33 protein-coding genes, 1 tRNA gene and 1 pseudogene are annotated in these 43,334 nt (G+C 62.3%); 15 read left to right on the top strand and 20 right to left on the bottom strand.

What is annotated here, in order from left to right; genetic code table 11:
• The 4 genes and pseudogenes from AC1D0Z_RS04960 to AC1D0Z_RS04945 all read left to right on the top strand — a co-directional run.
• A pseudogene (locus AC1D0Z_RS04960) lies at window positions 1–220 on the top strand (hypothetical protein); the annotation flags it as partial.
• Window positions 221–288: 68 nt separating this feature from the next.
• The gene (locus AC1D0Z_RS04955; RefSeq protein WP_477657130.1) at window positions 289–2,283 is read left to right on the top strand and encodes an autotransporter assembly complex protein TamA; all 1,995 of its coding nucleotides are present in this window, start codon (window positions 289–291) and stop codon (window positions 2,281–2,283) included.
• Window positions 2,283–6,269 (top strand): translocation/assembly module TamB domain-containing protein, encoded by a 3,987-nt coding sequence (locus tag AC1D0Z_RS04950; RefSeq protein WP_477657129.1) that lies wholly within the window; start codon window positions 2,283–2,285, stop codon window positions 6,267–6,269. Before AC1D0Z_RS04955 ends, AC1D0Z_RS04950 begins: the two co-directional genes overlap by 1 nt.
• Window positions 6,270–6,334: 65 nt before the next feature.
• Window positions 6,335–6,409: transfer RNA gene (locus tag AC1D0Z_RS04945), tRNA-Arg, on the top strand.
• A gap of 63 nt (window positions 6,410–6,472) precedes the next feature.
• On the opposite strand, the gene AC1D0Z_RS04940 is transcribed toward AC1D0Z_RS04945, so the two are convergent.
• The 3 genes from AC1D0Z_RS04940 to AC1D0Z_RS04930 all read right to left on the bottom strand — a co-directional run bounded on the left by AC1D0Z_RS04940 (window position 6,473) and on the right by AC1D0Z_RS04930 (window position 9,092).
• Window positions 6,473–6,601 (bottom strand): hypothetical protein, encoded by a 129-nt coding sequence (locus AC1D0Z_RS04940; protein WP_477657128.1) that lies wholly within the window; start codon window positions 6,599–6,601, stop codon window positions 6,473–6,475.
• Between the two features lie 148 nt (window positions 6,602–6,749).
• Complete coding sequence (locus AC1D0Z_RS04935) at window positions 6,750–7,724, bottom strand: tripartite tricarboxylate transporter substrate-binding protein (RefSeq protein WP_477657127.1); 975 nt, start codon at window positions 7,722–7,724, stop codon at window positions 6,750–6,752.
• 24 nt (window positions 7,725–7,748) lie between these two features.
• The gene (locus tag AC1D0Z_RS04930; protein ID WP_477657126.1) at window positions 7,749–9,092 is read right to left on the bottom strand and encodes a class-II fumarase/aspartase family protein; all 1,344 of its coding nucleotides are present in this window, start codon (window positions 9,090–9,092) and stop codon (window positions 7,749–7,751) included.
• A 104-nt stretch (window positions 9,093–9,196) separates the two neighbouring features.
• Between AC1D0Z_RS04930 and AC1D0Z_RS04925 the strand changes: the two genes are divergently transcribed.
• Window positions 9,197–10,057 carry a LysR substrate-binding domain-containing protein gene (locus AC1D0Z_RS04925; protein WP_477657125.1) on the top strand — a complete coding sequence of 287 codons (861 nt, stop codon included), beginning with the start codon at window positions 9,197–9,199 and terminating at the stop codon, window positions 10,055–10,057.
• A 225-nt stretch (window positions 10,058–10,282) separates the two neighbouring features.
• A complete protein-coding gene (locus AC1D0Z_RS04920) occupies window positions 10,283–11,332 on the top strand; it encodes a glycosyltransferase (RefSeq protein ID WP_477657124.1) in 1,050 nt (349 codons plus the stop codon).
• A 148-nt stretch (window positions 11,333–11,480) separates the two neighbouring features.
• Here AC1D0Z_RS04920 and AC1D0Z_RS04915 read toward each other — a convergent pair whose 3' ends face one another.
• From AC1D0Z_RS04915 to hutC, 5 genes are read right to left on the bottom strand one after another with little or no spacing between them, the layout of a single operon-like run.
• Window positions 11,481–12,890, bottom strand: a complete 1,410-nt coding sequence (locus AC1D0Z_RS04915) for a formimidoylglutamate deiminase (RefSeq protein WP_477657123.1) — start codon at window positions 12,888–12,890, stop codon at window positions 11,481–11,483.
• Entirely contained in the window at window positions 12,880–13,695 is an 816-nt protein-coding gene (hutG, locus tag AC1D0Z_RS04910) for an N-formylglutamate deformylase (RefSeq protein ID WP_477657122.1), read from the bottom strand. Before hutG ends, AC1D0Z_RS04915 begins: the two co-directional genes overlap by 11 nt.
• The gene (gene hutI, locus AC1D0Z_RS04905; RefSeq protein ID WP_477657121.1) at window positions 13,692–14,906 is read right to left on the bottom strand and encodes an imidazolonepropionase; all 1,215 of its coding nucleotides are present in this window, start codon (window positions 14,904–14,906) and stop codon (window positions 13,692–13,694) included. The genes hutG and hutI overlap by 4 nt, the downstream gene beginning before the upstream one ends.
• Entirely contained in the window at window positions 14,903–15,490 is a 588-nt protein-coding gene (locus AC1D0Z_RS04900; protein WP_477657120.1) for a HutD/Ves family protein, read from the bottom strand. The genes hutI and AC1D0Z_RS04900 overlap by 4 nt, the downstream gene beginning before the upstream one ends.
• Window positions 15,487–16,197, bottom strand: a complete 711-nt coding sequence (gene hutC / locus AC1D0Z_RS04895; RefSeq protein WP_477657119.1) for a histidine utilization repressor — start codon at window positions 16,195–16,197, stop codon at window positions 15,487–15,489. Before hutC ends, AC1D0Z_RS04900 begins: the two co-directional genes overlap by 4 nt.
• Before the next feature lie 187 nt (window positions 16,198–16,384).
• On the opposite strand from hutC, the gene hutU reads away from it, so the two are divergent.
• From hutU to AC1D0Z_RS04870, 5 genes are all read left to right on the top strand, one after another.
• Window positions 16,385–18,091 (top strand): urocanate hydratase, encoded by a 1,707-nt coding sequence (hutU, locus tag AC1D0Z_RS04890; protein ID WP_477657118.1) that lies wholly within the window; start codon window positions 16,385–16,387, stop codon window positions 18,089–18,091.
• Between the two features lie 82 nt (window positions 18,092–18,173).
• A complete protein-coding gene (gene hutH, locus AC1D0Z_RS04885; protein ID WP_477657117.1) occupies window positions 18,174–19,808 on the top strand; it encodes a histidine ammonia-lyase in 1,635 nt (544 codons plus the stop codon).
• A gap of 52 nt (window positions 19,809–19,860) precedes the next feature.
• On the top strand, window positions 19,861–20,817 hold the full coding sequence (locus AC1D0Z_RS04880; protein WP_477657116.1) for an ABC transporter substrate-binding protein: 957 nt from the start codon (window positions 19,861–19,863) through the stop codon (window positions 20,815–20,817).
• 193 nt (window positions 20,818–21,010) lie between these two features.
• A complete protein-coding gene (locus AC1D0Z_RS04875; RefSeq protein WP_477657115.1) occupies window positions 21,011–21,790 on the top strand; it encodes an ABC transporter permease in 780 nt (259 codons plus the stop codon).
• Entirely contained in the window at window positions 21,787–22,596 is an 810-nt protein-coding gene (locus AC1D0Z_RS04870; RefSeq protein WP_477657114.1) for an ABC transporter ATP-binding protein, read from the top strand. The genes AC1D0Z_RS04875 and AC1D0Z_RS04870 overlap by 4 nt, the downstream gene beginning before the upstream one ends.
• An 11-nt stretch (window positions 22,597–22,607) precedes the next feature.
• Here AC1D0Z_RS04870 and AC1D0Z_RS04865 read toward each other — a convergent pair whose 3' ends face one another.
• The 3 genes from AC1D0Z_RS04865 to AC1D0Z_RS04855 all read right to left on the bottom strand — a co-directional run bounded on the left by AC1D0Z_RS04865 (window position 22,608) and on the right by AC1D0Z_RS04855 (window position 25,257).
• Window positions 22,608–24,020, bottom strand: a complete 1,413-nt coding sequence (locus tag AC1D0Z_RS04865; protein ID WP_477657113.1) for an MFS transporter — start codon at window positions 24,018–24,020, stop codon at window positions 22,608–22,610.
• 356 nt (window positions 24,021–24,376) lie between these two features.
• Complete coding sequence (locus AC1D0Z_RS04860; RefSeq protein ID WP_477657112.1) at window positions 24,377–24,952, bottom strand: hypothetical protein; 576 nt, start codon at window positions 24,950–24,952, stop codon at window positions 24,377–24,379.
• 83 nt (window positions 24,953–25,035) lie between these two features.
• Window positions 25,036–25,257 (bottom strand): CsbD family protein, encoded by a 222-nt coding sequence (locus AC1D0Z_RS04855; protein WP_477657111.1) that lies wholly within the window; start codon window positions 25,255–25,257, stop codon window positions 25,036–25,038.
• 241 nt (window positions 25,258–25,498) lie between these two features.
• On the opposite strand from AC1D0Z_RS04855, the gene AC1D0Z_RS04850 reads away from it, so the two are divergent.
• Both AC1D0Z_RS04850 and AC1D0Z_RS04845 read left to right on the top strand, forming a co-directional pair.
• Window positions 25,499–25,915, top strand: coding sequence for a MarR family winged helix-turn-helix transcriptional regulator (locus AC1D0Z_RS04850; RefSeq protein ID WP_477657110.1), 417 nt, complete (start codon window positions 25,499–25,501; stop codon window positions 25,913–25,915).
• An 85-nt stretch (window positions 25,916–26,000) separates the two neighbouring features.
• Window positions 26,001–26,399, top strand: coding sequence for a tautomerase family protein (locus AC1D0Z_RS04845; RefSeq protein ID WP_477657109.1), 399 nt, complete (start codon window positions 26,001–26,003; stop codon window positions 26,397–26,399).
• A gap of 14 nt (window positions 26,400–26,413) precedes the next feature.
• On the opposite strand, the gene AC1D0Z_RS04840 is transcribed toward AC1D0Z_RS04845, so the two are convergent.
• Complete coding sequence (locus tag AC1D0Z_RS04840; protein WP_477657108.1) at window positions 26,414–28,024, bottom strand: ABC transporter permease; 1,611 nt, start codon at window positions 28,022–28,024, stop codon at window positions 26,414–26,416.
• 394 nt (window positions 28,025–28,418) lie between these two features.
• Between AC1D0Z_RS04840 and AC1D0Z_RS04835 the strand changes: the two genes are divergently transcribed.
• On the top strand, window positions 28,419–29,513 hold the full coding sequence (locus tag AC1D0Z_RS04835; protein WP_477657107.1) for an ABC transporter ATP-binding protein: 1,095 nt from the start codon (window positions 28,419–28,421) through the stop codon (window positions 29,511–29,513).
• A 6-nt stretch (window positions 29,514–29,519) separates the two neighbouring features.
• Here the strand turns inward: AC1D0Z_RS04835 and AC1D0Z_RS04830 are convergent, their stop codons facing one another.
• From AC1D0Z_RS04830 to AC1D0Z_RS04805, 6 genes are read right to left on the bottom strand one after another with little or no spacing between them, the layout of a single operon-like run.
• Complete coding sequence (locus AC1D0Z_RS04830; protein WP_477657106.1) at window positions 29,520–30,263, bottom strand: lysophospholipid acyltransferase family protein; 744 nt, start codon at window positions 30,261–30,263, stop codon at window positions 29,520–29,522.
• A gap of 15 nt (window positions 30,264–30,278) precedes the next feature.
• Window positions 30,279–31,586 (bottom strand): dihydroorotase, encoded by a 1,308-nt coding sequence (locus tag AC1D0Z_RS04825; protein WP_477657105.1) that lies wholly within the window; start codon window positions 31,584–31,586, stop codon window positions 30,279–30,281.
• Between the two features lie 17 nt (window positions 31,587–31,603).
• Window positions 31,604–32,566 carry an aspartate carbamoyltransferase catalytic subunit gene (locus AC1D0Z_RS04820; RefSeq protein ID WP_092131839.1) on the bottom strand — a complete coding sequence of 321 codons (963 nt, stop codon included), beginning with the start codon at window positions 32,564–32,566 and terminating at the stop codon, window positions 31,604–31,606.
• Window positions 32,567–32,618: 52 nt separating this feature from the next.
• Window positions 32,619–33,122 carry a bifunctional pyr operon transcriptional regulator/uracil phosphoribosyltransferase PyrR gene (gene pyrR / locus AC1D0Z_RS04815; RefSeq protein ID WP_477657104.1) on the bottom strand — a complete coding sequence of 168 codons (504 nt, stop codon included), beginning with the start codon at window positions 33,120–33,122 and terminating at the stop codon, window positions 32,619–32,621.
• The gene (gene ruvX, locus AC1D0Z_RS04810) at window positions 33,119–33,541 is read right to left on the bottom strand and encodes a Holliday junction resolvase RuvX (protein ID WP_477657103.1); all 423 of its coding nucleotides are present in this window, start codon (window positions 33,539–33,541) and stop codon (window positions 33,119–33,121) included. The genes pyrR and ruvX overlap by 4 nt, the downstream gene beginning before the upstream one ends.
• A complete protein-coding gene (locus tag AC1D0Z_RS04805) occupies window positions 33,538–34,125 on the bottom strand; it encodes a YqgE/AlgH family protein (protein ID WP_477657102.1) in 588 nt (195 codons plus the stop codon). The genes ruvX and AC1D0Z_RS04805 overlap by 4 nt, the downstream gene beginning before the upstream one ends.
• Before the next feature lie 106 nt (window positions 34,126–34,231).
• On the opposite strand from AC1D0Z_RS04805, the gene AC1D0Z_RS04800 reads away from it, so the two are divergent.
• Window positions 34,232–35,722 (top strand): cryptochrome/photolyase family protein, encoded by a 1,491-nt coding sequence (locus AC1D0Z_RS04800; RefSeq protein WP_477657101.1) that lies wholly within the window; start codon window positions 34,232–34,234, stop codon window positions 35,720–35,722.
• Window positions 35,723–35,806: 84 nt separating this feature from the next.
• Here the strand turns inward: AC1D0Z_RS04800 and AC1D0Z_RS04795 are convergent, their stop codons facing one another.
• On the bottom strand, window positions 35,807–41,947 hold the full coding sequence (locus tag AC1D0Z_RS04795; RefSeq protein ID WP_477657100.1) for a hybrid sensor histidine kinase/response regulator: 6,141 nt from the start codon (window positions 41,945–41,947) through the stop codon (window positions 35,807–35,809).
• A 68-nt stretch (window positions 41,948–42,015) separates the two neighbouring features.
• A partial coding sequence (locus AC1D0Z_RS04790; protein WP_477657099.1) for a methyl-accepting chemotaxis protein occupies window positions 42,016–43,334 on the bottom strand: 1,319 nt, incomplete at its 5' end.

The raw sequence follows: 43,334 nt of genomic DNA, 5'->3' as shown, positions 1-43,334 counted from the left end.
GCCCGGCGGCAGCGTGGAATACAACAACGAAGAGGCCGGCGCCGAGTGGATGCAGCGCCTGACCAACGCCTTTCCCAAGTTCGCCTGGATCAACCCCGAGCCGCAGGGCGTCTGGCAGTACCGGCAAAGCATCAGCGTGATCCAGCAACTGGTGAACCAGCGCATGTACCCGCTGACCATCAAGGGGCTGGAAGAAGCCATGCGCCTGCTGTCCAAATAAATCGCCGCTGGGCAGCAGGCGCTTGTCTCCTACACAAACAGGCAGAAGGGCTCAAGTAAACTGCCCCGGTGACCCCTCCCAGCCCCTACAGCATCCTCTGCGCGCGGACGGCCACCCCAGGACTGACCAGCACCGGTTTCATCCCTGCCGTTGCCCTCTTGGCGATGTTCCTTGCGCCGCCGGTCGCCGCGCAAACGGCCGCGCCCATGGACAGCACGGCCATGCCTCCCTCCGGCGTGACGCAGACCGCCCCCGCCCCCCTGCCTCCGCCCCAGAAGGTCGCACCCGAACCCACTCCTCAAGGCGCCACAGGCCCGACCAGCGCCCAACCCGAAGTCACCGCCTTCGACATTGCGGTACGCGCGCCCGGGACCGTCAAGGAACTGCTCGAACGACACCTTGAATTGCAGCGCTACCGCGCCGTGACCGATCTGGACGAAGCCGAGCTGGCGCGCCTGATCGTTCTGGCCGAGCGCAATGTGCGTAACCTGGTAGGCACGCTGGGCTACTTCAGCCCGACCATCACCATCACACGCGAAGGCGGCACTGCCGTGGGGCCGGGCCAGCGGCCGACCATTGTGGTGGCGGTGGAGCCTGGCCAGGCCACGACGGTCGGGCCGGTCGCCATTGACTTTGCAGGCGATATTGCCGAATCACCAGACCCAGATGCGCAGGCCCAGCGCGCGGAAATCCAGCGCGACTGGCGTCTGCCCACGGGCCAACGCTTTACGCAGGACGCCTGGGACAGCGCCAAGACACAGGCCCTGCGCGACCTGGTTGCCCGCCGCTACCCGGCCGGCAAGCTGGCCGGTAGCCTGGCCGACGTGGACGCGCCGGAGCACAGCGCAGCCCTGAGCCTCAAGCTCGACTCCGGCCCCCTCTATCGCCTGGGCCCCATGCAGGTCTCAGGTGTCGAGCGCTACGACCCGGTGCTGGTGCCACGCCTGGCACGCCTCAATGCCGGCGCGGTGTACGACCAGAAGCAGCTGACCGAAGCGCAGCAGCGGCTGGCTTCCAGCGGTTATTTCGATTCGGCTTATATCTTTGTCGATCCCGAAAGCGATCCACAAGCAGCGCCCGTCCAGGTACAGGTGCGCGAAGCCAAACTGCAAAAAATCATCCTGGGTGTGGGCGTTACCACCGACAGCGGGCCGCGCGCATCGATTGAGCACACGCACCTGCGCGTGCCGGGTACCAATTGGCGCGCCGTCACCAAACTGCAACTCGAAAAAAAATCACCTTTTGCCCAGACCGAATGGACCTCGATTCCCGATGAGGCCAGCTGGCGCTGGGTGGCTCTGGCACGTACCGAACGTGTCGACGACAACGAGCTCGTCACCCGCTCCGGGCGTCTGCGCTTTGGGCGCACGCAGGCCGGCGAACGCATAGACCGCAACATCTATTTGCAATACGACAGGGCCAGCGTGAGCGGCAGCGGCCAGATCAACAGCTCCGCCGCCGACATCGGCGACGGCTCGGCCCTGACCGCCAACTACGTCTGGACCGGGCGTTACTTCGACAGCTTGCCATTTCCGAGCAAGGGCTATGGCCTGGGCTTTGAACTCGGCGCCGGCAGCACCATGGGGACGCAGCACCTGCCCCTCACCCGCGCCGTGGGCCGCTGGCTCGGCATTGTGCCGCTGGAGCGGGGCCGCATCGCCATGCGCGCCGAGGGCGGCGCCGTGCTGGCCAAAGACTCGGCGCGCATACCCGGCACCTTGCTGTTCCGCACGGGCGGCGACACCACCGTCCGCGGCTACGGCTATCGCGACATCGGCATCAAGCTGGACAACGGCGTGACCGGGCCGGGCCGCTACATGGCGGTGGGCAGTGTGGAATACCAGCGCCCCATGCTGCGCGACGGCCGGCCCAGTGAATGGGAGAACACCTTTTTCATTGATGCGGGCGCTGTGGCCGACAACCCCAAAGACATGAAACCTTCCATCGGCATCGGCACCGGCGTGCGCTGGAAAAGCCCTATCGGGCCGCTGCAGATTGACCTGGCCTATGGCGAGAAAGCCAAGCAGCTGCGCCTGCACGTCAGCGTGGGATTTGTTTTCTGATGGACACGCCTGATACCCCCATGACGCCCGTTGCCGCGCCCAAACCGGCACGCCCGCCACGGCGCTGGCTGCGCGCCATTGCATGGGCCGCCGGTAGCGTGGTGGTGCTGGCCGTAGCCGCCACGGCAGGCGCCTGGTGGTGGGCCGGCACCGACGGGTCACTGGCCACCGCGTTGAACTGGATCGCTCGAACCCAGCCGCTAAGCGCCGAACGCGTGACGGGATCCCTGCGCGCGGGCGGACATGTTGACCAACTGGTGTGGCAGCAAGATGGCCTGCGTGTGGATGTGAAAGACGTCACCCTCGCCTGGCAACCGTGGTCGCTTCTGCACGGCACGCTGGAGGTCAACCAGCTGGCCGCGGCCAGCGTGCAGGTCACCGATCAACGCGCGCCTTCCACAACACCGTCGGTGCCGCCCTCGGCGCTGGGCTTGCCGCTGCCGGTGGTGCTTGACGGGTTTTCCATCGGGCAGTTTCAATGGATGGGCGGCGCGGCGTTTTCTGCCTCCGCCATCACGGGCAACTATTCGTTCAGGGGCATAGACCACCAGCTGGAATTGCTCAGCGCACAGGTAGCGCACGGCCGCTACAGCGGGCGCGCGACCTTATCGTCACACAGCCCGTTGAAGCTTGATGCCAGCCTGGCAGGTGCCCTCGACGCGCAGATTCCCGGCACAAAAGTGCCCGTGCCGCTGGCATTCAAAGCCACGGCCCGAGGTCCCCTCACCGAACTGCTGGTGAAGGCCGAGCTGCAAATGAGCGCGCAGCCTTCCGCTACATCACCCCCCAAAAACCAGCGGCAGCCACAGGCAACCGCCACAGCACGCGTCATGCCGTGGGCTGCACAACCCCTGCCGCAGGCTGATGCGAATTTTCGCGACCTGGATGTAGCGGCCTTCTGGCCCGAAGGCCCACAAACCTTGCTGACGGGCAGCGCCAACGTGCGGCCGGCACCCTCTGCAAGTTCAGGCGTTTCATCGGCATCCGCCTGGCAGTTGCAACTGCAACTGGCAAATGCCCTGCCCGGCCCCTGGGACCAGCACAGGCTGCCCCTGGACCGGCTGGAAACCCAAGGCGAGTGGCGCGGCGGCACGGCCATGGTGCGCACACTCAAGGCCCAAATGGGCGGCGGCGAACTGCTAGCGAGCGGGGAGTGGGCCGAGCCGCCTGCCGCATCCGTCACCGCCAGCACGGCACCTGCCTGGAAACTGCAGGCCACACTTCATCAGGTCAACCCGGCCCTTCTGCACACGCAGCTGGCGCCATTGCCGCTCAACGGCAAGGCCGACGTCCGCAGCCAGGGCCCAGCCATCGCTTTCGCCGCGAATGTGCAGGCAGTGCCGACCAGCGGCGCCCCTAAAAACAATCCCTTGGGCCAACTACGCCTGCGCGATGCCAGTGCCACTGGCAGCTGGAATGCCGAACAGACCGGCGGCACGCTGATGCTGTCGGCTCTGCGCGTACGCACCGACGACGCCGAGCTGGCAGGTCAGCTTGAGGCACAACCCAGCGCAAAAGGCGGCAAGGGAACACTCACACTGACAGCCCCCGGACTGGACGCCCAGCTGCAAGGGGAACTGCGGCAAACCAGCGGCAAAGGCGATGTGAGCCTGCGCGGCCGCGACATGGCACAAGCCCTGCGCTGGCTGCAAAAACTCCCGGGCCTGCCCGCATCATTGAAGAGCGCATCAGCGAGCGGCAACGCTGAGCTGCAAGCCAGCTGGCAAGGTGGCTGGCAAGATCCGGCCTTGCAGGCGCGGCTGGACCTGCCTTCGCTTGACTGGCGCACAGCGGTGCCTGCACCTGCGGGCGTACCGGCCCCGGGCACAGCTGGCACCGCACCTCCTGCAGCAGAGGCCCTGAAAATCCGCGGCTTCCAGGCCACGCTCTCCGGGCGCCTGAGCCAGGCACAACTGGCCACGCAAGGCCGCATGGAAGCAGGCCAGCGCCGCTACACCCTGCAGCTGGCAGCAGAAGGCGGGCGGCTCAACGCCGGCGCCGCGCGCAATGCGTCCTTTGCTGAATCCGCATGGCAAGGCCTGGTCAAGCAGCTCAGTGTGAGCGTGGAAGACCCCACGCTGGGCAAGGGGGCCTGGCAGCTCAAGACCCGCAGCACCGTGCCGCTCAAGTGGACGCCCGGACGTAATGGCGGCCTGCTTGAAAGCGGCGCCGGAGAAGCCCTCCTGGTCGCGCCGCCTTCGGGCGCATCCGCCAGTGCACCTTCGCAGGCCACGCTGGCCTGGCAACCGGTTCGCTGGCGGCCGGGCCATGAACTCGTCACTGCGGGCAAGCTCAGCGGCCTGCCGCTGGCCTGGATAGAACTGCTGGCCGGCCCGCAAATGGCCGGCGCAGGCCTGGGCGGCACCCTGCTGCTGGACGGCGACTGGGATGTCACGCTGGGTGACACGCTGCGCCTGAAAGCCAGCCTCGCACGCAGCAGCGGCGACATCACCGTGCAAGCCGAGACCGTGCAAGGCATGTCGGCGCGTGTGGCAGCCGGCGTGAAGGAAGCGCGCCTCTCGCTGGTCAGCGAAGCCGAAGCGCTCACGCTGGCGCTGCGCTGGGACAGTGAGCGCGCTGGCACGRCCGACGGCCAGCTCAAAACCCGTCTGGCCCGCGCGCCAGCCACGGCCGGCGGTGGCTGGCTCTGGCCAGCCGATGCACCGCTGGCCGGCCAACTGCGCGCGCAGCTGCCGCGCATCGGTGTGTGGTCAGTGCTTGCGCCGCCGGGCTGGCGGCTGCGCGGCTCGCTGGGTGCTGACGTCGCCATCAGCGGCACCCGCGCCGCGCCGCAACTGGCCGGCGACCTGCAGGCCAACGACCTGGCGCTGCGCTCGGTGGTAGACGGCATTGAATTCGGCAATGGCCGCCTGCGTGCCAAACTCGACGGCACGCGCATGCGCATCAACGAGTTCACGCTGCAGGGCGCGGGCGACAAAGGCACAGGGGGCTTGCTCACAGCACAGGGCGAAGCCGGCTGGGTAGAAGGCAAGCCGCAGGTCCAGCTCACGGCCAGGCTCGAACGCCTGCGCGCCAGCATACGCACCGACCGGCAACTGACCGTCTCCGGCGACATACAAGCCGGCCTCAAGGGCCAGCAAACCGAACTTGCGGGCAAGCTGGTGGTTGACCAGGCGCGCATCATCCTGCCCGACGAAGGCACGCCGCAACTTGGCGACGATGTGGTGGTGCGCACCACCCGCGGCGCGGCGGCAGGCCAAAAGGCGCCCGCGCAGACCAGCGACGAAATCGCCGACCGCGACGCGCGCCCCGTCAAATTGGCGGTGGAGCTCGACCTGGGCCGCGACTTCCGCATCCAGGGCAAGGGCATAGACACAAGGGTGCGCGGCACGCTGGCCCTGAGCGGTGAAACGCTGCGCGATCCCCGGCTCACCGGCACGATCAACACGGCAGGCGGCCAGTACCGCGCCTACGGCCAGCGCCTGGATGTGGAGCAAGGCATGCTGCGCTTTACCGGCGCCATCGACAACCCCTCGCTCGACATCCTGGCGATTCGCCCCAACCTCACGCAGCGCGTCGGCGTGCAAATTACCGGCACCGCCCTGCTGCCGCGTGTGCGTCTGTATGCACAACCCGAGCTGCCCGATGCCGAAAAACTCTCGTGGCTGGTGGTGGGCCGCTCGTCGGCTTCGGGCGGAGCCGAAGCCGCGCTGCTGCAGCAGGCTGCACTCGCATTGCTCGGCAGCAAAAATGGCGGCATGTCGGGCGGGCTGGCTGCCTCGCTGGGCCTGGATGAACTCTCGTACCGCGGCGCATCAAGCAACACCGACGGCAGCACCACCGAAGGCGCCGTCACTTTGGGAAAACGCTTTTCGCGCAATTTCTATGCGGCCTATGAGCGCACCGTGACCGGTGCACTGGGCACGCTCTATGTGTTCTACGACCTCTCGCAACGCTTCACGGTACGTGCCCAGGCGGGCCAGCAAAGCGCAGTTGACCTGATCTTCACCGTACCTTACGACTGAGGCAGCTTCTGCTTGAAGGGCGGCATCCGCCACCGAATACAATGGCGGCTCTCTTCAAGACAAATGCCGCCATAGTTCAATGGATAGAACGAGTGCCTCCTAAGCGCTAGATACAGGTTCGATTCCTGTTGGTGGTACCAGACGCCACGGCTCCGAAAATTTCCCTCGCGTCACCTTTGCAGCGCATCATTTTTCGAACTACGCTACTGCGGAAATGCCTGCAAAGGCGAAAACAGCGCAGGGCTGCGCAGCAGCGCCAGAAACGGCCCGTAGACGGCTTTGCGAGGGCCGGCGATGAGCGCATCGGCCGCTTCATGCTGCGCAGCATTCATGGCCCGCGCTTCGGGCATGGCAGACGCTCACCCGCAGGTTCGTTGAAGCCCTGGCGAGGGGCCGGATCGTAGGGCATAAGGTCCTCGAAGGATAAAGCGGTCCGTTGCTGCATGTAGTTACTGCAGGTGCCAGAGCTGCAGGACGCTGCTAGTCTGCGTAGACCCCGGCCGCCTTGATGATGGGAGTCCAGCGGGCCAACTCATGCGCCAGATAGGCCTTGTGGCCGGGCACAGTGGCCCGTTCGTCCTGCACAATCTGCACACCCGCCGCAATTTGCGCGCGTTTGAAGGCATCGGTTTTTACCGAGGCCCGTACCGCATCGTTGATCCGCTGCTGAACAGCCGGCGGTGTGTCCTTGGGCGCGTAGAGGGCGAACCATATGCTGAGCTCGACATTGGGTATGCCGAACCTGGCCATGGTCGGCACGGTGGCCAGCGAGGTACCGGTGAGCGGTTTGGCGGCACTGACCGCGATCGCCTTGAGTTTTCCGGCCTGGATGTGCGCGGCGGTTGTGGGAATGGGGTCGCACATCATGTCAACGTGGCCGCCCAGCAGGTCGGAAACCGCCGGCGCACTTCCACGGTAGGGGACGGTGGTGATGCTCATCTTGAGCGATTGCTGTATGAGCAGGCCGCACAGGTGCGACGAAGAACCGATTCCCGCATGGGCCATCTTCACCTGCGGCTGGGCCGCCATCCAGCGCAGCAGGTCGACCACCGATGTGTTGGGCACGGCGGGCCGGGCAACCAGCACCTGAGGAATTTCCGCGACCACGCCCAAGGGCGCGAGGTCAGCGTCGGGCTTGAAACCCAGGTTGCGATACAAGGCCGGCGACGTCGCCATGCCGATATGGCTCATCAGGAGCGTGTAGCCATCGGCCGGAGCCCGCACCCCGATTGCAGCGCCCAGGTTCCCGCCAGCGCCCGACAGGTTCTGGACAATCACCGGCTGCTTGAGGAAGTCCTTCATCGGCACCGACAAGTCGCGGGCCAGCTTGTCCATGGGGCCGCCTGCCGCGAAGGGAACAATGATCGTGATGGGCTTGACGGGGTAAGCGTCCTCGGCCCATGCCGGAGCGACGAAGAAAAAGGACAGGAAGGCCATACGTACGGCGTGGATCATGCGATTCTCCTGAAAAAAAGAAGGTCAATCAGACATGGTTGAGGGCGCCGCAAGCGACGTGTGGGCCGATTGCGAAGCCTGCACCTCGCGCACCGCGAACGGGATGTGGCGTGCTGCGTCGAGCAACGCGCCCAGCGCAGCGGGTTGCAGTCCGGGCTGCAGTTGAAGCAGCGCGGTGGCAAGCGGCACACCGCCGGCCCGGGCCTGCTGGCACGCCCGGGCCACCAGTTCATGCGCGCGGTTCAAGCCCATCCCGCGCGCCAGCTCCATCTGCACCGTTTCTGTCACGATGGCTCCGCCCGTCAGTTCAACGTTGCGGGCCATACGGTCCTTGTCCACCCAGAGCTCTTCCAGCATGGTGATGGCCTGACCCAGCAACGCCCCCATCAGCGAAAAGCACATCGGCATGGCGTGGAGTTCGATGTACCAGGCGTCGAGCGAACGCTCGTTCTCCACAAGGGACGCATCCAGCATCATCGGCGCCGTGTGGAACAGCATGCGCGAAAGCGCCACCACCGACGACGCGGCTACGGGGTTGTTCTTTTGCGGCATGGTGCTGCTGGCCCCGCGGCCGGCCGAAAAACCCGCTTCGCCCACCTCCGTGCTCGACAGCATCAACAGATCACGCCCGATCTTGCCCAGCGTCGCAGCGATCTGCGGCAACAGCAGCGCGGTTTCAGCAGGCCCATCGCGCATGCAATGCCAGGCAATGGCCGGCTCATCCAGCCCCAGGCTGCCAAGCACGCGCCGCCGGGTGTCATGGCCCAGGTCGCCCAGCGAGGCAAGCGTGCCCACGGCGCCGCCCAGCTGGCCCATAGAGGCACGCTGGCGCGCCTGTGCCAGCCGTCCGATGTGTCGCAGCACTCCCGCGTGCCACACGGCTGCTTTGAAGCCGAAGCTAAGTGGCAGGGCATGCTGCTGGTTGGTGCGGCCGGCTTGAAGGCTTCGGGCGTGGGTTTCGGCAAACCCGCCCAGCAGGTCCGCAATGCGCAGCAGTGCCGCGTTCGTCTGTTCGAGGCCTTCGCACATCTGCAGGGCCAGGGCGCAGTCCATCACGTCCTGGGTGGTCGCCCCGTAATGGACATATTGGCCCAGGTCATCGCGGCAGAGGCTGACGATCTGGTCCACCAGGCCCACGATGGGCAGGCCCACCAGCCGGGTCTTGCGCTTGAGTAACGCCAGGTCAATGTTGCCCAGGTGCGCCACCCGCTGAATTTCATTTGCTGCGTCATGGGAAATGACTCCCTGGGCGGCTTGGGCTTCGGCCAGTGCCCGCTCGAAACGCAGGCAGCGATCGACGAAGCCGCGTTCCGAAAAAATTTCCGCGATGGCTCCCCCGTCGTGCAAGTCACTGAAGAGCTGATTCATGGGTTTGGTGTCAATGGGTTAGCGTTGAAACAAACTGTATCGGGTATAGTTATTCATCAAAAGCGATTTATTCAGAATGCAGCGTTCTTTTTCATAGATGGCTCATGGACGTACTGGCCCTCAAAACCTTTGCAGCAGTAGCCAACGAACGTGGCGTGACCGGCGCGTCCGGGGTGCTGCACACGGTGCAGTCCAACATCACGCAACGCATCCGTGCTCTGGAGACGGAACTTGGCCTGCCGTTGTTCAACCGCCATGCGCGCGGCATGGAACTCACGCGTGCCGGCCAGCGGCTGCTGCCCTACGCAAGCCGTATTGCCGCCTTGATGGACGAGGCACAGGCCGCAGCCAAGGGCGAGCGGGAAGGACCTGCAACACTGTCGATCGGCTCGATGGAAACCACGGCAGCGATCCGGCTGCCGGGCTTGCTGGCGACATACCGGCGAGCGCACCCGCAGGTGGGCATCTCCCTCGAAACGGGTCCCACCGCAACACTGATCGGGGCTGTGCTGGAACGCCGGGTGGATGGCGCCTTCGTGGCCGGTCCGGTGAACCACGTGGAGCTGGTCAGCCAGGTGGCGTTCAAGGAGGAGTTGGTACTGGTGTCCTCGGCCAACTGGAGCCGCACAGCGGATCTCGGCCGGCGATTGGAAAGGGGGGCGGCGGCCATCATGTTCCGCACGGGATGCTCATACCGGCAGCGCTTCGAGCAGTTACTCAGCGAGCGTGGCTGGCCCCGGTTCACACGCCTGGAGATGGGCACGCTCGAGGGCATTCTCGGTTGCGTGGCGGCTGAAATGGGCATCTCGCTGCTGCCCCGCGCCGTTGTGGAAACTTCTACCAGCCATCACACGCTGCACTGCCATCCAGCGGGCCGAAAGTCGCTGGAGGTCCAGACCCTCTTCATCCGGCGCCGTGACGAGCAGCCGGGTCAGGCACTGCAGGAACTCATCGGCCTCCTCTGAACGGTTTCCGTCCTCCGCTGCGCCCAAGCGCAGTGTTAAGCCATTCCAGCGAAACTTCCCTTTGTTAAAACATCAGTGGATTGCGCCGGCAGAAAACAAGACGCCGGTGGTGGTTATGAAGGACGATCTCCGCGAGAATGCCTGTTCCTTTGGCACGCCAGCCCAGAGCCGGGAATCAGGCTTCTACGCGGTTGAATCCAGAAAAATCCACCTCAACACTCCAAAATGTCTCACGGGCTTCAACACATCCTGCTGCTGGATACCAAGAAAAACCGGTTGAACGCCGGGCCCAAGGCACGGCTGGACACGGCGCATTTCCTGCGCCAAATCGGCTTTGGCATCCGGAATATTCCGGGCAGCCGGTCCAAGTACTGGCGCAGCCTGATCGCATTTTTCCTGTCGTATGCCAGGCTGCGGTTCCAGAAAACGGACGTGCTCTGGTGCCAGTTTCCGCCAGAGTTGCCGACCCGCGCGATACTGGAAAAAGCCCGCCGGAAAAACATTGCCACCGTGGCATTCATTCACGACCTGGAAGGGCTTCGCATGGACCCGCCCCGTCTTGACCTCGTTGAGAAAGAGGCCCATGAGCTCAGGCAGTTCACGCATGTTTTGAGCCTCAATGACACAGTCAGTGAGCTCCTGGGGCGCTACGGGGTGGCGCCTGCCGCTGCCCTGAACTGTTGGGACTATTTTTGCCCGGATCCGCAAATAGCCGCCGCCGGCGCTCAGGCGACCGGTCCCCAAGCCTTGCGCCCGAGGCTGGTGTATGCGGGCAACCTGTCCGCCGGCAAGTCGGGTTTTATCTATCGGCTGGGCGAACTCACCGGACTGGAGTTCGAACTCTACGGCGCCGGGCTGGACACCACACGCGATGCCCAGGAAAACGTCCGCTACGGGGGCACTTTTTCGCCAGACCACCCGCCGTTCAGGGCTGACGGCGCTTTTGGCCTGGTCTGGGACGGGGCAACGCTCGATGGATGTTCTGGTGACTACGGGGCCTATCTGCAATACAACACGCCTCACAAGGCGTCCCTGTACCTCAGCCAGGGCCTGCCGGTGGTGGTGTGGCGGCAGGCCTGCATCGCACCGCTGATAGACGCCCATGGTGCCGGCATCCTGGTTTCGTCAATGCATGAGCTGGAAGCGGTGTTCGCCGGCCTCTCCCAGGCCGACTTCGGGAAGCTGAGAACGGGCGCGGAAGAGCTGGGCCGCAAAATCCGCGCCGGACATTTCATCAAAACCGCCGCTGCCCAGGTTCAGGCGGCGTTCGGCTGAACCGCCTTATCCATGGCGCCAGCGCGTTGATTCAGACGTTGGCATACTGCATTGCTATATTTTTAATAGCTGCTTGCGCTCGTCCAATAAGGCCTTCAGCAGGTTTCAACCATTCGACGAAGCCCTCCGAATACCGGGCATTGACCGCTCAGGCGCTCCAGAGCGCCTGCATCGCGCGGCGGAAATGCTCGCCCGGCCGCCCTGCTTCCGGCCCGGCGGCCCGGTTTTTCCCCGCGGCCGCTACGCCCGACACGTACACCTCGGCAAACACGGCGCCTGGGCTTGAGAACACCAGCGCATCCAGCAGATGACCGGCCGGCACACCGAGCAATGAAGGCGACTCGGCAGCCAGCGTCACAAAGTCCGCCCGGTGGCCGGGCGCCAGCCCCCCCTGCATCCGGCCCGTGGCGGCAAAGCCGCCCCCCAGCGCGGCTTCGTACAAGCCAGCCGCGCTGCTTTCGTGGCCCAAAATTCGCGCAGCGATATTGCGCTGGCGCAGCGTGAGGCGCTGCGAGTATTCCAGCAGGCGCAACTCTTCGGGCCAGCTGCGGGTGACATGGCTGTCCGAGCCTATCGACCACTTGCCCCCCGCGGCTGCATAGGCCGGCAAATCGAAAACCCCGTCACCGAGGTTCGCTTCCGTCGCGGGGCAGATCACGATGGAAGCGCCCGTGCCCTGTACCCCTTGCAGCTCGGCCGGCGTGGCGTGAGTGGCGTGCACCAGGTTCCAGCGGGCATCGACATCGGCGTTGTTCAGCAGCCACTCAATCGGACGCTGGCCGGTATGCTCCACGCAGTCGTCGACTTCCTGCATCTGCTCGGCGATATGGATATGCACCGGCAAGCCAGCCGCCTTGGCCGCGCCTGTGAGTTCATGCAATGCAGCCGGGCTGGTGGCGCGCAAGGAATGCACGGCCACGCCGACGTTGATCCGCGTATCGCCCTTCGTCTGGCGCTGGATATCCTCGACCATGCGCATCACGCTTTCGGGAGTGGACGAAAACCGCCGCTGGTCTTCACGCAAACCCGTGGTCTTGAAACCCGAGCGCATGTAAAGCGCAGGAAGCAAAGTGAGGCCTATGCCGGTGCGCTGCGCGGCGCGCACCAGGGCCAGCGACATTTCTATCGGGTTGGCATACGGCACCCCGCTGACGTCGTTGTGCAGGTAATGAAAGTCACAGACTTGCGTGTAGCCACCTGTCAGCAGCTCGGCATAGAGCTGGGTTGCAATCGCTTCAAGCTGCCCGGGCGTGATGCGGTTGGCGGCGGAGTACATGCGGTCGCGCCAGCTCCAGAAGTCGTCGGAWGCATGGGCGCCGGCGCTGCGGCGTTCCGTCAGGCCTGCCATGGCGCGCTGAAAGGCGTGGCTGTGCGCATTGACCACACCGGGCAGCATCGGGCCACATAAACGTATGGCACCTGCCTGCTGCTGCGCCGTGGCGCCGGGCTCCACGCTTTGCCAGGTGCCGTTTCCGGCGACTGTCAGCAGGACGTCGCGTGCCCAGGCGCCCTGCACCCATGCCTGCGCGGCAAAGAATGTCCGTGCTTCACTTTTCATAGCTGCTCGCGCCCGCCAGCAAAGCGCTGGAGACCATTTTCATCAACAAGGGCTGGATGCGGGAAGCCAGCGCTTCGTCATACGCATAGGGCGGCGCTTCCTGCATGTAAAGGCTCTGGCACATCTCCAGCTGCACGGCATGCACATCACCGGCCGGCCGGCCGTAGTGGCGCGTGATGTAGCCGCCCTTGAAACGGCCGTTGACGGCGGTGGTGATATGCGGTGCGGTGGCACAGGCCTGCACCACTGCGTCGGTAATGGCGTCGTTCGCACTTGCACCGCTGGCCGTGCCGATGTTGAGGTCGGGCAATTTGCCTTCAAACAACCAGGGAATTTGCGAGCGGATGCTGTGCGCGTCCCACAACAAGGCGAAGCCGTGCTGCGCCTTGAGCCGGGCCAGTTCACCGGCCAGCGCCGAATGGTAGGGTTGCCAATAAGCTTCACGCCGCCGGGAGCGTTCTTCAGGGGCGGGCTCATGGCTGGTCTTGTAAAGCGGTGCGCCACTGAAGAAGCGGGTGGGGCACAGCTCGGTGTTGGAGGCCCCTGGATACATGGGTGCGTCGTCGGGCGGCCGGTTCAGATCGATCACATAACGTGAATAACGCGGCCGCAAAATGCTTGCGCCCATGGCCGGTAAAAAGTTATAGAGCAGGTGCAGATGCCAGTCGGTGTCTTCAACGCTGAGGGCTTCGTCGGTGTAACCGCCCTTCAGTTCAGCCGGGATCTCGGTGCCGATGTGCGGCATGCTGACCAGCAGCGGCACAGTACCCTGATGCAGCGTGAAAACTTCGTCGATGTCACTCATGTGATCTGGCCCCTGAAAACAGTTTGAAGGCGCGGGTTTGCGCCGATGGCATAGCTCAGTTCCGCCGGCCGCTCAACACCCCACAGCACAAAGTCAGCCCGCATACCGGCAGCCAGCACGCCCCGGTCACACAGGCCCAGGGCTGCGGCGGCATGACGGGTCACGCCGGCCAGCGCTTCTTCTGGCGTCAGTCGGAACAAGGTGCACGCCATGTTGAGCATCAACAGCAAAGAGGTGCAGGGCGAGCTGCCCGGATTGCAATCAGTAGAGACAGCCATCGGCACGCCGTGTTCGCGCAGCAAGGCGATGGGTGGCAGCCGGGTCTCACGCAAAAAGTAAAAGGCGCCGGGCAACAGCACTGCCACAGAACCCGAAGCCGCCATCGCCTGCGCGCCCTCGGTCGACAACCATTCCAGATGGTCGCAACTCAGCGCGCCGTAGTGTGCAGCCAGCTGCGCACCGCCGCTGTCGCTGAGCTGCTCGGCATGCAGCTTGACCGGAATGCCCAAAGCCTTGGCCGCCGTAAAGACGCGCTCGGTCTGCGCGGTGCTGAAGGCAATGCGCTCACAAAAGGCATCAACCGCATCGACCAGCCCTTCGGCGTGCAGCGCCGGCAGCATCTCAAGCACAGCGTCGACATACGCATCGGTGCGGCCGGCGAATTCAGCAGGCACGGCATGCGCACCTAAAAAAGTAGTGCGAATATCCACCGCATGGGCCTGCCCCAGCGCGCGCGCCACCGACAGCGTCTTGCGTTCGTGTTCCAGCGCCAGGCCGTACCCGGACTTGATCTCCAGCGTGGTCACGCCTTCGGCAATCAATCGCTGCAGCCTGGCCGCGCTCTGCGTCTGCAACTGCTGCGCAGTGGCGGAGCGAGTCGCCTTCACGGTAGAGGCGATACCGCCACCGGTGCGAGCAATCTCTTCATAGGTCGCGCCATTCAAGCGCAATTCGAATTCATGGGCGCGGTCGCCGCCATAGACAAGGTGGGTGTGGCAATCGATAAGGCCGGGCGTGATGAGTGCGCCGCCGGCATCGTGCTGCGCCTTGCAGCGAGCCTGAAGATCTGCAGGTAGATCGGCGCGCGGCCCAACCCACGCGATGGCCTCGCCCTCCACAACCAGTGCGGCGTCTTCAATCAGGCCATAAGGCGGTGCAGCGCCGTCCTGCATCGTGGCCGCACGGCAGTGAGTCCACAGTTGCAGGCTCATGCGGGTATCTCCATCCAGAGGGCGCCCTGCGCGGCGATGCGCACCGCCGCATTGCCGGTTACTGTGCGCCAGGCCAGGCTGGCAGGCAGTAGCCGCAAAGATTCTTCATCAAATAGCACTGTAGCGCTTGACTCATACGCATACACAGCTATCGTTTTCATAGCATTCATGGTGTCCGAAAACCGCCCTTCCACGCGGACCATGCGCGAAGGCTCACTACCCCGGCGCACCATCAGGTTGAAATCGCGCGTCTTGCCGTCAATCAACTCGCAGCCGGTGGCGGCAGCACCGTCAAAGAAGAGCGGCACATCGCCGGCCGTCACACGGTGCGGCACGCCCGCCACATCCAGCTGCACGCCCGCACCTTCAAGCACAGCAAACCAGCGGTCAATACCCTCGAACTTTGAAAAGGGGCCACTCTTGTCCACATCAGCCACCGACATGCGCCAGGCCCAGTCGCCCGCATCAGGCCACTTGGCAAGCTCGCGCGTCACACCGCCGCCATTGCGCCACGGTGCTGCGGGAACGTCGGCCAGCCGCACGATGTTCCATCCCGGACTGTTCACTGCTGGTGCGGGTGTCATGCCTGAAACTTTCCCGCAAAGCTGTAGCGCGAACCCGGGTACACCAGGCGCGCCACGCTGGCGATGTTGCCGCCACTGACGGTGCGCCGCATCATGGCCAGGCAGGCCTCTGCAGGTTTGATGTCCAGGTGCCTGGCCTCCTGCGCCGAAGGCAGGCAGGCCTCGATGGAATAGCTGGCCTCTGTGAGGGGCGCGTGTTCCAGCAGATGGTGCGTGGGAGTGGTCTGGGTGAAGTTAGTCTTTAAATAGTCAGGCGCCGCCGCCGGGTTCACATAGCGGTCTTCATACTGAATGGGCACACCGTTTTCCAGATGAATCAAGATGGTGTGGAAGACACGCCCGCCAGCCCGCAACCCCAGGGTGCGCGCCAAATCGGCGCTGGCCTTTTCAGACTCGGCCAGCAACACGCGCGAGGTATGCACATGTCCGCGCTCCACCACCTCTTCATGAATATCCCGAATGGTCAGCGTTGAGGAAATGCGATGCAGCTCGGCCACAAAGGTGCCGGAGCCCTGGATGCGCGTGACCATACCTTCGCCCATCAGCTCGCGCAGCGCGCGGTTCACCGTCATGCGGCTCACGCCGAACTGCTCCATCAGCACGGCTTCGCTGGGCACCGGGTCACCGGGCTTCCAGATGCCGGCGCTGATGCGTTTCTTGATGAAAGCCTTGACCTGACCATAGGCAGGCAGTGATGTGGTGGCCATGAATCAGTTGCAATAAGAAAAAATAATTGTCGCCGCAAAGCAGGTTTTCGGCTCTGTATTCCGGCGGTTGCTTGCCGCAATTTCAAAAGCCATAGATTACTCCAGTTGACACAAGTTGTATAGACAACTACGATTTGAAAAAAAACAATACCCCGTCTCTTTCACTTTGTTATGCCGGAGCAGCGCCATGTCCGATCTTTCCCAAGCACCTTTCCTGGACAGCAAAGCCCGTCCCGTGCGCGCGCCCCGCGGCAGCACCCTCAGCTGTGCCAACTGGCAAATAGAGGCCGCCTACCGCATGATCCAGAACAACCTGGACCCGGAGGTSGCCGAAAACCCCGACGAGCTCGTGGTGTACGGTGGCATCGGCAAAGCCGCCCGCAACTGGCCGGCTTTTGATGCCATCCTCGACTCACTTCGCAAACTCAAGGCGGACGAGACCTTGCTGGTGCAGTCGGGCAAGCCGGTGGGCGTATTCCGTACCCATACGGGCGCGCCGCGTGTGCTGATCGCCAATTCCAACCTGGTGCCCAAATGGGCCACCTGGGAGCATTTCAACGAACTGGACCGCGCGGGTCTGATGATGTACGGCCAGATGACGGCGGGCAGCTGGATTTATATCGGCACCCAGGGCATCGTGCAGGGCACGTATGAAACCTTTGTAGAGGCAGGTCGCCAGCATTTCAACGGTGACCTGGCCGGCCGCTGGGTGCTGACCGCCGGCCTGGGCGGCATGGGCGGCGCACAGCCGCTTGCCGCCACCTTTGCCGGCGCCTGTTCACTCAATATCGAATGCCAGCAGTCCAGCATCGACTTCCGGTTGCGCACGCGTTATGTTGACAAGCAGGCCAAAGATCTCGATGAGGCGCTGGAGATGATCAAGCACCACACTTCACGGAAAGAGGCCGTCTCTATCGCCCTGTGCGGCAATGCGGCAGAGATCGTCCCCGAACTGGTCAAGCGCGCCAAGGCCGGCGGCATTCGCCCCGACATCGTGACTGACCAGACCTCGGCGCACGACATCATCAACGGCTATCTGCCCGCCGGCTGGACGGTCGCACAATGGCGGGCCGCACAAAAAGACCCGGCCCAGCACGCTGCATTGACGAAAGCCGCCGGTGAGTCCTGCGTAACCCACGTCAAAGCCATGCTGGCCTTCCACAAAATGGGTATCCCCACGGTGGACTACGGCAACAACCTGCGCCAGGTCGCCAAAGACTTTGGTGTGGACAACGCCTTTGACTACCCCGGCTTTGTGCCGGCCTACATCCGACCGCTCTTTTGCCGTGGTGTCGGCCCCTTTCGGTGGGTGGCGCTTTCCGGCGACCCGGAAGACATCCAGAAAACAGACGCGAAGATGAAAGAACTCTTCCCTGACAACAAGCACCTGCACCGCTGGCTGGACATGGCCGAAGAACGCATCGCCTTCCAGGGCCTGCCGGCACGGATCTGCTGGATAGGCCTGGGTGAGCGCCACCTGGCGGGACTGGCCTTTAACGAGATGGTCAAAAACGGCGAGCTCAAAGGCCCCATCGTGATCGGCCGTGACCACCTGGACAGCGGCTCTGTCGCATCGCCCAACCGCGAAACCGAAGCCATGAAGGACGGCAGCGATGCCGTGAGCGACTGGCCGCTGCTGAACGCGTTGCTCAACACCGCCAGCGGCGCAACCTGGGTCAGCCTGCACCACGGCGGCGGCGTTGGCATGGGCTACTCGCAGCACTCGGGTGTGGTTATCGTCTGTGACGGCACAGCCGATGCAGCCGAAAAACTGGGCCGTGTGCTCTTCAACGACCCAGCTACCGGCGTGATGCGCCACGCGGACGCCGGCTACGACATTGCCAAACAGAGCGCCAGGGACAACGGGCTGAACCTGCCCATGATGGGACGCTGAGCGTGGCTCTCCGCTTGAACCACACGCCGGTAAGGCCGCGTGGCGCATGGCCGCTTTTTTTGACGAACCTGGGATTCCCCTCATGAACATCCAACCCGGCCATCTCACGCTGTCCCAGCTCCGGAAAATTCACAGCAGGCGTGAAACACTCACCATTGACCCGACTGCTGTAGCGGGCATTCGTGCCAGTGCAGCGTTGGTACAGCAGGCGGCACACGGGGGTGCTGCAGTCTATGGCGTCAACACCGGCTTTGGCAAGCTGGCCAATCAGCGCATCGCGCAGGCGGACCTCGAGGTCCTGCAACTTAACCTGCTGCGTTCTCACGCCGTAGGTGTGGGCGAACCCATGCCAGAGCGTGTGGTACGACTGGTACTGCTGCTCAAGGCCGCGAGCCTGGCACGCGGTTATTCCGGTGTGCGGGAAGTCGTGATCGACACACTGATAGCGCTCTACAACAAAGGCCTGACGCCGGTGATCCCCTGCCAGGGCTCAGTAGGCGCTTCGGGCGACCTGGCCCCTCTGGCGCACCTGTGCCTGCCGCTCATTGGCGAAGGCGAGGTGTTCTACCAGGGCAAGCGCATGGCTGCGGTCGAAGCGCTCGAGCAAGCATCCATCACACCGGTAAAGCTGTCGGCCAAGGAAGGCCTGGCGCTGATCAATGGCACGCAGGTCTCCACCGCGTTGGCCCTGGATGCACTGCTCGCCACTGACCGCCTGTTCGAGGCTGCCGTGATCTCGGGCGCCGTCACGCTGGACGCCGCGCGCGGCAGCGACGGCCCGTTTGACCCGCGTATCCATGCGGTGCGCGGGCAGCCCGGGCAGATCGATTGCGCCGCCGCCTACCGCGCCATCATGGTGGGCAGCGAGATCCGCCGCTCGCACCTGGAAGGCGATGACCGCGTGCAGGATCCGTATTGCCTGCGCTGCCAGCCGCAGGTGATGGGCGCCTGCCTGGACCAGATGCGCTACGCCGCACAGGTGCTGATGCGCGAAGCCAATGCCGTGACTGACAACCCGCTGGTGTTTGCATCCAGCCCGGAAGCTGCTGTGCAAGCAGGGGCCGTGGAACCGGCTTTGCCGGTCCACAGGAGCCGCCCCCTTGAGGGGGAGGTGGCCACAGGCCACTTCGGGGGGGAGCTCTTATCCGGAGGGAATTTCCACGCCGAACCCGTTGCGCTGGCCTGTGACGCACTGGCAGTCGCCATCGCCGAAATCGGCGCAATCACCGAGCGGCGCATTGCCATGCTCGTCGACACGGTGGCTTCTCGCCTGCCGGCCTTTCTGACGCCGGAGCCGGGCCTCAATTCCGGCTTCATGATCGTGCACGTCACTGCTGCGGCACTGGCATCCGAGAACAAGTCACTGGCCCACCCGGCCAGTGTGGACAGCCTTCCCACGTCAGCCAACCAGGAAGACCACGTGAGCATGGCCACGTTCGCGGCTCGCCGGTTGCAACCCATGCTGCGCAACACCGAGTACGTCGTGGCGATCGAATTGCTGGCCGCCGCGCAGGGTATTGAATTTCTGCGACCGCTCAAGAGTTCCGCCGTACTGGAGGGTGTATTGCAAGTGGTGCGCCAGGTCTCTCCGGCCATGATGCATGACCGCAGCCTCGCGCCCGACATCGAGAAGGTGCACCAATTGGTAGCGGGTGGGCTCATTGGCCTGGCCGGTGAAGCGCAAATCACCGAGTTAACGGCCTTGCGGCTGGCATGAAGCCTGCATACAGTATCGAAACCACAACCCGTCCTCTACAGGAGATACCTTCATGAAGAAGCAACTTGCCCTTTCACTGCTGGCCGCTTCGGCCGCCCTGGCCTCGATGAGTGTCTCAGCACAGGAGACCAAGGTCGCCGTCGGCATCTCCGGCTGGACGGGTTTCGCCCCGCTGACACTGGCAAAAGAAGCCGGCATCTTCAAGAAGCACGGGCTCGACGTCTCGATCAAAAAAATTCCACAGAAAGACCGCCACCTGGCGATCGCCTCGGGTGATGTCCAATGCGCAGCCACCACCGTGGAAACCTGGGTGGTATGGAACGCCAACGGCGTCGCCACCACGCAGATCTTCCAGCTCGACAAAAGCTATGGCGCCGACGGCATGGTGGTGAAACCCGCCATCACGAAAATCACGGACCTCAAGGGCAAGACGGTTGCCGCCAGCGCACCCGGCACTTCACCGTACTTCGCCCTGGCCTGGATGCTGAAGAAAAACGGCATGAGCACCAAGGACGTGAAGGTCGTCAACCTTGAGCCGCAAGCCGCGGCCAACGCCATGATTGCCGGCACCGACGGTGTCGATGCCGCCATGACCTACGAACCTTACCTGGGCGCAGTGCGCGCCAAGCCAGAGGCAGGAAAAATCCTTGCCACCACACTCGACTACCCCATGGTGATGGACACCTTCGGTTGCACACCCAGGTTCCTGGCTGAAAACCCGAAGGCCGCCAAGGCCCTGGCCGACAGCTACTTTGAGGCTGTCGAGATGATCCAGAAAGAGCCGAAGAAGAGCTTTGAGATCATGGGTGCTGACGTAAAACAGACCGGCGATGCCTTTGAGGCCTCGTCCAAATACCTGCGCTGGCAAGACCGTGCAGCGAACCAGAAATTCTTTGCGGGCGAACATGCCGCCTTCAGCAAGGAAGCGGCCGAGTTGTTGATGGAAGCAGGCATCATCAAGTCGCTGCCTGACATGAGCAAACTCGCTGACACGCGTTTTCTGAAATGAGCTCCCCGCCGAAGCGGCCTCCGGCCGCCCCGCACCGCCGCCAGAGGCGAGGGCTCTTCCGAGCCGTCCAAGCCTGCGCAGGCAGGCTTGGAGCCGCGGCTCTCAGCCCCTCAAGGGGGCGCCACCTGCGGCCCGGCAAAGCCGGTTCCACGTTGGCACTGGCGAAGATACGCCACCCTATCAAGCTATCCGCATGAAGCCACTCCAACCCGTCTCCCCCGGTGCGCGCATCGCGCTGGGTGTGAGCTTCTTCGTTCTCTTCTTCGTGGTGTGGGCCATCTTCACGCTGGGCGGCTATGTCTCCAGGACATTCCTGGCCGACCCCATCACCATGGTGAGGTCTGGTTACGAGCTGTTGGCCAACCAGGGCTTTATCAAGGACATTGGCATGACGGTGTGGCGGGTGCTGGGCGGGTTTGCGATTGCCGCCTTGCTGGCCGTTCCGCTGGGCGTGATGATGGGCGCCTACAAGCCGGTTGAAGCGTTCTTTGAACCTTTTGTGAGCTTTGCGCGTTACCTGCCCGCCTCTGCGTTTATTCCGCTGCTCATCCTTTGGGCAGGTATCGGCGAGGCACAGAAGCTGGCCGTGATCTTTATCGGCTCTTTTTTCCAGCTGGTGCTGATGATTGCCGTGAGCGTAGGCAACACGCGGCGCGACCTGGTGGAGGCGGCCTACACATTGGGCGCGGCGGACCGGGGCATCGTGGTGCGTGTGTTGCTACCCAGCGCTGCGCCGGAGATCGCCGAGACCTTGCGCATGGTGCTGGGCTGGGCCTGGACCTATGTGATCGTCGCCGAACTCATTGGCGCATCCAGCGGCATAGGCCACATGATCACTGACAGCCAGGCGTTGCTGGCAACCGACCAGATCATTTTCGGCATCATCGTGATTGGCGTGTTTGGACTCGTGACCGACCTGGCGTTTAAGGCGCTGAACCGCAAACTCTTCCCGTGGGCACAGTTAGGCCGATGACCTCTTCCCCCCTACCGATTCTGACCGTCACCCAGCTGTCGAAAACCTTCGCCGCCAACAAGGGGCCGGGCACCGTGGCCCTTCAGGCCACTGACTTAAGCGTCGCGGAGAACGACTTCATCACCATCCTCGGCCCCTCAGGCTGCGGCAAGTCCACCCTGCTGCGCATGGTGGCCGGGCTGGACACGCCCACCAGCGGAACCATCGTGCTCGACGGGAAACCTATTGCTGGCCCGGGTGCCGACCGCGGCATGGTGTTCCAGAGCTACACGCTCTTTCCGTGGCTCACTATTTTGCAAAACGTCTGCTTTGGCCTGCGCGAAAAAGGCATGGCGCAAGACGCACAGCAGAACATCGCGCATCAGTTCATCAAGAAAGTGGGCTTGCAGGGTTTTGAAAACCATTTCCCCAAGCAGCTCTCTGGCGGCATGCAGCAGCGCACCGCCCTGGCGCGCGCGCTGGCCAATGACCCGCGCATCCTGCTGATGGACGAGCCTTTTGGCGCACTGGACTACCAGACGCGCGAGCTGATGCAGGAGTTGCTGCAAGGCATCTGGGAGGCCGAGCAGAAGACCGTGCTGTTCGTGACGCATGACATTGACGAAGCCATCTTCATGGGAAACCGCGTGGTTGTCATGAGCGCAAGACCGGGACGCATCAAATGCGACATTGCGGTGCCGCTGGCGCATCCACGGCATTACTCGGTCAAGACAACACCGGTTTTTACTGAACTCAAGGCGCAGCTTACCGAAGAAATCCGCGTCGAGGTGCACCGGGCGGCGGGGCTGCAAGCATCCGGCGTTTAGCCAGTTTGTCCTCAGGACTGCGCGGTTTGCTTCATGCGCAGGACACTGCAAATGCCTGCCGCCGCGGCGAAGGCCGCAGCCAGCCAGAGCGCAAACACGGGCCCTCGCCCGCCTGCGCCAGGGCCGGGGCCGGACACGGAAAAAATTATCGCCAGCAAAACCGCCCCCAGTGTCTGGCCGGTCAGGCGCGCTGTTCCCAGCATGCCGCTGGCGCCGCCGCTGCGGTTCGCCGGTGCCGAGGTAATGATTGTGTGGTTGTTGGGTGACTGGAAAAAACCAAACCCTGCGCCACACAACGCCATGCGCCAGACGATGTCCAGCTGCGTCGGCTGCTGCGGCAACATGGCCAACAAGATCAGTCCAACGGACAACAAGGCCATGCCCATACCACCCAGGAACCCGCCTGAGTAGCGCCCTATCAGGCGGCCCACCAGCGGCGAGGTGACAACGATCGCGAGCGGCCACGCCGTCAACAGCAGCCCCGCTTGCAGGTGACTGAAGCCATAGCTGCCCAGCAGCAGAAAAGGCAGGCCGACATACGCAAGGGTTTGGGCGCAGAAAGCGCCGATGGAAGAACCCATTGAAAGCGCAAACACCGGTATCCGCAACAAGTCGAGCGGGAACAGGGGCACAGGCTGGACAAGCTGGCGCCGCACATAAATAACTCCGATGACAATGCCCGCAGCCAGTTCCGCCAACGGCAGCCAGAGCGGACCTGCAGACGCACCACCTGCGGAAGGCTCCATACGAACGCCCAAGCCATCCACACCGAGGAACACCAGGCCAAACATCAGGGCATTCAGCACCACATCCAGGGGTGAAAGCCGCAAGCCCTGCGTCTTGGCAGCATTCTCAGGCAGCGCCTTGCGTCCCCACCATATAGACAGCAGGCCAAACGGCACATTCAGTGCAAATAGCCATGGCCATGAGCCTGCGGAAAGAATACCCGCGGCAATGGACGGTCCCGCTACCGAGGCCGTTGCAACCACCAGCGAGTTGACGGCGATGCCGCGTCCCAGCAGATGCCGGGGATAGATGAGCCGCACCAATGCGGTGTTCACACTCATGATGCCGGCAGCGCCCAGTCCCTGCACCACACGCGCTGTTGCCAGCATGGCCAGGGAATCCGCAAGTGCGCACGCAACCGATGCCGCCGTAAACACCGCCATGCCGGCGAGGTACACGCGGCGGTAGCCGGCGATGTCTCCCAACGTCGCCAGAGGCAGCAGGAATGCCAGGGTGGTCAGCTGGTACGCATTGACGACCCAGATGGACTGCGCCGCGGTGGCGTTCAGTTCACGGGCGATGTCCGGCAACGCGAGGTTGACGATGGTCCCGTCCAGCACCGCCATGACAATGCCGAGAATGATGACCAGCAACGCACGCAAGCGCTCGCGAGCGGGCAGACCATCCTGAACAACCATGCGTACCCTTTTCTGCAACAAGGGAAACCATGCGCTCGCCATGAGCAGCCTGATGATCCCCGAAAGCGCTGATTTTACGAGCGCAGACTGAATGTTCGATGCGAAGCCGGCCATTTGAGCCCCGCACCGGGGATTTTTTTATGCCGCCAATACGAGCCAGATTCATCTGTGTCGTGACAACATTTTCAACAGGAATGTCCCGGAAACCAATCAGTTTATGCGCAAGCAGCTATTAATTTCATAGCACATTAGCGACTTGATACTCCTCATAAAAAATCCCGGCATGCATAAACGCAGAACCGGGATTTCAAGCCTGGCGGCGCCAAGCCGCGCCGTTGAGCAGCGTCGACGATTGCTTATTTCATTCCGTATTTCGCTTTAGCGTCGTTTTGGCAGCTGTCTTTTGCGTTTCCGGTAAGTGCATCGCACCGTTCTTTAGCGGCTTTGTAGTCAGCTTCACGCTTTTCGGCGTTGGCGTCTTTCTTCGTCTCGGCTACGTTCGCTGCCTTGTTGGAGCTGTTGGTGTCCGCGCTGGCTTTCGCAACCTTGGCGTTTTCCTTGGCTTTGACGTGAGCAGCTTTGGCGTCCTTCACGCAGACGTCCTTGTCGTTGCCCTTCAGGTCGTCGCACTTCTCCTTGGCAACATCGTAGGCAGCATCGCCTTTGGCCAAGGCCACTTTTTCGGTGTTGCGCGGGGTGGATTTGTACTGCGCTTCCAGCTCGGCCTTGGCGACCTTCTCTGCCCCTTTGGCTTCTGCAACGCAAATATCCTTGGCGTTGTCTTTCAGGCTGCCGCACTTGTCACGGCTGGCCTTGTAGTCTGCCGAAATGCGGTCTTTCTGGGTTTTGTATTCTTCCTTGGTAAGCGCGAGGGCATTGCCTGCAAAGGCGCAGGAAATGACAACAGTCAGCATTGCAAGTTTGGTTTTCATGGTGGTTCCTTTTAGATAGTTGTAGTCAGTTGAAAAAGTACTTCGGGCGGCCGAAATGTCAAGTCAACGCGTTTCACACCGGATCAATAGCGCTCAAAAAAATCTGTCGGATTGCGTTYCTTCCAGGCGCTGACCTGACGTTCAGCCTCTTCCTTGCTGAGGCCGTGGCGCTCCTGAATGCGCCCCAGCAGTTGGTCGCGCTTTCCGGCAATCACATCAAGGTCGTCGTCGGTGAGCTTGCCCCATTGCTCCTTGACCTTGCCCTTGAACTGAAGCCAATTGCCTTCTATACGGTCCTGGTTCATGGTGTTCTCCTGAAACGGGTGAATGAATCGCCGCGGTATCCCACTGCCAACATGGCATCGGATCGGTATGGGCTGGCTGAACAAACCATAAGGCCGATTTTTTCACTGTGTCGTAGGCCCCTGTAATTGATGGGCGTAGGCTCATGCTTACAGGTACACATTGCGGCGCCGCTGCATTAAAAGTTATGGCCGTCTTTCCAACTGGTTGCATAGCTAATTAATTTCTGCTACGATTCTTTTCATGTTTGACCATTGCCTTTATTTCAATACCACCGCGCTGGCCCGCCTGGTCGACAAAGAGTGGACGCAGGCCTTCAAGCCATTTGGCGTTACGCCGTCACAAGGCTTCATGCTGCGCCTGGTTCTCAAGCAGCCTGGTATGCCGCAGCACCAAATCGCCGACGAGTTGACCATCTCGCGGCCTACGGCCACCCGCCTGCTGGATGGGCTGCAGGCCCTGGGATTGATTGAGCGCAGAAGCCTGGAGTCGGATGGCCGGCATTGGGCAGTCTTTCCCACGGAAAAAGCCGAAGCGATGCACGCCGGCATCAATAAAGCCAGCGGCGAGGTCACACGCCGCATTCAACAGCAAATCGGAAAGGAGAACTTTGATGAAACCGTAGCCCGCGTCAAGAGCRTGTCTTCCGCCCTGAAATGAAGCACTTTCACTTGTCCTTTTTTTTATCCATATAGTTGCATGGCTAACTACATTGACAATACGACCTTATTAACTGGAGAAACTCATGCCCATCCTCAACGTCAAAGTCAGCCAGCCCGCCAGCGCCGAGTTGACCCACAACATCGCCGAAACCCTGCTGGAACTGACCACGCGCATCTTGCGGAAAAAACGCGAACTCACCGCCATCGCGATCGACTTCGTGCCGCCCGAACACTGGATCGTGGGGGGCAGCACGCTGGCCAGCCAGGGTAAAAACAGTTTTTATTTCGACATCAAGGTGGTGGACGGCACCAACACCAAAGACGAGAAAGCGCAGTACGTGGCCGAGGCGTTTGCCGCTTTCAGCAAGCTGCTGGGGAATGTGCACGAAGAAAGCTATATCTATGTGCACGACGTGCGCGCCGAGGCCTACGGCTTTGGCGGGCTGACGCAGGAGTACCGCTACATCAAGGGCAAGCCCTGACCGCACATGCGCTGTTATTTGGACCGCAACGTGCGGCTGAGCAGCGCGACGGGCAGCAAGCCCACCAATACCAGCGCCAGCGCGGGCAAGGCGGCTTCACCGAGCCGCTCGTCGCGCGCGAGCTGGTAGGTGATGACGGCCAGCGTGTCACTGTTGAAGGGGCGCAGCACCAGGGTAGCGGGCAGCTCTTTCATCACATCGACAAACACCAGAAGTCCCGCTGCCGCCACCGAGCGTTTGAGCAGCGGCCAATGCACGCGGCTGAGGATGCCTGCGCCGCTGGTACCGAGCATGCGCGCGCTGTCGTCAAAGCTGGCCGGAATGCGCGAGTAGCCGCTTTGCAGGCTTTGCAAAGCTACTGCACTGAAACGCACCAGGTAAGCCCAGACCACACCGAGGATGGTGGCGGTGACCCAATAACCCGCGCTGGTCTGCGGCGCAGCGGCCTGCAACCAACCCACGGGCAGCAGGAGGCCCACCACGATCACCGCGCCAGGAACAGCATAGCCCAGGCCGGCCAGTTGCACGGCTGCACGGGTGAGCAGGCCGGGTTGACGGCGTACTGCGAAAGCCAGGCTCACTGCCAGCGCGGTAGCAAGCAATGCGCTCAGGCCTGCCAGGCCGACACTGCTGAGTGTCCAGCCAATGAATTTGTCCCAGAGCAGGTTGTCCCAGCCCAGCACCAGCGGGCGCACCATGAAGAGCACCGGCAGCACAAAACCAAGCGCGATGGGCACAGCGCACACCAGCCAGGCCGAGAAAGCTCGCAGGCCGCGCAGTTGCACAGGGGCGGCATCCTGCGCGCCTGCGCGCGCGCCGCGGCCTGTGGCAAAGCGCATGCGTTTTTGGGCGCTGTGCTCTATCCACAGCAGCAGCGCAACGAAAAAAAGCAGCACGGTGGCGAGCTGCGCCGCGGCGATGCGGTTGTCCATCGACAGCCAGGCCTTGTAAATACCTGCTGTGAAAGTCTGGATGCCGAAATAGCTTGAGACGCCAAAGTCGGCCAGCGTTTCCATCAGTGCCAGTGCCACACCAGCGGCTACGGCGGGGCGCGCCAGTGGCAAGGCCACGCCGCGGATGCGGCGGGACAGGGGCGCGCCCAGCAGCCGGGCCGCTTCCATCAAGTGCACGGCGCGCTCTGACAGAGCCGTGCGTGCGAGCAGGTACACATACGGATAAAGCGCCACGGTGAACACCAGCACGGCGCCGCCCAAGCTGCGCACCTCGGGCAGCAGCCGGCCCTGAAAACCGAAGCTCGCACGCAGCCAGGTCTGCAGCGGGCCGGCGTATTGCAGGAAGTCGGTATAGGCATACGCCAGCACGTAGGCCGGCATGGCCAAGGGCAGCAGCAGTGCCCATTCAAATACCCGTCGCCCCGGAAAGTCGAACAGGGTGACCATGCTGGCCGTGACCGTGCCCACGACCGCCACGCCTGCCGCCACGCACATGCAGAGCAGCAAGGAAGTCCAGGTGTAGTCCGGCAGTACGGTCTGCAGCATCTGCTGCAGGATGGAAGCGGCTTCGCTGTTGAATTGCAGCCAGGACAGGGCGACGGCCAGCACTGGCAGCATCAGCAGCCCGACCAGCACAAACAGCAGAGCAGGAGGAAAAAATCGGCGAAACATGGAGCCCCGGAAAGCCTGGGAACCTGTTCAATGTCTTTTTGGAGATCGCATTGCCGTGCAATCGGGATGAGTGCATGCTTCGGATGCGCCGCATGGGCTGGTGCCCATGCAAGCAGCCGGAGCGTTCAATCGCCCGATTTCACGCCAACCCTTCGGGCAAGTGCCTTTTCGGGCGGTCTGCGGCGTTGCAGCGCTTGCCCATAGCCGGGCTATGGGCGGCGCACCGCGCCTTGCATCCCATCCCGAAAAGGTACTTGTGCGACTCCAAAAAGACATTGAACAGGTTCTTAACAAAAAGGCCTCTCGCGGGAAGAGGTGTACCCCCTGCCTGCGTGCGCCATGGTTTGCAGTCAGTCACTGCAAATGAGAATTGTAAGCATCTACAATCGTTGGCATGTTTCTGGATATCTCCCAGCTGGGCGTGCACTACGCCGGGCGCTCAAAATCCGCCGTGGATGGCGTGTCATTCAGCCTTCAGGCTGGGGAGATCGGGGTCCTGATCGGGCCATCGGGCTGCGGCAAAACCACCTTGTTGCGCGCAGTGGCGGGTCTTGAGCGCGCCACCGCCGGCAGCATTACCCTGGCGCATGACATTGTCAGCAGCGCCAGCGTGCATGTGCCTGCTGAATCCCGCCGCATCGGCATGGTATTTCAGGACTATGCCCTGTTTCCCCATCTTGATGCGGCGCACAACGTCGCATTTGGCCTCACCCATTTGACTGCCGCCCAACGCCATCAGCGCGTCGGCGAGGTCCTGGACCTGGTGGGCCTGGGCAATATACATAAACGATTTCCGCATGAGCTTTCGGGTGGTCAGCAGCAACGCGTGGCGCTGGCGCGGGCACTGGCGCCGCAGCCCCGCCTTTTATTGCTGGACGAACCTTTTTCCAATCTGGACGTGGACTTGCGCGAACGCCTGGCACATGAGGTGCGCGGCATTTTGAAGGCTGCGGGCGCCACGGCGCTGTTTGTCACGCACGACCAGCTGGAAGCCTTTGCCATCGGTGACCGCATTGGCGTGATGCACCAGGGACAGTTGCACCAGTGGGATGAGGCCTATGCGCTGTACCACCGCCCTGCCACGCGCTTTGTCGCCGATTTCATCGGTCATGGCGTGTTCACGCCGGCACACATCGAGCAGCGCGGCGACGACGTCGTGGTGCACACCGCGTTGGGCGATCTGACCGACATGCTGGAGTGCCCGCTGCCAGGCGCCTATGCCGGCGGCTTGTGTGACGTGCTGCTGCGCGCCGACGACATCGTGCATGACGACAACGCCCCGGTAAAGGCGCAGATCGTGCGCAAGGCATTTCGCGGCTCGGAGTTTTTGTACACGCTCAAGCTGCAGACGGGCGAGACGGTGATGGCGCATGTGCCTTCGCACCATAACCACGCGCTGGGCGAGTGGATAGGGATTCGCGCTGAAGTCGACCATGTGGTGACCTTTCCGCGTGAAGCCGACGCCGCGCCGGCTGCGGCGCCGGTCTGATACTCCTCAACCCTGCGTCTGCCTCAGGCGCTCAATGTCTTCTCGCAGCGTTTCGGCCCACACCCGTCGGGTCTGACCTAGCGGCGCCTGCGCCTCGCCAAATGTGACCACTGCCTTGAGCGGCGGCGCGGTGAGGGTGCGCCAGATCGAGCCGATCAGGGTTTCATCATCCACATAACTGGGCGCAAAGCTGGTAGCGCCGCTGGCGGCATCAACAAACTTCAGCGCCACAGGTTGCACCGGTACGGACGCCTCGATAGCTGCCTGGATCAGGTTGGCATGAAAGTGCTTGAGAGTAATGCCGTCGCCCGTCGTACCTTCAGGAAATACCGCCAGGATGTCACCTGCGCGAAGGCGGTCTGCCATTTGCGTGACGACACGGTGAGCGTCGCGCCGCGACTCGCGCTCGATGTACAGCGTGCCGGCACCATCGGCCAGTGTGCGCACAAAAGGCCAGTTTCTTACGTCAGCCTTGGATACAAAACGGCAGTGTCGCGCCGCATGCATCACCAGGATGTCGAGCCACGAAATATGGTTGGCCACCAGCAACACGGGGCCAGCGGCAGGTCGTTTTCCATTGACGGCCAGCTGAATGCCGACGATTCGCAACATGGCCTCGGCCCACACCTGCACGCGGTCTTCCTGCTCAGACTGGGGCAGTTTGGGGAAAACGGTCTTGATGGTCCAGAAGCCTTGAACGGCATGGACGGTGGCACGCACCAAGGTCCAGCAAAAACGGAGCCACCTCATGAGACCGCAACCCGTTCAGTGTGAAACTTCAGGGGCTTCATACGCAAGTTGCCCGCCCACGATCGTCCAGCGCACGCGCGCCGGCATCTGGTGGCCGGAAAACGGTGTGTGCTTGCCCTGGCTGCGCAAGGCAGCGGGTTCCACCGTCCACTCGCCAGCGGGGTCAAACACGCAGATGTCAGCCACACCGCCCTTGACAAGCTGCCCCGCGCTGGCCTGTAGCGTGCCGAGCGCGTTGCCCAAGACCCGTGCGGGTTCGCTTGTCAGCACAGCCAGCGCACGTTGCAAACCGGCTTCGCTATCGTTGCCCCATTTGCAGGCCAAGCCCAGTAGCAACTCAAGCCCTGTTGCACCGGGCTCTGCCTCGGCAAAGGGCAAGGTCTTGGCATCTTCGTCGACGGGCGTGTGGTCCGACACCAGTGCGTCGATGGTGCCATCGGCCAGGCCCTGGCGGATGGCGTCGCGGTCGCGCTGCTGGCGCAGCGGCGGGTCCAGGCGCATGCGGCTGTCGAAGTAGCCGATGTCTACGTCGGTCAGGTGCAGGCTGTTGATGCTGACATCGCAGGTGACCGACAGACCCTCGGCCTTGGCCTTGGCTACCAGGGCCACACCCGCGGCGCTGCTGATGCGGCAGAGATGGACGCGTGCGCCAGTGGCGCGCACCAGTTCGAAGATGGTGTGCAGCGCAATGGTCTCTGCGGCGACAGAGACGCCGCTCAGGCCCAGGCGGGTAGCCAATGCGCCGCTGGCGGCCACGCCGCTGCCCAGGTACATCTCTTGCGGGCGCAGCCAGACGGTGTAGCCGAAGGTTGAGGCGTATTGCAGCGCGCGCATCATGACCTGCGTGTTGGCCAACGGCACCTCGGCCTGACTGAAGCCAACGCAACCCGATTCCGTCAATTCGACCATCTCGGTCAGCGTCTCACCCTTGAGCGCACGCGTGAGCGCGCCCAGCGGGAACACGCGTGACTGATGCAGCTTTTCGGCGCGAAACTTGAGCATCTCGACCAGGCCCGGCTCGTCGAGCACCGGGTCGGTGTCAGGCGGACAGACCAGGCTGGTGACACCGCCGGCCACGGCCGCAGCGAGTTCGCTTTCGAGCATGCCTTCATGCTCGTGCCCGGGTTCGCGCAGGCGGGCGGACAAATCGATCAGGCCGGGGGCGACGATGCAGCCCGCGGCATCAATCGTCTTGTTGGCGGCGAAATCAGCGGGCGTGCCTTTGAGCGAGACGATGCGGCCCGCCGCAATTGCAACGTCGCAAACTTCGTCGAATTTGGAGGCAGGGTCGATGACGCGGCCGTTTTTGATCAGTATCTTCATTCTTTTTCTCCGCGCGTTCAGGCTTCGTTTCCTGCAACTATGCTCATCACGGCCATGCGGACAGCGATGCCGAAAGTCACTTGCGGAAGGATGACACTTTGTGTCCCGTCGACTACAGCCGAGTCAATCTCCACGCCGCGATTGATGGGCCCAGGATGCATCACGATGGCATCGGGCTTGGCGAGTTGCAGTTTTTCGGTAGTGAGGCCGAAGCTCTTGAAGAACTCCTGGCTGCTGGGCAGCAAAGCGCCCGACATGCGTTCGTTCTGCAGCCTGAGCATGATGATCACGTCGGCGCCCTTGATGCCCTCTTCGAGCGTGTTGCAGACACGTACACCCATCTGCGCCATGTCGGCGGGGACCAGCGTCTTGGGGCCGACCACACGCACTTCGGGGCAGCCCAGGGTGGTAAGCGCATGGATATCGGAGCGCGCCACGCGCGAATGCAGCACGTCTCCAACGATGGCAACGGTGAGCTTGCTGAAGTCCTTCTTGTAGTGCCGGATGGTGTACATGTCGAGCAGGCCTTGCGTGGGATGGGCATGGCGGCCGTCGCCGGCGTTGATGACATGAACGTGCGGCGCGACGTGCTGAGCGATGAGGTAGGGTGCGCCCGATTCGCTGTGGCGCACGACAAAAAGATCGGCGGCCATGGCGCTCAGGTTGGCGATGGTGTCGAGCAGCGATTCGCCCTTGGAGGCCGAGGAGCGTGCGATGTCCAGGTTAATCACATCGGCCGACAGGCGCGTGGCGGCGATCTCAAAGGTGGTGCGGGTGCGGGTGGAGTTTTCAAAGAAGAGGTTGAAGACGCTCTTGCCGCGCAGCAGCGGGACTTTTTTGACTTCGCGGTTATTAACGCTGACGAAGTTGGCGGCGGTGTCGAGGATCTGCGTGAGCGTGGCTTTGGGCAAGCCTTCGATGGACAGCAGGTGGATCAGCTCGCCGTTCTTGTTGAGTTGTGGATTTCTTCGGTACAGCATGGGGTGGACTCCTTGGGGTCTCTTGATTTTTTGAGTTGGTTTGACGAGGTGTTCAGCCCTGAAGCTGGAAGCTGAATTTGCCGTTTTCCGCACGGGCGAGTTCGAGCGTCTGAGAGGCGGGCAAGGTGACACGCGCCACGGCCAGGTCGGGCTGCACGGGGAGTTCACGCCCGCCCCGGTCGACCAGCACGACCAGCTTGACGCTGGCAGGCCGGCCATAGTCGAACAGCTCATTGAGCACCGCACGGATGGTGCGGCCGGTGTAGAGCACATCGTCGACCACGACCAGGTGGGCGCCATTCACATCAAAGGGCAACAGGGTCTGGCCGCTGGAGGCCAGGCCGCGTTGTGAAAAATCGTCGCGGTGCATGGAAGACGACAGCACGCCGGCTTCTCCCTCCAGGGCCAGGTCTTTTTGCAGGCGCTGCGCCAGCCATGCGCCGCCGGAAGCCACACCGACCAGCTTGGGCGGCAGGGGGTGGGACGCCAGCTGCTGGCGCATGCCGCGCAGCAGGTCGCTGTACAGCGCCTCGGCGTCGAGGGTCAGGCTGCTCATGGAAAACTCCTTAAAAACTGCTCGAGGATGATGCAGGCCGAGGCCGCGTCGGCGTCAAGCGCGCCGCCCGCCAGTGCCTCGGTGGTGCTGTAGCGCTCATCCACCTCAAAGACCTGAAGGCCAAAGCGGCCGCGAAGCTGGCGGGCGAACTTCTGCGCCCGCACGGTATTGTCGTGGCTGGCGCCGTCGGGATGAAAGGGCACGCCGACCACCAGGGCGTCGGGCCGCCACTCCTTGATGCGCGCCTCGACGGCCTTCAGGCGGGCGTCGCTGCCTTCGGCATTGATGGTGGGCTGAGGGGTGGAGGTGCGGGTCAGCACGTTGCCGGTGGCAACGCCGGTACGCTTGAGACCGAAGTCGAAAGCCAGAAATGTTTGGAGGCCAGTGGCCCGAGAGGAAGGCATGGCCGCCAGGCTCATGCGTGACCGGCCTCGGGTGAGAGCATCCAGCTTTGCAGACCCAGCAGCATGAGCGCCTTGTCGTAGCGCTGCTCCACCGGGGTATCGAAGATCACCCCCACGTCGGCGGCAACGGTGAGCCAGCTGTTGTCGGAGATTTCGGATTCAAGCTGGCCTTCACCCCAGGCGGAATAACCGAGGGAAACAAACACCCTGCGCGGACCTGCGCCGGTGGACAGCGCCTCAAGGACGTCCTTGGAGGTGGTCATCTCCAGGCCGCCGGGAATGGTCATCGTCGAGGCATAAACCGACTCATTGCCGGGCATCATGGATTCGTGCAGTACAAAACCCCGCTCGGTCTGGACCGGGCCGCCCTGAAATACGGGAGCCTGGGTCAGGTCGTCGCGCCGCAGAGGCAGCTCGACCTTGTCGAACAGGTTCTTGAGGTTGATGTCGCTGGGCTTGTTGATGACCAGCCCCAGCGCGCCGCGATCGCTGTGTTCGCACATATACACCACGCTTTTGGCAAAAGCTTCGTCATCCATCCCCGGCATGGCAATGAGGAAGTGATGCGTGAGGTTGATCGATGCGGATTCCGTGGCCATAAAAGGATTTTACGCCGGACAGGCTGCCACCGGGGGTCGCCGGCACGGCAACCGGCAATTTACCGGGGTCAAGAGCCGAACCGCCGCTTTTCGTTACCATGGCCCGATGCAAAAAAAGTATGAGACCGGGCTGATGTGGTTCAGGCGTGACCTGCGGGTTGAGGACAACGCCGCGCTGTATCACGCGCYGAAGTCTTGTAAGCAGGTGTATTGCGCATTTGTTTTTGACCGGGACATCCTGGACAGCTTGCCAAGGGTCGACCGCCGCGTGGAGTTCATACGGGAATCAGTGCTGAGCCTGGATGGTCAATTGCAAAAGCTGGGTGCCGCGGCCGGCCACCCCGGCGCCTGCCTGCTGACGGCCCATTACGGCGCCGTGGATGCGGTGGTGAGACTGGCATCCGAGTTGGGTGCCGACGCCGTCTTTGCCAACCACGACGACGAACCCCAGTCGCTGGCGCGCGACGCCGCAGTGCGAGCGGCACTTGAGGCCATGGGAAAAGCCTTCTACAGCTTCAAGGACCACGTCATCTTTGAACGCCACGAGGTGCTGACCCTGGCGGGCAAGCCCTACACCGTGTTCACGCCTTACAAAAATGCCTGGCTAAAGAAGGTGGACGACTTTTATCTCAAGGCTTATCCCGTCGAAAAATACGGTGCAGCCCTGGCTGCCGTGTCGGCAAGCAGACGCCCTGTCCCGTCGCTGGGCGAGTTGGGATTTGAGACCAGCAACCTGTCGGCGCTGAAGATCCCCGCGGGCAGTGAAGGCGGCGCCCGGCTTTTCAAAGATTTCACCGGCCGCATGGCGCAGTACAAGGAGACGCGGGACTTTCCGGCCGTCAAGGGCCCGAGTTACCTGGGGGTGCACCTCCGGTTCGGTACGGTCTCGATACGGCATATGGCCTCGGCTGCCTGGCGCGCGGTCAATCACCAAGGCGCTGGGAATAGCAACAACGAAGGCGCCGCCACCTGGCTCAGCGAGTTGATCTGGCGGGATTTTTATGCGCAGATTCTGGCCAATTTCCCGCACGCCGCCAGCAGCGCGTTCAAGCCGGACTATGACGCGATCAAGTGGGAAAGCGGGGAGGAGGCCCAAAGGCTGTTTCAAGCCTGGTGCGCTGGCCGCACGGGCTACCCGCTGGTGGACGCAGCCATGGCCCAGATCAACCAGACAGGCTATATGCACAACCGCCTGCGTATGGTGGCTGCGAGTTTTCTGGTGAAAGACCTTGGCATTGACTGGCGCTGGGGTGAGCGTTACTTTGCCGAAAAGCTCAACGACTTTGACTTGTCAGCCAACAATGGCGGCTGGCAGTGGGCGGCCAGTACAGGTTGCGATGCACAGCCCTATTTTCGTATTTTCAACCCGGTCAGCCAGAGTGAGAAGTTTGATGCTGGCGGAAAGTTCATCCGCAAGTATGTGCCGGTACTGGCGCAGCTGCCTGACAAGTTGCTACACAGTCCGTGGCTGGCGAAACCGCTGGAGCTGGCCAGCGCGGGCGTTGTATTGGGAGAAAATTACCCGCTGCCCATCGTGCAACACGACGAGGCAAGAATGCTGACATTGCAGCGCTATGCGGTCGTAAAAAAGCCCTGAGGGGATCCCCAGGGCTTGCTATTACTTTAGGAGCTGCTGGCGCACGTTCCGTCTTGGTTGCAGCCTGTTTTTGCTGCTATTTCCTCAGGCGGAAGCAACTGTCTCGGTAGCGCAGTAATGGCGCACCAGGCTCATCAACTCTTCTTCAGAGAACGGTTTTCCGAGATAGTGGTCAACGCCGAGCTCTTTGGCATGCTCACGGTGCTTTTCAGCAATACGGGACGTGATCATGATGATGGGCAGGTTGTTCAATCGGACGTCAGCCCTGATGTTGCGCGCCAGGTCGAAGCCATCCATGCGCGGCATTTCGATATCTGACAGCACCACAGCTGGCCGCTCCTCCTGCAATCGTTCAAGCGCCTGCAAGCCGTCGGCCGCCATGGAGACACGATAACCTTCGCGTTGAAGCAGGCGTTGCGTGACCCGGCGAACCGTAATGGAGTCATCAACCACCAGAATCAGCGGAATCTGCGGTGCGGCAGGCGCCAGCATCGTGGTTTTCGCGACGCCGCCGCCGGCGGTGCCGGCAGCAGTTTCCGCGGTGGCACCGGTGCCTTCAAGCATGTGCGGCTCGGCCCGATCAGAACTCCATGCGCGTGCCTGCTGGCCATAGACAGATGCCAACGCAACCGGGTTATAGATCAGCACGACCGCACCGGAGGCAAGCACCGACATGCCAGCCAAACCGGGCAGACGGGACAACTGGGGACCCAGATTCTTGACCACAACTTCCTGATTGCCCAGCACTTCATCGACGTGCAGGGCAATACGCTGCGCGGCGCTTCGGAAGATCACAACAGGCGTAGTCTTGCCCTGGACTTCAGCGCTATGGTGCGAAGCCTGCAGCAGGGCGCCGGACCAGAAGAAAGGCATCGATTCGCCGGCAATTTCAAGCGTGCCGGTGTTGTAGGCCTGCTGCAAATCCTTGGCTGAAGCGCGCCTGACGGTTTCCACCACATTGGCAGGAACGCCTACGGAGAGGTTGCCCGAGCGGATCATCACCACCTGCGTCACGGCGGTGGTCAGCGGAAGTATCAGCTTGAAGTGTGTTCCCTTGCCGGAAACCGTGGAGGTTTCGATCCGGCCGCCCAGCGCGTTGACTTCGGAGCGGACCACGTCCATGCCGATGCCCCGGCCAGCCAGTTCGGTCACTTGCGCTGCCGTGGAGAAGCCAGGCATGAATATCAGGTTGGCAGCGTCACTGTCTTGGAGCGTCTGGTCAGCCGTGATCATTCCGAGGCTGATCGCTTTTTCGCGGATGCGCGCCAGGTTGAGACCAGCGCCGTCATCGCTGAAGTCAACCGAAACGTCGTTGCCTTCCTGGCGAAGGTGAACGGTAATGAGGCCAACCGGGTCTTTGCCTGCGTCGGTGCGGACCTGCGTGCTTTCAATACCGTGCGCCACGCAATTACGCAACAGGTGCTCAAAGGCCGGCGTCATACGGTCCAGCATGCCGCGGTCCATTTCCATGGTACCGCCCAGCAAGTCCAGGCGCACCTGCTTGCCGGTTTCCTTGGAGGCCTGGCGCACCACGCGGTAGAGGCGTTCGGAAATACCTTCAAATTCCACCATGCGCGTGCGCAGCAGGTCGCGCTGCAACTCACGGGTCTGGCGGGCTTGGGCGATCAAGTCGTCTTCAGTCGCTTCCACCGTGCGCTGTAAAGTGCGCTGCACGGTTGCCACGTCATTCACCGACTCGGCCATCATGCGGGTCAATTCCTGCACGCGTGTAAAGCGGTCGAACTCCAGCGGGTCGAACCCGGCCTGAGCCTCCTTGGCCTGGGCCAGGCGCGACTGCATCTGGGTTTCAGCCTGCAGCTCGATGTCTCGCAGTTGCTGACGCAAGCGATTCAAGTTACCGCTCATGTCGTTCAGGGAACCGCGTAACTGGCTGAGCTCGGCCTCCAGCCGCGAGCGCGTGATCATGACTTCACCCGCCTGGTTCACCATGCGGTCAAGCAGTTGGGAACGAACGCGGATGGAAGCGGACGCTGCCTGCCGCAGCGGCTGCATTGCCATGGTCTGCGGCGCAGGCACCGTGAGCTTGCGCCCCGTATTGTCGGCGGCAGGAGCAACGGTCTCGGCAGGAGTTTCCTGTACCTCCGCAATTGGGACGGGCTTGTCTTGCGCAACCGGCTTCGGTTCGGGCGTAACGGCGGCAATAGGCGTCAGCTGAACGGGCGCAGCCGCAGCAGCGGCATCAGCACGGCGCAACGCTTCAAACGTGGCTTCCATGGCATCAAAACGGTTTACCAGGGGTTCGAAGTCCTGGCGCGCCGCCGCATCGGAGCCGAGATGCTCAATTTCCGACTCAATCCGGTGAGCCATTTCGCCGAGCCGCAATGCTCCCGCGAGCCGGGCGCTGCCCTTGAGCGTGTGGAGTGCACGCAGGACTTCCATGCGTGCGCCCTGATTATCGGGACGCGAGGACCACTGCCGCAATGCCCCTCCCAGCTGGGGCATAAGTTCTGCAGCTTCCTCTTCAAAAATCGGGAAGAGGTCGGGGTCAATCGCATCAACCGCGTCGATTTCGTCGTCCTCGTCCTCCTCGAAGCTTGAGCTGGCCGGCGCACTGGCGGCCTGCACCAACCGCACAGGGGGAGCGACGACCGCCGCAGGTGGAGGCACAACGGGCGTTACCTGAACCGGGGCCGGCATCTCTGTTACCCGGGCCATGACTGGTTCCGGCTCCGGCTCTGGTGAGTGCATCGGTTCCACTGATGTTGTTTCCACCGGCGCTGACTCAGCGGGGAAGTCGAAATCGGAGAAATCATTACCAGGGGGCAAAATCGAATCGGAGAAGTCGAGTTGCTTCAGACGGTCAAGGACTGTCGCATCCGCATCTTTGAGGAACCCGGCGGCAAACTGGTGCAGAAGCCTGCGGATATCCTCGGCTGCATCGACAAACACCTGACCATATCTGGCGGCACCATTGCTGTGATGCGCCCTGGACTGTTGCAATGCATGCTCAAGCGCCCGGGCCATCCCGGACAGGGCGTCGAATCCGACGGTCGCGGAGCTACCGGCGAGGGAATGTGCCAAGGCAACAGTCGAGTCGCTGACCGGCTGATTCAGCTCCAATGCCCACTCAGCCACTTCTGTCACGAGGCGGCGTGACCATTCATCGGCTTCATTCAGGTAAACGTTATAAAGCGGAATCCCGATGCGCAAGGCACCGATGACTTTGACCTGCTCATCACCGTTGCCATCCAGCGGTAATACGCTGTCAATTGCTTCAACCGGATCGTCGATTTTTAACTCTTCTGCGATGCTTTCGGTTACTGGCGATTGCTGTTGGCCCCCAGAGGTGAAATCAAAAGCCACTGGCGCTGGCTGTTCGGCAACCGCAGGCTCAGCCTGGAAATGCTTGTCGAAATCCGCGTCCGACAGTTCGATCGCTTCTGCGGAATCCATTTCGGAAGTCGCGAACGGTTCTGCAACAAGGGACTGCGCTGATGCGGGCGTCGCCTCAGCCGTCGCAGAAACCGCAGACAGGCTGCCGAAATCGATACCTTCAATTTCAACCACAGATGAGCTGGCAGGCTCCGCAGGGCTCACGCTTGCGGCCGTACCTTCCGGTTCAAACATAAGGTCAAAGTCGAGGTCTGTCACAACGGCTGGCTCAGCAACCGGTTCCGCAACAGCGGGATCAGGAACACCGGAATCCAGCTCAATCTCGGGTATCAGAGCTACTGGTGGCACCGCCGCTACGGCAGCGGCAGGAGGAGGCTCGGCAACATCAACAGCCGCGGTCACCAGCGGGCTATAACGGCCCTCGGTACGCATGGCTTCAGCGCTGGTACGGAAGGTCGACGCCGACCAGGAGCCGTCGCGATTTCCTGCAATGTCTTCAATCCACTTTGCAAAACCGTCCATGGCTTCTGACGACAAAGCCCGAAACTCATCCGTGGCGACCTTCTGGTCGGCCAGCCAGCTATTAAGCATCTGCTCAAGCGACCAGGCTGCTTCACCGAACTCATTGAGCCCCACCATGCGGGAACTGCCCTTAAGGGTATGAAAGGCGCGCCGCAAAACCGTGAGTTGCGATACATCGCCTGGATCACTGCTCAGCGCAGCCAATGCTGCCTGACCGTTGCCGACAACTTCACGCGCTTCTTCAAGGAAGATGTCGCGGAGATCGTCTTCTTCAAAGTCGTCCGAAACGGCAGGGCTCTCAGGCGCCGCTTGCACGGGCACCACCGTGAATGCCAGAGTCGTCAGCGCCTCCGCTGCGGCGCTCGCGCTGCTTCCGGAAACAGCGACCGCGGCTTCGCGCGCACTTTGCGCGAGCGCAGGTTGCTCGGCCAGCGCCGCCTGGGTGGCCAGCGTGTCGAGTTTGAGCGTGAGGTTTTGGTCCGTCTCGCCAAGGCCCGCGTCCTGCACGACAGAAATCACTTCCTGTGAAAGCGAATCATTGGTGACCGTGACAGAAGTCGCGGCACTTGCCGCGTTCTGGGCACGGCCCATCAAAGGCTTGAGCTCGCCCTTTTCTGCGTCATACACAAACAATTTTTTCGCCAGCGCAGGCTGATAGTTCAGCATGTCGATGAGGAAGCTCAAGGCACCGAGGTTGTTTCCGAGGTGCTCGAATGTCCCGGCCGCGCGTGCGAGTTGCTCATCAATTTCGGTAACCAGCATCTGCTCGACGCTGTCCCGCATACGCAGGACGGCGTGTGAAGCCTGGTCAAGCCCCAGCACCGACAATACGCCACGCATTTGCGAGAGCTGGCCCGGCACAGCCTGCAACGCCACCTTGTCTTGCGGATTACGGAAAAACACATCAAGGGATTTTTCAAGCTCGCCCAGTGATACGCGCAGCTCACCAACCACACTTCCCATGGTTTGCTTGTCGCTGACCCTGCGGTACAACTCCTCCATCCATCCTTCCAGAGGTTGTGGCTCACCGCCGGCACGGACACCTTCCAGCCGCTCTGCCAGATTGGCAGTTCTTACAGCCAATTGCGGGTCGTTGGGATCAAGGTCATCAAAGGCAGCTTCCAGATAAAGCACCGAGGTGGCCACTTCCATGGCCAGTTCTATCCCGGGAGCCTGCCCAGACCGGACCGTCGTATCCACGGCGCGAGTCAATGCCTGTGCAAGTGGCTCACTGGGCGGGTGAAGTTTGATCAGGGAGTCCGTGACGAGACTGAATTGGTCGGCAACAGACTTGAATTTATTGGCGTCTCCCGCGGAAAGCGAAGACCAGGTCTCTTTTGCTGACGTAATCCGCTTGCGAGCTTGCGCGAGCAAGGCTGGATCAAAGCGCCCGAACTGGACAAGCTCATAGTCCACTGGCTTGAACCGGTTAAGGCCATAGGCTGAACGAATAGCTGAAAGTACGGGCGTATCGCTGGCACGGGGAGAGACAGCTTGCGAGCAAAAGAACAACAAATCCTGCGCCAGCCGGTCCGATACGCCCGTATCGCCCTTGGCAAGGGAGGCATACTGCATCAGGATTCGCGATGCCGCCCGCCTCACATAGATATCCGAACTGAGCAACTCGTTCGCCACTGCCTCAAAATAGGCCGCTGCAATCTTCCAGAATATTCGGGGCTGGCGGTCCGCTTGCCTGGCCGCAAATCCGAGGCTGAGCACCTTGAGATTCTTCGCGGCTTGCGGCGCCTTGCCCTTCATAACCTGAAGCACCGATTGATCCATGACCGCACGCGCGCCGTCGTCGTAATTGCGGGGGTCTGCTGTCGTGGGCAGTTCTGGCTCCAGCCAGCGCCATTCAAGCGGCCACAAGTCAGCCGGATGAATACGATCGGCGCGGACCAACTCCTGAACGTCACGGTACTGGGGAAAAAGCGACACGGCTGACACGGGTTTGTCGGCCAGCACGCCCTCCAGATACTCTGTCAACGCAAAACTGGCACGTTCGATTTTGCCGGCAGCGTCTTGACTGCATTGCTCAGGTTGCTGCACAAATTTTTGTACTGCAGCTTCCATGGCCCGCAACACCAGCGCAGGACCAGCAAGACCGACCATCTCCAGCGCACCCACTGCCTGGTGTAATTGCTGCCGTGCTATGCGCAGCTGGCTGGCATCAAGCGCCGCAAGGTCGGACCCGCGTGCAGCTTCCGCGTCTCGCACAAAACGCTTGAGCGCTTTGGCTGCACCGTCCAGCGACTTGCGAAGTTCGTCAAGCACCCAGGCCAGGGGGCCTAGATCATTGACCGCGAGATCGAGCTCGGTGGCAGTTGAGTTCGGGGCGTTGGATTGCATAGATAGCGGGCCGGTTCAGGAATCGGTGTCAATGGCGAAGGCTGCGTTTAGCGCACAACAAACTTGCATCAGGCGATCTTGAATCGGGACACCGACTGACGCAGCTCTTCAGCCATGCGGGAAAGATCGCGCACCTGCTGCGCCGTGGAGCGGGTACCTTCTCCAGTTTGTTCCGTCACCGCAAAAATATGCTGGATGTTGCCGGCCACCACGTTGGCCGAGGCGGCTTCGCGGGAGGCGGAATTGGAAATCTGCTCAATCAGGTCAGCGAGGCGGCGTGACACCTGGTCAATCTCGGTCAGCGCGGTACCTGCGTTATCGGACAGTTTGGCCCCTTCCACCACACCTTGGGTGGAGCGTTCCATAGCGGCCACAGCATCCTGCGTATCGGTTTGAATGGCTTTCACCAGTGCCGAAATCTGGCGCGTAGCATCTGCGGAACGTTCAGCAAGTCGCTGCACCTCTTCCGCAACCACGGAGAAGCCTCGTCCGGCTTCACCGGCTGACGCGGCTTGAATGGCTGCGTTCAGCGCCAAAACGTTGGTCTGTTCGGTAATGTCCGAGATCAGTTCGGTAATTTCACCAATCTCCTGCGAGGACTCACCGAGTCGCTTGATCCGCTTTGAGGTCTCCTGGATCTGGTCGCGGATGGAGTTCATACCGCCGATGGCGTTCTGCACAGCCTGCAGGCCGGATTCGGCGGCTGTCAGCGATTGGCGCGCCACCTGGGAAGATTCCTGCGCCTGTGTGGACACCTCGTTAATTCGGGATGCCATGTCAAGCACCGACTGGCCGGTTTCACGAATCTCGCGCAGCTGCTCAGTGGACGCTGCCAGCAGTTCGGTCGAGGTACTTTCCACCTGGGCCGTCGTTTGCGCAACGCGGGTAGCCGTGTTCTGTACGTTACCCACCAGCTGCCGCAACTCTTCAACCGTGTAGTTCACCGAGTCGGCGATAGCGCCGGTAATATCTTCGGTCACGGTTGCTTCCTGCGTCAAGTCACCTTCAGCCACTGTCTGCAACTCATTCATCAATCGCAAAATGGCAGCCTGATTGGCGTCATTGACGCGCTTGGCGTCCTGCTCCTGTCCTTTAGCTTCCTGTCGCTGGGTTTCAGCAACAGCCTGACGCTGCTTGCTGTCCTCCACCTGGAGCTTGGCCAGACCTGCTGCGCAGAGCAGTGCAAAGGTCGCGGCACCGGCAAGAATGGCCAGCGACAAAACGCTCAGACCGGTTTGCAGCGACAGCTTGCCCTGCAAATCCTCAAGACCACGGCGAAGGGGTTCGCTGTCCGCAATAATCGAAGATTGCGCCTCACGGGCAGACACCAGACCTTGCAAGTTACCCAGAATGGCGCCGGCCTGTACACGCGTCTGCTCATAAAGAG

Source organism: Polaromonas sp. P1_E3, from assembly GCF_056405935.1.
The sequence above is the reverse complement of the archived record's forward strand: the minus strand, read 5'-3'. Positions and strand labels throughout refer to the sequence as shown.

Excerpts from the sequence above, each read along its gene's own strand:
- AC1D0Z_RS04940 (WP_477657128.1), bottom strand. The coding sequence starts at position 6,601 with ATGAATGCTGCGCAGCATGAAGCGGCCGATGCGCTCATCGCCGGCCCT.
- AC1D0Z_RS04935 (WP_477657127.1), bottom strand. The coding sequence starts at position 7,724 with ATGATCCACGCCGTACGTATGGCCTTCCTGTCCTTTTTCTTCGTCGCT.
- AC1D0Z_RS04930 (WP_477657126.1), bottom strand. The coding sequence starts at position 9,092 with ATGAATCAGCTCTTCAGTGACTTGCACGACGGGGGAGCCATCGCGGAA.
- AC1D0Z_RS04925 (WP_477657125.1), top strand. The coding sequence starts at position 9,197 with ATGGACGTACTGGCCCTCAAAACCTTTGCAGCAGTAGCCAACGAACGT.
- AC1D0Z_RS04920 (WP_477657124.1), top strand. The coding sequence starts at position 10,283 with ATGTCTCACGGGCTTCAACACATCCTGCTGCTGGATACCAAGAAAAAC.
- hutG (WP_477657122.1), bottom strand. The coding sequence starts at position 13,695 with ATGAGTGACATCGACGAAGTTTTCACGCTGCATCAGGGTACTGTGCCG.
- hutI (WP_477657121.1), bottom strand. The coding sequence starts at position 14,906 with ATGAGCCTGCAACTGTGGACTCACTGCCGTGCGGCCACGATGCAGGAC.
- AC1D0Z_RS04900 (WP_477657120.1), bottom strand. The coding sequence starts at position 15,490 with ATGACACCCGCACCAGCAGTGAACAGTCCGGGATGGAACATCGTGCGG.
- hutC (WP_477657119.1), bottom strand. The coding sequence starts at position 16,197 with ATGGCCACCACATCACTGCCTGCCTATGGTCAGGTCAAGGCTTTCATC.
- hutH (WP_477657117.1), top strand. The coding sequence starts at position 18,174 with ATGAACATCCAACCCGGCCATCTCACGCTGTCCCAGCTCCGGAAAATT.
- AC1D0Z_RS04880 (WP_477657116.1), top strand. The coding sequence starts at position 19,861 with ATGAAGAAGCAACTTGCCCTTTCACTGCTGGCCGCTTCGGCCGCCCTG.
- AC1D0Z_RS04875 (WP_477657115.1), top strand. The coding sequence starts at position 21,011 with ATGAAGCCACTCCAACCCGTCTCCCCCGGTGCGCGCATCGCGCTGGGT.
- AC1D0Z_RS04870 (WP_477657114.1), top strand. The coding sequence starts at position 21,787 with ATGACCTCTTCCCCCCTACCGATTCTGACCGTCACCCAGCTGTCGAAA.
- AC1D0Z_RS04865 (WP_477657113.1), bottom strand. The coding sequence starts at position 24,020 with ATGGTTGTTCAGGATGGTCTGCCCGCTCGCGAGCGCTTGCGTGCGTTG.
- AC1D0Z_RS04860 (WP_477657112.1), bottom strand. The coding sequence starts at position 24,952 with ATGAAAACCAAACTTGCAATGCTGACTGTTGTCATTTCCTGCGCCTTT.
- AC1D0Z_RS04845 (WP_477657109.1), top strand. The coding sequence starts at position 26,001 with ATGCCCATCCTCAACGTCAAAGTCAGCCAGCCCGCCAGCGCCGAGTTG.
- AC1D0Z_RS04840 (WP_477657108.1), bottom strand. The coding sequence starts at position 28,024 with ATGTTTCGCCGATTTTTTCCTCCTGCTCTGCTGTTTGTGCTGGTCGGG.
- AC1D0Z_RS04835 (WP_477657107.1), top strand. The coding sequence starts at position 28,419 with ATGTTTCTGGATATCTCCCAGCTGGGCGTGCACTACGCCGGGCGCTCA.
- AC1D0Z_RS04830 (WP_477657106.1), bottom strand. The coding sequence starts at position 30,263 with ATGAGGTGGCTCCGTTTTTGCTGGACCTTGGTGCGTGCCACCGTCCAT.
- AC1D0Z_RS04825 (WP_477657105.1), bottom strand. The coding sequence starts at position 31,586 with ATGAAGATACTGATCAAAAACGGCCGCGTCATCGACCCTGCCTCCAAA.
- AC1D0Z_RS04820 (WP_092131839.1), bottom strand. The coding sequence starts at position 32,566 with ATGCTGTACCGAAGAAATCCACAACTCAACAAGAACGGCGAGCTGATC.
- pyrR (WP_477657104.1), bottom strand. The coding sequence starts at position 33,122 with ATGAGCAGCCTGACCCTCGACGCCGAGGCGCTGTACAGCGACCTGCTG.
- ruvX (WP_477657103.1), bottom strand. The coding sequence starts at position 33,541 with ATGAGCCTGGCGGCCATGCCTTCCTCTCGGGCCACTGGCCTCCAAACA.
- AC1D0Z_RS04805 (WP_477657102.1), bottom strand. The coding sequence starts at position 34,125 with ATGGCCACGGAATCCGCATCGATCAACCTCACGCATCACTTCCTCATT.
- AC1D0Z_RS04795 (WP_477657100.1), bottom strand. The coding sequence starts at position 41,947 with ATGCAATCCAACGCCCCGAACTCAACTGCCACCGAGCTCGATCTCGCG.